Source organism: Leucothrix pacifica, assembly GCF_003172875.1.
In the GTDB taxonomy this organism is placed as follows: Bacteria; Pseudomonadota; Gammaproteobacteria; order Thiotrichales; family Thiotrichaceae; genus Leucothrix; species Leucothrix pacifica.
The window spans coordinates 56495-98025 of sequence record NZ_QGKM01000043.1 but is presented as its reverse complement, the minus strand read 5'-3'; the positions used below and the strand labels follow the sequence as shown (position 1 = coordinate 98025).

Annotated in this window: 37 protein-coding genes (1 of these 37 cut by a window edge); 14 read left to right on the top strand and 23 right to left on the bottom strand. The window is 46.2% G+C overall.

Features of this window, described 5'->3' with window-relative positions:
* Positions 1-266: 266 nt before the first annotated feature.
* The 5 genes from DKW60_RS14680 to DKW60_RS14660 form a co-directional block, all read right to left on the bottom strand.
* Positions 267-971: a hypothetical protein gene (locus tag DKW60_RS14680; protein WP_109838414.1), complete on the bottom strand. Its 705-nt coding sequence runs from the start codon at positions 969-971 to the stop codon at positions 267-269.
* Positions 968-1522, bottom strand: a complete 555-nt coding sequence (locus tag DKW60_RS14675; protein WP_109838413.1) for a hypothetical protein — start codon at positions 1520-1522, stop codon at positions 968-970. Before DKW60_RS14675 ends, DKW60_RS14680 begins: the two co-directional genes overlap by 4 nt.
* Positions 1523-1629: 107 nt before the next feature.
* Positions 1630-2886, bottom strand: coding sequence for an ATP-binding protein (locus DKW60_RS14670; RefSeq protein WP_109838412.1), 1257 nt, complete (start codon positions 2884-2886; stop codon positions 1630-1632).
* A 396-nt stretch (positions 2887-3282) separates the two neighbouring features.
* On the bottom strand, positions 3283-4638 hold the full coding sequence (locus tag DKW60_RS14665) for a restriction endonuclease subunit S (RefSeq protein ID WP_109838411.1): 1356 nt from the start codon (positions 4636-4638) through the stop codon (positions 3283-3285).
* A complete protein-coding gene (locus tag DKW60_RS14660; RefSeq protein ID WP_109838410.1) occupies positions 4628-6307 on the bottom strand; it encodes a class I SAM-dependent DNA methyltransferase in 1680 nt (559 codons plus the stop codon). The genes DKW60_RS14665 and DKW60_RS14660 overlap by 11 nt, the downstream gene beginning before the upstream one ends.
* A 196-nt stretch (positions 6308-6503) precedes the next feature.
* Between DKW60_RS14660 and DKW60_RS14655 the strand changes: the two genes are divergently transcribed.
* From DKW60_RS14655 to DKW60_RS14645, 3 genes are all read left to right on the top strand, one after another.
* Positions 6504-9896 carry a DEAD/DEAH box helicase gene (locus tag DKW60_RS14655; RefSeq protein WP_109838409.1) on the top strand — a complete coding sequence of 1131 codons (3393 nt, stop codon included), beginning with the start codon at positions 6504-6506 and terminating at the stop codon, positions 9894-9896.
* A 117-nt stretch (positions 9897-10013) separates the two neighbouring features.
* Complete coding sequence (locus tag DKW60_RS14650) at positions 10014-11012, top strand: AAA family ATPase (RefSeq protein ID WP_109838408.1); 999 nt, start codon at positions 10014-10016, stop codon at positions 11010-11012.
* Complete coding sequence (locus DKW60_RS14645; protein ID WP_109838407.1) at positions 11009-11569, top strand: hypothetical protein; 561 nt, start codon at positions 11009-11011, stop codon at positions 11567-11569. Before DKW60_RS14650 ends, DKW60_RS14645 begins: the two co-directional genes overlap by 4 nt.
* Positions 11570-11670: 101 nt before the next feature.
* Here DKW60_RS14645 and DKW60_RS14640 read toward each other — a convergent pair whose 3' ends face one another.
* Positions 11671-11877, bottom strand: a complete 207-nt coding sequence (locus DKW60_RS14640) for a hypothetical protein (RefSeq protein ID WP_146203492.1) — start codon at positions 11875-11877, stop codon at positions 11671-11673.
* A 401-nt stretch (positions 11878-12278) separates the two neighbouring features.
* Here DKW60_RS14640 and DKW60_RS14635 point away from each other — a divergent pair, with 401 nt between their 5' ends.
* Positions 12279-14111 carry an Ig-like domain-containing protein gene (locus tag DKW60_RS14635; protein ID WP_109838405.1) on the top strand — a complete coding sequence of 611 codons (1833 nt, stop codon included), beginning with the start codon at positions 12279-12281 and terminating at the stop codon, positions 14109-14111.
* Positions 14112-14476: 365 nt separating this feature from the next.
* On the opposite strand, the gene DKW60_RS14630 is transcribed toward DKW60_RS14635, so the two are convergent.
* The 5 genes from DKW60_RS14630 to DKW60_RS24700 form a co-directional block, all read right to left on the bottom strand.
* Entirely contained in the window at positions 14477-16687 is a 2211-nt protein-coding gene (locus tag DKW60_RS14630) for a TRAP transporter permease (protein WP_109838404.1), read from the bottom strand.
* A gap of 161 nt (positions 16688-16848) precedes the next feature.
* Entirely contained in the window at positions 16849-17850 is a 1002-nt protein-coding gene (locus DKW60_RS14625; RefSeq protein ID WP_109838403.1) for a TAXI family TRAP transporter solute-binding subunit, read from the bottom strand.
* A 94-nt stretch (positions 17851-17944) separates the two neighbouring features.
* A complete protein-coding gene (gene vapC, locus DKW60_RS14620; RefSeq protein WP_109838402.1) occupies positions 17945-18352 on the bottom strand; it encodes a type II toxin-antitoxin system tRNA(fMet)-specific endonuclease VapC in 408 nt (135 codons plus the stop codon).
* Positions 18352-18588: a type II toxin-antitoxin system VapB family antitoxin gene (gene vapB / locus DKW60_RS14615; protein ID WP_109838401.1), complete on the bottom strand. Its 237-nt coding sequence runs from the start codon at positions 18586-18588 to the stop codon at positions 18352-18354. Before vapB ends, vapC begins: the two co-directional genes overlap by 1 nt.
* A gap of 42 nt (positions 18589-18630) precedes the next feature.
* Positions 18631-18783 (bottom strand): AbrB/MazE/SpoVT family DNA-binding domain-containing protein, encoded by a 153-nt coding sequence (locus DKW60_RS24700; protein WP_181389716.1) that lies wholly within the window; start codon positions 18781-18783, stop codon positions 18631-18633.
* Between the two features lie 42 nt (positions 18784-18825).
* Here DKW60_RS24700 and DKW60_RS14605 point away from each other — a divergent pair, with 42 nt between their 5' ends.
* From DKW60_RS14605 to DKW60_RS14595, 3 genes are all read left to right on the top strand, one after another.
* Positions 18826-19005, top strand: coding sequence for a type II toxin-antitoxin system VapB family antitoxin (locus DKW60_RS14605; protein ID WP_109838418.1), 180 nt, complete (start codon positions 18826-18828; stop codon positions 19003-19005).
* A gap of 25 nt (positions 19006-19030) precedes the next feature.
* Positions 19031-19411, top strand: coding sequence for a VOC family protein (locus DKW60_RS14600; RefSeq protein WP_109838399.1), 381 nt, complete (start codon positions 19031-19033; stop codon positions 19409-19411).
* 97 nt (positions 19412-19508) lie between these two features.
* Positions 19509-20894, top strand: coding sequence for an ATP-binding protein (locus DKW60_RS14595; protein WP_109838398.1), 1386 nt, complete (start codon positions 19509-19511; stop codon positions 20892-20894).
* 70 nt (positions 20895-20964) lie between these two features.
* On the opposite strand, the gene DKW60_RS14590 is transcribed toward DKW60_RS14595, so the two are convergent.
* Complete coding sequence (locus tag DKW60_RS14590; RefSeq protein WP_109838397.1) at positions 20965-21798, bottom strand: metallophosphoesterase; 834 nt, start codon at positions 21796-21798, stop codon at positions 20965-20967.
* A 294-nt stretch (positions 21799-22092) separates the two neighbouring features.
* Positions 22093-23286, bottom strand: coding sequence for an MFS transporter (locus tag DKW60_RS14585; RefSeq protein ID WP_109838396.1), 1194 nt, complete (start codon positions 23284-23286; stop codon positions 22093-22095).
* 133 nt (positions 23287-23419) lie between these two features.
* Between DKW60_RS14585 and DKW60_RS14580 the strand changes: the two genes are divergently transcribed.
* Positions 23420-24250 (top strand): ankyrin repeat domain-containing protein, encoded by an 831-nt coding sequence (locus DKW60_RS14580; RefSeq protein WP_109838395.1) that lies wholly within the window; start codon positions 23420-23422, stop codon positions 24248-24250.
* Between the two features lie 75 nt (positions 24251-24325).
* Here DKW60_RS14580 and DKW60_RS14575 read toward each other — a convergent pair whose 3' ends face one another.
* The 4 genes from DKW60_RS14575 to DKW60_RS14560 all read right to left on the bottom strand — a co-directional run bounded on the left by DKW60_RS14575 (position 24326) and on the right by DKW60_RS14560 (position 28714).
* Positions 24326-25894, bottom strand: a complete 1569-nt coding sequence (locus DKW60_RS14575) for a choice-of-anchor I family protein (RefSeq protein ID WP_109838394.1) — start codon at positions 25892-25894, stop codon at positions 24326-24328.
* A gap of 62 nt (positions 25895-25956) precedes the next feature.
* On the bottom strand, positions 25957-26679 hold the full coding sequence (locus tag DKW60_RS14570; protein WP_109838393.1) for a glutamine amidotransferase: 723 nt from the start codon (positions 26677-26679) through the stop codon (positions 25957-25959).
* Between the two features lie 132 nt (positions 26680-26811).
* Positions 26812-28395 (bottom strand): malonate--CoA ligase, encoded by a 1584-nt coding sequence (locus DKW60_RS14565; RefSeq protein WP_109838392.1) that lies wholly within the window; start codon positions 28393-28395, stop codon positions 26812-26814.
* Positions 28396-28429: 34 nt separating this feature from the next.
* Positions 28430-28714: a malonyl-CoA decarboxylase domain-containing protein gene (locus DKW60_RS14560; RefSeq protein WP_181389715.1), complete on the bottom strand. Its 285-nt coding sequence runs from the start codon at positions 28712-28714 to the stop codon at positions 28430-28432.
* Between the two features lie 90 nt (positions 28715-28804).
* Between DKW60_RS14560 and DKW60_RS14555 the strand changes: the two genes are divergently transcribed.
* Positions 28805-29179 carry a hypothetical protein gene (locus DKW60_RS14555; RefSeq protein WP_109838390.1) on the top strand — a complete coding sequence of 125 codons (375 nt, stop codon included), beginning with the start codon at positions 28805-28807 and terminating at the stop codon, positions 29177-29179.
* Positions 29180-29207: 28 nt separating this feature from the next.
* Here the strand turns inward: DKW60_RS14555 and DKW60_RS24695 are convergent, their stop codons facing one another.
* The 5 genes from DKW60_RS24695 to DKW60_RS14530 all read right to left on the bottom strand — a co-directional run bounded on the left by DKW60_RS24695 (position 29208) and on the right by DKW60_RS14530 (position 35543).
* Positions 29208-29420 carry a fumarylacetoacetate hydrolase family protein gene (locus tag DKW60_RS24695; RefSeq protein ID WP_425451349.1) on the bottom strand — a complete coding sequence of 71 codons (213 nt, stop codon included), beginning with the start codon at positions 29418-29420 and terminating at the stop codon, positions 29208-29210.
* 147 nt (positions 29421-29567) lie between these two features.
* Positions 29568-30245, bottom strand: coding sequence for a GntR family transcriptional regulator (locus DKW60_RS14545; protein WP_109838389.1), 678 nt, complete (start codon positions 30243-30245; stop codon positions 29568-29570).
* A 174-nt stretch (positions 30246-30419) separates the two neighbouring features.
* Positions 30420-32099, bottom strand: coding sequence for a hypothetical protein (locus DKW60_RS14540; protein WP_181389714.1), 1680 nt, complete (start codon positions 32097-32099; stop codon positions 30420-30422).
* 488 nt (positions 32100-32587) lie between these two features.
* A complete protein-coding gene (locus tag DKW60_RS14535) occupies positions 32588-33217 on the bottom strand; it encodes a response regulator transcription factor (RefSeq protein ID WP_109838388.1) in 630 nt (209 codons plus the stop codon).
* Complete coding sequence (locus DKW60_RS14530; RefSeq protein WP_109838387.1) at positions 33210-35543, bottom strand: cache domain-containing protein; 2334 nt, start codon at positions 35541-35543, stop codon at positions 33210-33212. The genes DKW60_RS14535 and DKW60_RS14530 overlap by 8 nt, the downstream gene beginning before the upstream one ends.
* Positions 35544-35726: 183 nt before the next feature.
* Between DKW60_RS14530 and DKW60_RS14525 the strand changes: the two genes are divergently transcribed.
* The 5 genes from DKW60_RS14525 to DKW60_RS14505 all read left to right on the top strand — a co-directional run bounded on the left by DKW60_RS14525 (position 35727) and on the right by DKW60_RS14505 (position 40924).
* Positions 35727-36689 (top strand): TAXI family TRAP transporter solute-binding subunit, encoded by a 963-nt coding sequence (locus tag DKW60_RS14525; protein ID WP_109838386.1) that lies wholly within the window; start codon positions 35727-35729, stop codon positions 36687-36689.
* Positions 36690-36805: 116 nt separating this feature from the next.
* Positions 36806-39436: a TRAP transporter permease gene (locus tag DKW60_RS14520; protein ID WP_109838385.1), complete on the top strand. Its 2631-nt coding sequence runs from the start codon at positions 36806-36808 to the stop codon at positions 39434-39436.
* A complete protein-coding gene (locus DKW60_RS14515; RefSeq protein WP_109838384.1) occupies positions 39433-39867 on the top strand; it encodes a universal stress protein in 435 nt (144 codons plus the stop codon). The genes DKW60_RS14520 and DKW60_RS14515 overlap by 4 nt, the downstream gene beginning before the upstream one ends.
* 198 nt (positions 39868-40065) lie before the next feature.
* Complete coding sequence (locus tag DKW60_RS14510) at positions 40066-40668, top strand: hypothetical protein (protein WP_109838383.1); 603 nt, start codon at positions 40066-40068, stop codon at positions 40666-40668.
* A gap of 40 nt (positions 40669-40708) precedes the next feature.
* Positions 40709-40924 (top strand): DUF6500 family protein, encoded by a 216-nt coding sequence (locus tag DKW60_RS14505; protein ID WP_109838382.1) that lies wholly within the window; start codon positions 40709-40711, stop codon positions 40922-40924.
* Between the two features lie 16 nt (positions 40925-40940).
* Here DKW60_RS14505 and DKW60_RS14500 read toward each other — a convergent pair whose 3' ends face one another.
* Positions 40941-41531, bottom strand: the end of a protein-coding gene (locus tag DKW60_RS14500; RefSeq protein ID WP_109838381.1) for a sensor histidine kinase. The gene runs 1155 nt beyond the window's last position; the window shows 591 of its 1746 coding nt (coding positions 1156-1746); the start codon falls outside the window, past its right edge; it ends in the stop codon at positions 40941-40943.

Below are 41531 nucleotides of genomic sequence, written 5' to 3'. Positions count from 1 at the left end.
AAATTGTCGTGTACAGAGATAGCCAGATTAGAAGGCGACATAGAGCCTTCCCTGAGTAGAAGTGAAGCTATTGCGCAAGAAATAGATCAATATTTACTCCCAGCCTAAAAAATTGGTGGGGGAGCTCTAAACTCCTCCACCAAACGATAAAGCGTGTTCATCGATATACAGCACAACACCAATAAATTCATTTTCCTTCATCCCGTTCGAATTTAGTAGCTCTTCTCAAATCAATCGCCCTTAAAAGACTTATTCATTTTTCAAACTTATTTGATTACCAAGGCCTCCAAGCGCTCAAAAATAAGTTCTTCGCGCCCTTGATCACCACGAGCCTGACTAGAAACTGCATAATCAAAGTCGCGCTCACTTAACAGCTGAGAAAAAGACTCTGATAAATAACGACGTGCCTCGACATCTGCCAGTTGTACGTCAGCTAGTAGGCCATCATGCCCATCCACCAACGTCAGAATATCCTCAATATCTCGACTATTGAGCAAATCACCATTACCTCGCCCTTTGTAAGCTTCCAGTTTGGTCGCCAAAAAATAGGCTGGTGTGACTAGCTGAATAAATAAGTCTGGTGTCAGCTGGTAACGTGTAGCGGTTTTGATCGCATTGGGATACCAACGGTTAGAGAAACCGAGAATACTTGGATCATCTGGCATAAAGTCAACTCGCAGATCATCCAGCATCATTGCACATATTGGTGGTGCATCGCCTGCGTTAGGTGCGGGTATGGTGAAACCTTTTTCCTGAAGTACCTGCTGCAGTGCGTAAAAGCTGGCAAAGTTAGTATTGTGGACGATCAGATCCACATCGTCGGTATGGCATACGCCTTCTTTGGTGAACTCGTCGGTCAAGAAAAGTCCGGTTGTACAACCACCAACAAACGTTACTTGCTCACGAAGCTCCGACCCTAACGCACGAGCGACTGCTTCCAGCATGGCTTTCAAGTCTGTATACGTTGTCATGCTGGTGACACGCCTAACTGTTCTTTTAAAAGCTGCTTAGCCAAATTAGCCTCACGGGGATGACCCACACGGATCGCGTCAACCAACGCCAGTAAAGCATATAGCTTAGGGTCATTTTGAATGGCAGTGGTTGCGGATTTAAACAAGGGCTCAATGCTTAAACCCTTAGTGCTACCCTTTGCGTCCGGCCAGACAAGCGGTAAGTCACCTGCACTCATGAGCTTATCACTTAGAATCGGAGCAGCGAACGCGGTTGGGATACCGCGAGTTAACACGCCGGCTTTTGCGGGGAAGACGTATTTAAGCCCGTAACAAATAAACTCTTCAAGCGCTCTCACATTCACCCGAGGCACTCCCGAACGGCGGTCTTTTTTTAACAAGCCGATGTCATAGCAACGATTAATCGACAGATTAACCTGTGACTTGCTGATGCCAGTTTCCTGCTCCAGCGCTCGCGCGGTGTAGCTTATTTCTCTATCGTTTGATGACTGCGTTTCCTGCTCTTCCAGCGAAACCAGCTTGAGCAATAGCCCGATATCCTGACTTTTCACAATGACCTCTTATATTGTCCTGAATCCTAGGACTTTGGACAATTATCATTACTACTTTAGTTAATTGCAAGTTTCATAATGCCCAATTCATTCTTTTTAAAACACCACTAAGCCCACAACGAATTAATCGGCACCGCCCACAGTCCATCACCAAACGACAAGGTATGCTCACCGGTATACAGCACAACACCAATAAAGTTGTTTTCCTTCATCGCGTTATCTCTAAACCAAATCAAATGCTTAAAGCTGCTCATTTTCACCACAGAGCCTGCTTTCACTTCGATACCCAACACATCGCCGTCCTCATTTTCAACGACAAAGTCAATCTCTCGCTTTTCCCGATCGCGATAATGGTACAGCTGATAATCTTCGTCTTGCGCATCAATTTGTGCCGCCAATTGCGTAAACACCAGCGTTTCGATGAGCTTGCCATTGCGCTCACCATCGAGTTGCACCTTTTCAAAACGCCAACGCAGAATCGCCGACATCAAGCCCGTATCCGTCATGAATAATTTATCCTGCTTAGAAACGCGCTCATAATCCGTTTTTAGCCAAGGTCGAACGCGCTCAACCAGATAAAGCGCTTCTAGAGCATTGATGTATGAAACGATGCTCGGGCGTGACAGAGAAAGGCCGCTACCAATCGCGCTGGCATCCATAAACTTCCCAGACCAAGCCGCGAGTACCTCGATAAGCTTGTTCATGCTGTCATGGCGTTTGATATTAATAATATCTTGCAGGTCACGCTCCATTAAGGCGCCCAGATAATCCATTAGCCAACGCCGCGATTCACGGGTACTTTCTTGCCTTAACGCTTCTGGATAGCCACCACCAATGGCCTTTAGGAGATACTGATCTTTCAACGAATAGTCATCGTTAGCAGACATACTGTCATCAATCTGAAACAGCCCCTGAAACGCATTTTCCAGAAATTGCGGCGGCTTACCGGCGATTTCACCCAGCGCCAGAGGTCGCAGTCGGATTTTACGCACCCTTCCGGCTAGCGACTCGGTGACGCCAGGTAATGATTGAATATTGGCGGAGCCTGTCAACAGGAACCGGCCGGGTGTTTGTTTGGTATCAACATCTTGTTTAACGGCTTGCAGCAATACCGGCGCTTTTTGAACTTCATCAATGATCATTAGATTATCATTGTGATGAACAAAACCATGTGGATCACTGAGGGCTGCATCCAGCAGGGTTACATCGTCCAACGTGCGAAAGATGGCATCCTCACTAGCGATTTCTTTGGCCAGCGTTGTTTTCCCGCATTGACGTGACCCTGCAAGAATAAGAACACGTCTCGACTTTAGTGCATTGATAATGCTGGTTTGCTGCCAACGTTTGTATGTGGGAAGTGTCATTTTTTATCCGCGATATGTAAACTATAAGTACCGCGATTTGTAAACTAAGAACCCCGCGATATGTAAATTACTATAACCGCTATTTGTAAATAATGACAACTACTAACTAGCACTAACCTTTACCTATGATCTAAACCACTAAAGAACATCGCAGCAACTCAATTGCTGTATGCATTTTCTCATAGGCGATTTACGGTGAAATAAAAAAACAATAAGCAATCAATAACTTACCGAAAAGTACATCTAAAAATATGATTAAAATGAAATAAGCACTAATCCATACTCAACAGTTGCAGACACAAGCCTCAATCTTGGTAAGAATAACCCTTTACGAAGGAGTAACCCCACGTAGATAAGGGCTGGGGTATTCAGGTGAATGGGCATATTCAGCTGGGATCATGCCTGTAATTTGAGGGTGTCGGGAGATAGTTCGCCAGAAAGGAGCTTGGGGAGTAAAGCGTCCCTGATTGCCTCCAATGTTGTAACTTCTTCAGTCAATCTAAACTGTTGGTCTTGTAGATGCTCAACCTTTCTTCTAAAAACAGTCATGAGAGGTTCATTGGGTAAGATTATTTCAAAATTCTCGATGTGAGACTTTGTTAAGGCCTCACGAGTAGCACCCGCTTGAGCTAAGCTGTTTAAAGTTGCTTTCCCACTACTTGAAGTGAGCGTTAGGTAAATATAGCTTGGGCAAACTACAGTATTATTAGCTCTAACAATACAGACATGCTGGTTAACTCTTGCAGGGATTACACATGGAGGCACTATGCAGCAACGTGTCACAGATGCCCCTGTGATGTTAATCAAGACATCACTTTCCTCTACGACAACATTTTTTAGCTTACTCGCCTGTTCGTTATCAATCTTCGCAAGATCTTTAAAGACAAAGCGTCCATCGAAAACATTCATACTACGAATCTGAGAAATCCCTTCAGATTTGTATGCCCCTTTTCCCCCTCTAGGTGTTGCACCACTACCAATTTTTGTCGTTATTGATTTTAAATCTGTATGTCTCCACCCCTCCGGCACTTCCCCCAATTCCGACTCAACCAACGCATCAGGAAACAACCCTGCCGTCGTTTTCAGCTGCGCCAATTGCGCCTCACCCAACTGCTCCAATTCTGCAACCGCCTTACCACTAATCGCAGCCATCGCTGCGCGCTCAGGGTCTTGCCCCGCTTGCTTAGCAGCAATTTTGGCGCGAGTCGGTTCAAAATCAACAAACCAGCTTTTAAAGAGCGCTTGGGCGATTTGTTCGAGGGTTTGGTTGGTTTGGCGGTTTAGTTGAACTTTGTTAGTGAATGAGTTCAACACTTTGTTGATGTAAAGCCTAGTTTTAATAGGAGGAATAGGGATCTCTATTGAGTCTAAGTTTGCTTTATTGAGCTTGGGTTGAACAGCACCGGTTATGTACGGTGAGAGATCAAGTTGAGAAAAATAGTATTCAAGATAATCTAAAATACCATCCTCCTTTTCAGCTAAAATATGAGCGTGATTATTTACCCAAAACTTACCTGAAGCTTTAAATGCAATTGGAGTATTTCTAGTTCGAAGATTCTCGCCATCCTCGGAAATTAGCAAATAAGTTCCATCGAAAATATAATCGTCAATGTGGTCAACAATTCCTGAGGCACCATAATAAGGAAAATCTCCCTGACGCTTAATTCTGTCCAGACTTTTTAATGGAATACGTTTGCTATTCAAAAACTCGCATACGTCAGATAATTTTCGTAATGGCCAATCAACACTCATAACCCAACCCCGCCAAATTCGCCTTAATCTCCTTCTCCAACTCAGCCGACTCTTCAAATTGCCCTTTCAACTGCCCAGTCAATCGCGCCATTTTCTCCGCAAACGGTTCGCCATCGTCTTCCTCAGGCGCAGCGCCCACATAGCGCCCCGGCGTTAGTACAAAGTCATGCTTTTCCAGCTCGGCCAGTTCCGCACTTTTGCAGAATCCCGCTTCATCTTCATAGTCTGTGCCCGTTTGCCAGTTATGGAAAGTGTCAGTCACAGTATTCAAATCGTCTTGGGTAAAGTCGCGTAATACTCGGTCTTTCATATACCCCAAGTTACGCGCATCGATAAACAATACCTTGCCACGACGATCGACCAGTTCACGTCCGGCCGCACTGCTTCGCGCTTGTTTGTTCTTGGTTAAAAACCAAATACAGGCGGGGATTTGTGTATTGGTAAACAGCTGACCGGGGAGGGCGACCATGCATTCCACGAGGTCGTTTTCGATCAGACTTCGACGAATCGCGCCTTCATTATTGGTGGTCGAGCTCATCGAGCCATTCGCCAGTAGCAAGCCAAGGCTGCCGTTGGGCGCGGTGTGGTAGAGCATGTGTTGCAGCCACGCGAAGTTGGCGTTGCCCGTAGGCGGTGTGCCGTATTGCCAACGCGGGTCGTCATCGCTTACGCCGGTGTCCCATTCCTTCATATTAAACGGCGGGTTGGCCATTACGAAGTCGGCGCGTAAGTCGGGGTGCTGGTTGTTATTGTAAGTGCTGGCAGGCTGCTTACCGAAGTTAAAATCGATGCCGCGAATCACCATATTCATCGCGGCTAATTGCCACGTGGTGTGGTTGGCTTCCTGTCCGTAAATACTGACTTCATCAATCTTTCCCTCATGCGCTCGGATGAAGTTTTCCGATTGCACAAAGAATCCGCCCGAGCCCATCGCAGGGTCATACACACGGCCTTTAAACGGTTCGAGCATTTGCACAATCAGGCTAACAATGGATTTTGGCGTGTAGAATTGGCCGCCTTTTTTACCTTCGGCTAGCGCAAACTGTCCCAGCATGTATTCGTACACATGACCGAGGATGTCTTTGGAGTTGAGGCTGTCGTGGGTAAACGGCACGGTAGCGATCAAGTCGATCAATTCGCCGAGTTTGGCTTGGTCGATTTGTAGCTGGGTATAGCGCTTGTTGAGTACGCCTTTGAGTTTTGGGTTGTCGGTTTCGATGGCTTCCAGCGCGATATCAATCAACTGGCCAACACTGCGGATTTTCTTCTTGCGTGTGCCTTCGCCGATCTCAATTTCACCGGTTATCACCACTTTATTTTTCGACTGCAAAAACGCCCAACGCGCCTCCGAAGGCACCCAGAAAGTATTGGTCTCTAAGTAGTAATCCCGCACCTCTAACTCTTCGGCAAGCTCCTCGCGATACTCCTCACTCTCCAGCCCGCCAAAGTCCTCTGGGTCGAGAAAGTAATCATCCGATGGATTGGTCAGCTGTGCCGTCAACTCTACGCGCCGCAGGTCGAATGCATCGGAGACGTATTTCAGAAAAATTAGCCCTAGCAAGACATGTTTGTACTGGCTAGCATCCAACGACGGCAGCAGCTTATTGGCGCTGGTCCAGAGTTTCTTTTCGAGGTCATTGAGGAATTGTTGTTCTTGGGTCTGATCCATGAGTAGCCCTATTACTGTTATTGGGGTGGCGCAATGTTAGCAGTATACGAATTGGTTTTAATTTGAACAAGCGGTGTGATTCGGCTGGGTCGTTGGCTGCATTCAGTAGGGCCGATAGTCGTGCATTTTTAGTTGACATATCGCTCAAAGCACAGTCGAATGTCTATCCTCTACTCCCTCCCGATCAGAAAATCACATGATTGAACTTAATGAAAGCCTCCTAACCAAATTTGGCATTGATATTAAAGCCCTACACTACATGTTTGGCCGCGACGTAGTAGATGATGGTGCGGACTTTTTCTATGATCATGATGTTGAGATTTATGATGTGACCGATATCGGTAAGGGAAATCTAAGAGCGAAGGCGACTGTTTCAGAAGCTTTCAGTGCCCCCCTATCAACAACTTTGTTTTTGAAGCCACAAACTGATGGCAAGTTAATGGTTTCATCCAGTTGTACTTGTGATGACCACCGCAACTGCCTTCACGGCATCGCTGTTCTTTATAGCTTTTTCAACACTTTGCTGGAAGAGCACGCAGAAGAGATGAGTGATGGAACCGCTAAATCAGATGCAGAAACGCAACGCGTCAACCAGTGGCTAAACGATGTTGGAGATCAGGAAGCAGGATTGCCCTCACCGTTTTTACCAACAAAGCACCTACCTGATAATCAGTCGTCTACTTATGATGTCGTCTATTTACTCAAGAACACCGACCTACATTCCGAGCCGTCGTTAAAAGTAATACCAAAAAAAGTACGTCGTTTGAAAAGTGGTGGTTACGGCAAACCAGCCAATCTCAGAAGTTATGAAGTTGGTGGCTACTCATCCTCCGGTTTATTTTATGAAGCAGTAGATGAAGAAATTATCAAAACCCTTAATGCCTTTTGTGATAATCCTTATAGCTCCACCCCTCAGTACCTATTGTCCGGTGATATGGGTGAGTTTGTGCTACAACAGATACTGAGCACCCAGCGTTGTTTTTGGGAAGAGATAACGAAGACAAGCATACCATTAAGACAAGGTACAACGATGCCTGCTGTTTTGGAATGGCTGGAGGATGACGGGTACTTGCGCAGTTCATTGGTGATTGACCACCCTGATGTCACACTGTTTCAGCTAACACACTTTTACTATGTGGATAAGCTGAACCACCAATGCGGTCTTCTGGATCATCCAAACTTGAACCCACTGCAGATGGTTGCTTTTTTAAACGCTCCACCCGTGCCAGTCGAATTAGCCCAGCAAGTTAGTGAGCAGTTATTGGAACTATTCCCAACAAAAGAGGTTCCGCTCCCAACCAAACTGGACATAACCAATATTGATATCAGTGATGTAACGCCACGTTTATCGCTTCACTTGCACAGCGAGATGATATCGAACGGGCACCGAGTTCATTTAGCAGGTCTGTCTTTCATCTACCAGGATGCCACTATTATTCCGCATTCAGAGGCTGAACTATCGGAGAGTCAATCTGTTCGGGTTGATGGCGCCGTGCGCTATAGGATTAGCCGTGATCTTGCGAGTGAGTCTGTGGCGCTACAAACTCTAAAAGAGGCAGGCTTTCACCGGTTTCAGGAGGACACTCCGAAGTATGGTGTGTTAAATCATGGGATGCTTACAGAACCTAGCCTTGAATATGCTGTGGAAAAGTGGGGAAAGTTCCTAGATGAGCAAGTACCTATATTGCGTGAGCAAGGTTGGGAAATTACTTTCGCAGAAGACTTTTTGATACAAATTACCAAGGTTGATGAATGGCATGCTGAGCTGGAGTCTGATGATGCTGGCGAATGGTTTGAACTGGCGCTGGGCTTTGAGCTGGATGGACAACGCATTAATCTGCTCCCCTTGTTAGTCGACCTGCTGGCAAATACCCCAGACACCGCTTTGCTGCGCGAAATGCTGCAAGCAGAGTCGCATCGTTTATTTCAAATTGGTGCGCATCAATGGGTTAAGCTGCCCACTGACCGCTTACTAAATGTATTGGATACCCTGATCGAGCTTTACGATGCTGACACGCTGAATGCTGCGGGTAATCTGGAGTTTTCACGCCATGAGGGTATGCACTACGGCAATATACTCAATGATGCGGGTTTACAGTGGAAAGGGGCGAAGGAGCTGAAACAACTGCATGAGCGTTTAAAAGAATTTGATGGTATTCAAACGGCGCTCTTACCTGATCAGCTACAAGCAACATTGCGGGATTATCAGCAACGTGGTTATGACTGGATGTCGTTTATGCGTGATTATCAGTTTAACGGTATTCTGGCGGATGATATGGGGCTGGGTAAGACTATTCAGGCGCTTAGCTTGTTGTTATCTGAAAAAGAAAATCAACGCGCGCAGCAGCCCAGTCTGATCATTGCACCAACCAGTTTAATGAGTAACTGGAAGAATGAGGCGCAACGCTTTACTCCGGATCTGAATGTATTGGTGCTACAAGGGGCTGATCGAAAGACGCGATTTGCTGAGCTGGAGCAGGCAGATATTGCGATTACAACTTATCCGCTGATTGTCCGTGATGCGGCGTTTTATCAGGAGAAGTCTTTTCATTACGTCATTCTGGATGAGGCGCAGGCGATTAAGAACCCTCGCGCCAAAGCGACACAACAAATTTGTCAGTTAAAAACAAAGCACCGTTTATGCCTGACGGGAACGCCGGTTGAAAATCACTTGGGCGAATTGTGGTCGATGTTTCATTTTCTAATGCCGGGTTATCTCGGGCCGTTGGATCGTTTTAATCGCTTGTTTAGAAATCCGATTGAAAAACAGGGTGATACTGATCGCAGCAAGCAGTTACAAAAGCGAGTGAAGCCCTTTATGTTACGCCGTACCAAAAATGAGGTTGCGGTTGAGCTTCCTGAGAAAACAGAAATTGTCCGTACCGTGGCGTTATCTGGTAAGCAGCGCGATTTGTATGAAACGGTGCGTCTGGCGATGGATAAGAAGGTGCGCGATGAGATCAAGAAGAAAGGTTTATCACGCAGCCATATTATGATTTTGGATGCTTTGCTAAAACTGCGTCAGGTGTGTTGTGATCCACGATTGGTCAAGCTGGATAAAGCGAAGAAGGTGAAGACCTCAGCCAAGCTTGAGTTGCTGATGGAAATGCTGCCGGAGATGGTGGAGAGCGGCAATAAGATCCTGTTGTTTTCCCAATTTACGACGATGCTCGGCTTGATCGAAGACGAACTAAAGCGCCTGAAAATCTCTTACAGCAAACTCACTGGCCAAACCCGCAAACGTGCTGAAGCGATTGAGGCATTTCAGGAAGGTGACGCGGCGGTCTTTTTGATTAGCCTTAAAGCTGGCGGAACCGGATTGAATTTAACGGCGGCAGATACGGTGATTCATTATGACCCGTGGTGGAATCCGGCAGTCGAGCAGCAAGCCACAGACAGAGCGTATCGCATAGGTCAGGACAAACCGGTGTTTGTGTATAAGCTACTCACGGAAGAAACCGTCGAAGAAAAGATATTGGCATTGCAGGCGAAGAAACAGCAGCTTGCCGATAATATTTACAAAGGCGGTGATAAGGCTGCGGCCTTTGATCAGGGTGAGCTGATGGCGTTATTGCAGCCGTTGGAGTAGTGGGATAGGTTGATCTGTCGCTGATATCGGCTAATGTGACAACCGTGGTATTCTTAACTCTGCTAAAATATTTACTCGATACTCATACCAGTGACTGACGCTGAGGTACTCCTGATCATGTCCGAACATTTTGCGAAGTATATAAAAATTGGCCGGTATAAATGCTTTGACGGTTTCTCTGCTGAGGGATTTCAGCGGGTCAATCTGATTTCTGGTAAGAATAATGTTGGTAAGACGGCGTTGATGGAGGCGTTGTATGCCACATTATTAGCAAAAGACATTCCGAATTTGTTCTCTAGCCTTTGGCTTCTACACCAATATCGAAACCGAGCTGATAGCATTCAACAGAAACTGACGAGTGAAGTGACGTCATCACATATCAAAAACAACGCTGAGATTCTTGACAGTAAAACTAACCTGAATGAAATCACGTTTGAATACCAACAACCAAAGCTTGAAAAACACTACCTCTGCCGTATTAATGATGAGGAAACGGTATTCAAAGAGAGCGAATTGAACATCTCAGCAATCCTTAGCAGTATAAAGAAAGTGGAAGGCGCCAGCTTTATTCCAAGCGTTCGGGATAGCCAAGCGGACATCATCGCTGCTTATGCGCGTATTCAGGAAAAAGATCGTGAGTCAGAGGTGAATACGTTTATTTCCCGCTTTGATGACTCCATCGAAAATATCAAAGTTATTGGCGACTCCGTGCAATGTAAAGTACCAACACGATCAGGTGGCTTTGAATACAGGCCACTGAATGAATTTGGAGATGGCCTGAGGCATTATTTATCGGTAATTGCAGAGATGTTTGCGGCTGAAAATGAGTACATCTTTATTGATGAACTGGATAATGGCATTCACTACACACTGCTGGATCAACTCTGGGAAATCATCCTGACACTTTCCAAAGAACTCAATGTGCAGGTCTTTGCAACCACTCACTCAAAAGAGTGCATCGAGTCATACTGTCGTACCGCTGGAAAGCTCGATGAGCAAGATGTTAGCCTGATAACCATGGTTAAAAATAAAGAGCAACAGATCAAAGCGATTGTACGTGATTTTGACATGCTGACCGACAGCATTCGCGACAACCGCGAGGTACGTGGCTGGTGAAAGTAGCGATTCTGCATGAAGGCTCAGAAGATCTGAAGTTGGTTAAGCAGTTAGCTAGCAGCCTTGGTTATGATTTTGAAGCGTTAGTTCAGCCTTTTAAAGTGGGTCGAAAAAGTAACTTCTTCAAAGCGAATCACGTCGATTATCTTGAACTAGTCCAGCTCGTTGAGGCTGATCAAATTGATAAAGTGCTATTTGTCTTAGATGCTGATGATCCAGCCAATGACCGAACCTATGGTGGCTATGAAAATACACTGACTAAGCTTAATCCCATCATTGATGAATTAGGTTTGAGAGCTGTTTCTCAAACATTTATCTGTTGTGATCCACAAAGCCGGATTGGCAACGTTGAGTCATTACTACTCTCGACATTAGATGATGAAAAGAAAGCGTGTATTGAGCACTTTTTGGAGTGCTCAGAGTTTGGTGCTCCCGACGATACAAAAGCAGTGCTCAATAGCATTTATCGAAAAGGCTTTCCTAGAGCGCCTTACAATTATGATCATGAGTACTTTGATGAGCTGAAAGAGAAGCTGGAGTGGTTGCTGAGCACTTAGCGCCCTTTGTTCATCTAAGGCTGGCACCATTACTACCCAGATTAATCAAGTTGGCGACAGGCCACAGGCACTTATATTCAGATGTCTGTATTGACCCCAATTTATCTGGAGTTCTCCGTTCGAATATTCCAAGCATTAGCCAGAAACTCCTCCAACAACTCAGCCACTTTAACCACCCTCGCCACATGACGCTGACGTTTATGTACCACCATATGCAATTCCCCTTCTGCGTACTTATTCAGATCAAGCGGTAGCGTTGTTAAGCCTTTAATCACCGATACTTTTTCTACCCCTTCAGGCAAAGCCAATGCGCCCAAGCCTGCGCAGCAAGCCGCAAGGACAGATCAGCCTCGCCACGTGCCAAATTTAAGGTGGAGCCGGGTAAGTTCTCTACTAATCAACCGATGAGTCGCATTAGTTTGAATCGTTTGGTTCAACTGGTGAAGGAGCATCCGCAGATTGCGGTTAGGCCGGGGCATCAGATGTTGAACTGAGCATAAAGATTTGCCTCGCCAGAGCGGAGGCTACAATGTGTCTATATTTTATAGCAGTCATGAACATGATCAATCGGTTTATGAAACGTCCGGGTTAAAGCGTGTGAATCCATTTGTCGCTACTTAGCGCCCACCCATCACCTCTCAACACTGCAGGTTAATTCTTTCACTTTACCCTTAGGACAAGCTGTTTAATAAATAGATAGGAAATGATAATGATTAATAAAAAACTGACTTTATCAATATTCATTACACTGTTCGCTAATCCATCCATTGCAAGTGAGTGGCCAGTGGGGGTCACTGATAAATCATCTACAGTGCAAAATCAGTCGGTGTCTATTCCTGTGATTAGTAATGATATAGGGAATCACTTAGAAATTTTAAGTGTAAATGAGTCCTCCAAAAAATGGGGGCGTATCACCATCAATGCAGATAGAAAAACCTTAAGCTATTCGCCTTATAAAGACTTTACTGGTAGTGATTCGTTTTGGTATGTACTCAAGGATGGTGAAGGGCGAACCAATGCAGCCAAAGTGTTTGTCAATGTCATTTTAAGTACTCCATCTTCTAATTGGCCCGTGGCGAATACTGACACAATTAACGCTGATTACGGCTCCGTTGTAAAAATCGCAGTACTGGAGAATGATACGGGTATTGGCCTGAAGCTTGCAGAGGTTAATGAGTGGTCAGTCAATAAGGGGAAAGCTTGGATAAGTGCAGATAATGAAATTAGTTACCAGCAATATGGAGAGGCACGAGGAGATCAGCAAGATGAATTTTGGTATGTTTTTGAAGATCAGTGGGGGAGAAAAAATTCAGCAAAGGTTGTCGTTTCGCTAAAAGAAAGTAATAACTCTTCGTGGCCGGTGGGTACGCCAGATACGGCAACAGCGAGTAATGGTTTACGGGTTAATATTCCAGTGTTAAGCAATGATATTGGGTCTGGCTTGAAGATTGAGGGCGCCAATGAGTGGTCAAAGGAAGGCGGTAAGACTCGTATTTTTGGTGAAAACATACGTTATACCCCACCCGCAGATTTCTCTGGTACAGACTCTTTTTGGTATCAGTTTGTCGATGAACAAGGGAGAACCAATAGCGCAAAGGTAAGTGTTGAAGTGTCGGCTAATACGCAAAAATCGGTGGTTGAGTTCTGTGGCAATACTTATGAAACAGACGGAACCGCGGCCAATACACAATTAAGCAGCTTATCGCCTTCAGAGCCAGTTATTTTCCCTTCTACTGAGATTAAGCCAACGGGCGTTGCTGGTGAACTTGGAGTTATCAGTGGACGACGTTATTACCTAGAAGGTGATGTGGGATCTGAACAAGTCTTGTGGATGGAGGTAGACGGTGTGTTAACCAAAGTCTCTGCTGTTGAGAGTGATCAACCTACCGCTGCACTGGGCGCTTATAAGGGCGTGTTTTATTTCACCCAAGCTGGGCGTTATCTGTTTGCGCATGATGGGCAGCAGTTAGTTGAGCAGGGTGATTTATTGAAAGATATAGTGTTGTATAATGCACCGTCTGGCATTAGGCAAATATCTGATACAAGCCTTTACGAAAACACAATTGAACGGGTTGATGGTCAGGGTGATGCGCTTCATTTCTCTGTAAAAAGTAAATTTATAGGCTCTGGGCTCCCTCATAGCTATACAACTTGGTGGCGGATTAGTGGTGACTTAGATTGGAGTCCCGTGAAGCTTTTGAGGACAGGTAGTAATGTTGCGAGTGGCGTCTCTATATCTACCACGATAAATAATTTCTATTACTTTAATGGAATGGATTATTTTGCCTACTACTACAATGGATCTTTCCCTAATAATGGCATTAGAGAGTACCAAGTTAAGCTCGCCGACAGTGGTCTTGAAATAGATAGCGCGATTGGGGACGTAGAGAAAATTATTGAGGATAGAGGGCGTCTGTTTGTATTAACCAAGTATGTCCCAGATGGCGGAAGATCTGAGTTTCCACCTATTCCTTCAAAGCTGTATGTTGTAGGTAATGGAACGACGAGTAAGTTTGTTGAGTTAGCAACCTGCCCTCAATAACTGGTCATTAACCTGCCTGAGAGGCCACTTCTCAGGCAGGAACTTCAATTCTCTTGATCTAGCATTGCTGACTTAATTATTCCATGACACCTAAATTGGTACGATTATTATGATCGTGTCATTTTTAGTGACACTCATGCGAATTGATAAACCCGTTGAGCCAACAGGCCTTGTAGTGGGTGATCCGCATAGGAAACGTGCTGGGTATCCTGAACTACACCCGCGAATCGTTAAATGAGAAACGGGAAGAAAACGAAGGGTTTCTGTCGTAGAATCAATGATAGCGAGTCCTGTTTTGTTTCTTAACGAAACGTTCTTGGCGAAACATTTATTATATCAATGCGTTGAACAGGCTTCGCTCTTTCTTATGAAATATTCGAGCTAGGTAATGCAGTTGAATTTTCACTCCGCGACGTACTCACCACCACAAACACCACAATCGCTGCGCCAACAATATTCGCAATCCAATGTAATGGCCAGAATGCGCCGACAAGACCCAATACTAATAACGGCACATGCCAAATCTTCAGTGGCCCTTCCGCGTAGTACTGGATCAGCGCATTAATCGCGTAAATGCCAAACAGCGCAAAGAATCCGATCTGGCAAATCTCAAACCAATTCCCGCTAATTAACGGCGTATAGGCAAACATCAATGGCACGATGTACAGACCCTTAGCAATTTTCCACGCCTGAAAACCCGTCGCCATCGGCTTTGATTTGGCAATACCCGCTGCGGTAAAGGCAGCCAAACACACAGGTGGTGTAACGTTACTGTCCTGACTCAGCCAGAATACAATGAGGTGAGCAATCAGCAGATACGTCGTTAATAACTCGGCGTCTACCATTAGCGGGCGCAGTGTAATCGCCACTTCAAATGGTACGGATGCCATTAAATCCAGCGCCTCCGGCCTCGTCATGCCCTCCCCGATTTTGGCAATGAGCGGGTTATCAATCAGCATAAACATGGCCTGATGCGTGGGGTCAGATAAACCTTTGACCAGCATATCCACGATGACACCATCAGCCAGAATGCCTGCTAAGGCTGGCGCACTTAAAATAGCCAGAATGATATAAGCCGCCGTCACCGGTAAGCCCATTCCCAATACCAAGGACGCGATACCAATCAGTACGATGGCCACGACAATCGAGCCTTGCGACCACTGCGCAATCATCAGCGAGAAGGCGTTGCCGATACCCGAGGTTACAATGGCGTTGTTCATAATACCGATGGCGACCAGCAATATACCGGTGAGAATCGAGGCGCGCATACCAAACATCAGCGCTTCTGAAATTTTGGCAGGGCCCATAAAGGTCGGTACGAAGTCTGGGCGGTTGGCCATTTTCGCCACCAGCGTCGCACCCCATGACACCACAATCAAGGTAGCAATCGCCCAAGACGCTGCGTAACTCGGCGTCACACCACTCATTAATAGCCAGATCATCACCGTCAGCGGAATCACAAAAGTCAGGCCTCCCGAGACAATTTTGCCCTTATCAATCGTCATATCCTGATTATCACCCACCTTATATTTCACGGCTTCGATGCGCACGATAAAGGCCACCGAGAGGAAATACAGAATTGCCGGAACCACCGATACTGCAACAATCGTGGAGTACGGAATCGATGTATAGCTGGCCATAACGAACGCACCCGCGCCCATAATTGGTGGCATCAGCTGGCCACCGGTTGAGGCAGCAGCTTCTACACCACCGGCAAACTTCGCACGGAAGCCATTCGACTTCATCAGCGGGATGGTAATGACTCCGGTTGAGGCGGTATTAGCAATGGCTGAGCCGCTAATTGTTCCCGTGAGTGCTGAGGATAAAACGGCAACAAACGCTGCCCCACCGCGCACCCGTCCGGCGACTAATTTGGACACCTCGATGACAAAATCACTGGCACCGGAGACCACTAAAAAGCCTCCGAAAATCATAAACAGGGTGATATTAGTAGATGAGATGCTGGCCAGGATGCCGAACATACCTTCATCGTTATACAAGGAACGGAACATCACGTCATTTAGCGGCAAACTGGCGGTGCGGAAAACGCCCGGCAGATGCTCACCAAAGAATAGAATATAGGTCAGCGACAAGGTAATCAAAATCGGAATAACCCAACCTGATACCCGCCGCGACAAATCCAACGCTGCAAACAACAGAATAAAACCTGCCGCCCAGTCGATGATATTAAACTGCCACGCCTGCCCTGTTACCGCCAGCGTATCTTCATACAAACGTGACTCAGAGCCTGCCACCCAAAGCGCTGCGGCAGCCACCACTAAGCCATAAATAATATCTAATTTAATCGCCCAAGGCTCATCCGTTTTATGGCCAAAGGCGCTGTAAATGGTCGAGGCCAGAAACGCAAAACCGGCAAAGTGAATGGCGTTTTGCCACATACCCGGCTCATTCAAATACAAATTGGTGAGGATATGCCACAGTCCAAACACGACGGCAAACGCAGCAACCGCCCATTGTAATGGCGACTTGCTCTGCCCTTCTAACAACAACCATTCATCACGAATGTTATGGGTGGGCAATATATCAATCTCAGGGCTGGTCTGTTCGCTGCTCATCTCTGGCTCACTTATCTGGCTCGTTTATTTCGCTACTTGAGGTGCTTTTGAATAAAATTTTGAAACAAAAAGGCGGTAGTCACTTATTGCAAGCTACCGCCCTTTTGCGCTGCCAGACCTGTCGAGGCGATGGCAGTATAGACTGTTTGATTAGCCTGAAATTACTTCGCCATCAAGTGCTCAGGAATTTCCAGTCCGATCTCTTTATAGTAACGCGCCGCACCAGGGTGCAGAGGAACTGGTAAACCAGCCATCGCTTTACTAGTGTCCATTGCCTTAGTCGCTTTGTGAATCGCGTTCAGGAATGGCAGGTTCTCATAGATAGTCTTGGTCAGCAGATAAACGTGATTCTCATCCACACTTGCATTAACCGCTAAGAAGTTAGGCTGTGCAATGGTATCGATATCCTTTTCCTGACCAGGGTAAGTACCCGCAGCAATTTTGTAAGGCACCCAAAGATTACGGCCACCGTCCATTGCTTTCAGCTCTTCATCCGTCACATTCAATACGGTGAATTTACCCTGATTCGCCGCCATCAGCTTAGTGATCGCACCTGTTGGTGGACCTGATGGAATACCCGCTGCCGCTACCTGACCATTCGCCATTGCATCAGCGGTTGGGCCGTAGCCTGCGTGCATTAATTTGTAGTCTTTCTCGATTTCAACACCTAGGCCCGACATCAATACCTTGTTAGAACCGATGGTTCCTGAGTTTTGCTTACCCATACCAACAGTCTCGCCTTTCAGCGCGACCATATCAGCCATGGTTCCGGTCTTCGCTGCATCCGTTGATACCACGAATTGCTCAACGTTTTGCCACAACATAGATACTGAACGCATGTTTTCCTGCTTTTCAGAAATCGGGCCAGTACCCGTTGCTGCATAAGAACCGTAAAGTCCCTGCAAGATGGCAAAGTCAGCTGTGCCCGCGCCCATCGCCTGAACGTTAGCACCAGAACCCGCTGAGTTTACTGCGGTCAGGCTGAACTTCTCTTTTGGAAGTAGTTTAATTTTTGAAAGTGTTGAGATTGCGGTACCAACCGGGTGGTAGGTTCCACCTGTTGATGCTGTGTTTAGTACGTAATCTTTGTTGTCCGCGCTGACTGCACTGACTGAAACGGCTAATGCTGCGCCTACTAGGAGTGCTGTAAGGTTCTTTTTCATGTTTCCTCCGGTGTAAATAAATCCTCAGTTTGTAGGTTAGCAAAGATTGGGGTGGGGGGGTTAGGCGGATTTTTGCTTATTGCTGTGGCTGTAGTTATTCAAAAATCGCCCAGTTCTCCAACCTCAACCCCGGTACTCGTTCGAACTCCTTGGTGTTATTTGTAACAAGTACCAGCCCTTCGGCACGAGCATGCCCGGCAATCATCATGTCATAGGGGCCAATCGGGGTGCCTTTGGCGTATAGTTCAGCTCGAATCTGCGCAAAGTGCGATGCTGCTTTTACACCAAAATCCAACACAGTTAGCCTAGCCGCTAAACCATCGATATCAGCTTGATTTTTCTCAGGTCGAGTCGAGCGTTCAACACCAAAAACTAATTCTGACCAAGTTACCGTTGAAATAGCCATTTGACCTTGATTGAGATTAAAGGCCTCCCGGACTGCCTCAGGTCGATTCTTAATTGTATAGATGACAATGTTAGTATCTAGTAAATACTTGATCATTACAGGCTTTCTCTAAATTGATCTTCTGGCTGTAGCCGGTCATTCATAAAATCATCCGTTGCTTGTGGATGATCAAACCAATCATCCCAGCTTTCATTAGCTGGAGTTATAATTCTCATATTGCCTACTGCAACAATGCACACTTCTCTGACGGACTCTGGAAGTGCTACAGCCTTTGGCAAACGCACAGCTTGGCTCTGATTACTTTTAAATACTTTAGTGATGGTAGCTGCCACTGGTGACTCCTTTGTATATCCAACAGGTATATCTATCTTAGTTTAGACCGCACAAAATAAAAAGGTATATATTTTAATGAGCCGCTCTAACTGACCGCCTAATTCCACGAACTCAACTTCGGTACCAGCATGAAACCCAAACTGCTTACGAAGCCTCTGAGGTATTGTGACTCTACCGTCCTGACTTGTTTTCATAACCACTTCCACAAATAGATGCATTCATACTACGATATCACCATGAAAACCACTGTATCTATTGATGAAAAACTTATCTCAGACGTCCTCAAAGAAACGGGAATCAAGTCAAAGCGTGAAGCTGTCGAACAATCTTTGAGGCACTTACTGAGCCTAACCCGGCAAAAGCGTATTAAACCCGAAGAGATTAAAAAGAGTCGTGGCAAACTCAACTGGTCATAATCACATTTACTGAAGAGAACAAACCATGCTTATCGATCACATCGGTATCGCCATATCAGACTTAAACCAAAGCAAGCAGTTCTATTCAAAAACCCTCGCGCCTCTAAACATTGAGTTAATCGCTGAAGACCAAGGCTGGGTTGGTTACGGCAAAGGTGAAGCAGCAGCATTTTGGTTTGGCCCTGATGAGACAATTCAAAGCCCCATGCACATCGCTTTTAGTGCCGAAACTAGACAACAGGTTGATGACTTTTATGAAGCAGCAATGGCTGCCGGTGCTAAGTGTAACGGCAAGCCCGGCATCAGAGCGATGTATCACGCGGACTATTACGGTGCGTTTGTTATCGATCCAGATGGGCACAATATTGAGGCGGTGTGCCATACCGCAGAAGAGACAAAGTGCTAATATAACTGAAAACCCAAAAACTTAAATCTACCACTTTAATACAAAAAATAAATTTAAATGTTACACTTTAATTCAAGTTCATTACTAAAGTGAAGATATGTTCCATCGAGAAGCCGTCCAAGACATCGCTAACTGGTACCAACAAAAGCAGCGCAAACCTCTGGTCATTCGTGGCGCACGGCAAGTTGGTAAGACAACTTCGGTGCGCTTAGCTGCTGAGTCGCTGGGCATTCCAATTATCGAAATTAACCTGGAACGTCATACTGATCTCGCCCCATTATTCGACCAATACCGTCTTGATGATTTGCTATTCAACTTTTCGCTGCTGAGCGGAGAGTCACTGAGCAAAGACAGTACGGCAATACTGTTTCTGGACGAAGCCCAAGCGATACCTTCTGCCTATTCTTGCCTGCGTTACTTTTGGGAAGACATGCCGAATTTGGCAGTCATTTTAACAGGATCGCTGTTAGATCAGGTGTTAAACAACTACCAGCTTCCAAGTCCGGTCGGGCGTATTGAGCCCTATTTCATGGGGCCATTGAGATTCGATGAGTTTCTACTAGCGATAAACGCCAAGCAAGAACTCAAAGCATTGAGTATGCTGACCCAAGAGAATATGCATCTTATTCCTGAAAGTTTGCATGAAAAGCTGCTCGGTTTGGTGCGCAGATATACCCTCACTGGTGGCATGCCGCATTGTGTGCAAATCGGTATTGAGAGCAATTTTAATCATGCGGATATTCTCAAGTATCAAACGGCACTGTTGCAGACGTATAAGGACGATTTTGCCAAGTATCGTGGGTCGCAAAGCTCTCTAACACTTAACGCATTTTTCAATGGCATACTGGGGCAAATCGGTCAGCAGTTCTCACATAAGCAAGCGAATGAGATTGCTAACCAGAGTAGTGGTAATAATCGCCAGTTAAATATGGCATTAGAGCAGTTTCAGGAGGCGCGTCTTTTTTATCGAGTGCTGCATAGTAATGCCAATGCGATTCCGCTGGGGTCAGAAACTAAAATACGAATCAGCAAGTTCTTGTTTATAGACATTGGTTTACTGCTATCAGCACAAGGGCTGCCTGCTCAGGAAGTAATGACTGCGAATCTGGAAATGGCTAATCGTGGAGCGTTAGCTGAACAGTTTGTGGGTCAGCAATTGCTTTATGCTAAGGCTGAGTATGTGAATCCTGAGTTGTATTATTGGCATCCCCCAAAGTCTGAAGCACAGGCAGAGGTCGATTACCTGTTTGTCTCGGGCAACACTATTGTACCCGTCGAAGTAAAAGCAGGCAGCACAGGTACGATTAAGTCACTGCAATCTTATGTTATTAAAAAACAAGCGGATAGAGCAGTTCGAATCAGCTCAGCAAAGCCGTCTGTGAATCATTTGGTCGCTAAGAGTAATCGCCAGACTCGTGACTTTACGCTTGTGAATATTCCATTTTACTTGGTGAATCGCTTGGATAAGCTTGTTTCTAAGTAGCGCTTATGCAAAAGAAACTGATTGTGTGGTGAGTTATGAGAGAAGCTTTTATCGTCTGGTATTGGAGTAATCACTCACCCCAAACCTCCAGCACCGTCACCTCCGGCGGCACCAAAAACCTCACCGGCAAAATACTCGTGCCCACGCCAGAGCTGACATACAGATGCTTACCGTCCTCAACAATATGACCAATCGCATAACGCTCACCATATTTTGACGGCACGATTGGTCGCCCTACTCCCGGAATATAAACCTGCCCGCCATGTGTATGCCCTGCGACAGTTAAATTTATTCCCTCTGGCAATTCAGGAAAAATATCCGGATTGTGCGTAAACGCGACTACGCTTTCACCTACTCCAACTTCAGACATCGCCTGCTCAATATCATGCGGTCCTTCCCAAAAATCACTGATCCCGACCAGTCGCAAATCACAGCCATCAGCACTAATTTTCTGTGATTTATCTTCCAGTACCGTAATATTATTTTGACTCAACGCTTGCTTGACGCGCTTCGCATCAAGCCACCAATCATGGTTACCCAATACCGCAAACACACCCATCGGAGCGCGCAAGTCAGCCAGCACTTTTGCCGCATCCTCGGGCGATACAAAGTAACCACCCACCACTCCCTGAATCACAAAATCACCAGGCAGCAGAATCAAATCAGGTTTGACGGCATTCGTTTTCTCAACCAATACCCGCAGGCTATCCAAGCCTTTAAACGGTGATCCAACATGGAGATCCGCTAGCACGGCAATTACGCGACCATTGCAGGCACGTGGCCACGATGACACCTCAACACGTTCGTGGTTATTTTTAAGACTGGCAGGCTCTATGTAAAATGCCCAGCCAGCCAACAGCGCACCGATCGTTAAGATTATTATTAATAGTACTTTTCTGGACATCGTTAACTAGCCAACTCATTTTCTGAGTGTTTAGCTTAGCAAAGTTATTGTGTCACGGTGCGTTGGATGTTTGATATATTCAAGTCATGAAATCCAATCCTGCTCGTTTGTATATCGCTGCTTCCTACTCAACTCTCAGCGGGCCTGAGTTGCTGTCGCAAGTCGTTTCGCAATACAAGGTTAAGGATGCGGTTAAACCAGTAAGCGAATAGTGCCTCAAGCGAACAACCACAACATCAAGCTGACGAGCAATATTGTCATAGTCAGTTTTACAATATGAGCTTTGCGTAGTGACTAAACCCGCGCCTGAACCAAGCGACTAAGCAACACCAAACACCCCGCCACAATCCCAGCCCCTAGCAACAAATAAACACTCACCCCAACCCAGCCAAGCCCACCAATCAACAAGGTCAGCACCGGTGGCCCGATAAAATTCCCCAGATTTCCAAACTGCACCAAGCCACCATTAACCAGTGGCATATCAGGATCATTAGCCTCAAGCACATCGGGCAAGGAACCGATAATACCTGCCGGTAATAAGCCCAACATTAGGAAGATCATCATGGTAATCACAATGCGAGCCGTTGCATCATTACGCATCAACAATAAAGCCACGGCAGCCAGCACAATCACAACAACGGCTACCCGCACCAGCTTCCATGGTTTGATACCACGTTTGAGTGTTATCAATGAAATTACCGTGCCCACCAGGGCACAACCAGGAAGCCAGAAGCCCAAACGATATTGGGTCTCAGTCACTGCGGATAACATCGGCGGCAGCAAGCTCACCAAAGAGACAAACAGTAAGGTGTAACCGATAAATGTCAGTGGGATTATCAATAGTTTCCGGTGACTCAGTAACCGCCATTGAGCCCACAGCAGAGCATTAGGGGCAGATGGTGCGGTATTACTTTGGCTAAGCTGTATTTGTTGTTCTGAGATCAAACGCACCACACCCGCTAACGCCATCATCAGAAGCAAAGCATGGAGTAATGAGAACCCTTGCCAGCCCGCTACTGTGGTTAGAGTCGGTGCTATGGCTGCAACGCTCATAAACGTCAGCGTGAAATAGCAGCTCCAGAACGCCATAATTCGCGGCCTGTCCTTTGGTGCACTGAGCATTAACATTAATGTGGGTGCAGTGACGACAATCGCCATGTGTGCGGTGCTTTCAACCACGCGAGCGAGTAGCAACGGTACGTAGTCATTGCTAAGCAATGGCAACAAGGTGCCGATAATAGCGATGATTAAACCAGCGATCAGGGACTTTCTTAAACCAATTCGTTGACACAGCGCACCCGCGAATGCGCCAAAGACTGCACCCATAATACCAATGGTAGATAGCAAGATTGCTTGCTGTAAGTCGCTGAAATTATTAACACTCAACAGGTCTTTTAGCATCCATGGCATTTTTGCGTATTGGAAAGCGGCTAGCGCACCGGCAAGGTATAGAACGATAATCTGAGACCAATGGGTCGAACGCTGCATGCTGAATACCGAAGTGAAAGAGAGAATCAGCGCGGATGTTAGCAGACATCATCAACAACCGACGAAATAACAGAACTTTAATAATAATTTATACTCAAACGCTCAGATCATAAAAAAAAGGGGCAAGTCAGGTATGCGTTCGATAAAAATCGGTGCCATTGTGGTGGCAGCAATGACACTTTTCAGTCCTCCGGCATCCGCCGTTGAGTTCCATGAATGTAACAAATTCATCAATGTAGATAAGCACAAGTTTCAGGAGTGTGCCGGTTATAGCTTTGCTGAGGCCGCTCAAAAAAGTAATTATTCTAAAATCACCCAGTGGCTAAGTGCCAATCGTAATGAAGGTAAACCTTTTTACAGTCAGCTACTCACTAAGCTCATGTGTGGCCCCGGTATGCAGGAAGGCAGCGTGCCATTCAAAGCTGCTGACCGACAAAACATTATTCGTGTGACTGATGATCTGCTGAGACTAGGCGCCTCTTTCGATGCGATGCCACATTTTTCAATCGTTACCCCACTGTTTTGTGCCAGCAACCGCAAGGATAGTGTTGTGCTGAATCATATTCTTAACCGAATCCAGCCCAAGAAAGCAGATTTAGATGCCAGCTTGTACGAAGGGGTAGACCCCACCCGTGTGCCACTATTTCGGGCGATCATGAATAATGATCTGGAGTCAGCCAAAGTATTACTAAGACACGGCGCTAGTATTGATTTTAGTGTTTTAGAGAATGAAACTGCATTGAAAAAAGCACTGGAAATGCGCAATGTGGTTATCGCGAATTGGCTATTAGACAACGGCGCATCAGTGCATAAACGTGATGATAAAAACGGCTGTGAGGGTAAATCTGCTTTGGATTATGCGCTGGAGATTCCGGCAGGTATTAATGGCAGAAATGAGATTGTTGCGCGTATTGAACAGTTGATGACGCAGCCTTCGACATTGGCGACTAGGTGTAATCACTAAGTAACCAATACCTAAAAAACCATCTGCCACATCAGCAATCGTGTGGCAGATGGTTATTCAGAAAGTGTTGACCAATCAGTTCAGAGTAACTATGGACACACTACCCATTGGGTCCACTGAGTAATCTGAGTTTGGCTCACCTTCATCAGCAGTAATAATGGTTTTGCCATCTGGTGTAAACGTCACCATATCCGGTAAAGCTCCTACTGTTACCTTATCCAGAAACTCAAATGTTTTCGCATCAAAAATTGCAACGACACCATCATCAGTCTTTGCAGTCCCTTCGATTGCAGTGGCCAATACGCCGTTGGATACCGCCACCGAATTAACACCACCACCGTATGCACTGATATCTATGCTACTAACCGGCGCACTCAAAGTAGCGGGCTCACTAAAGTCGATCACATCAACACGAGGGTCATCCAAGTCTTCGCCGTTGTTCACGACAAATAATTGCTGATTCAAACGGTCATAAGCACTGATCTCAGCAGCACCTTCACCGCCATCCAACACTAAACGACTTAGCTGACTAAACGATCCTGACGCATTAGCTTCGTAAACAGTAATACTACCACTCACTTCATTAGACACGACTAGCAGAGCACGCGCGGTGGCACTGTCAGCAGCACTAATGAATAAAATGCCTTCAGGCCCGATGTCTTCGGCATCTGACACCAATTGTAAGAATTCGATGTTATCCATGTCCGTCAGGTCATAGATAGCGACAGCATTTGCACGCTCAAGCCCGATAAAAGCTAAGCGTTTTTCACCGACCATACCGATGGCAACATTCTCTGGCTCAGTACCTTTTGCATCGCTACGACCATCAGGATAAAGACCAGCGCTATTAGTCTGGATCGCTAAATCAGCACCACTGTCATAAACCAGCTCACCACTATCGCCATTCCAGATACTAAATGAGCGTGCACCGTAGGTATGAAGTTCACTAAAATTGCTGCTGGCCGTTGCAGTATCCAGATTCATAGTTACTTTCAGGCGTCCTAGTTGCGTCTCATCTTGTAAGGTTGCGGCATCAGGAAATGCAGTAGCATCCAGTGTCAGGTCTTCTACCCGACTTTCCTCTTCAAAGCCATCATACTCTCGACCATCGCCCTCATTAGCAGACACGATATAAGTCACACCGTCTTCTTCAAAACTGGCAATACCATCTGGCTGGTACATACCTTTGAGGTTTGCGAAGGTACGAAGAACCACCGCGTCATCATCTTCATCACTGGCGTCCAGCTCATTACCAGCAACACCATGATCTTTAAATCCCAAGCCATAAATATCGGTGATGGTTTTATTCACCAGATCCACTTTTGCAATGCCGTTGTTTTCCTGAAGAGAAACCCAGGCCATGCTTCCATCAGCAGATACAGTCACATACTCTGGCTCCAGATCAGCCGCTAATGTTGCGTCCCCACCTGTTGTCATATCAGGGCCAAATACACGCAAACCGCTAGCTTCCAATGCCGCTTCATTGGCATTGAATGATGAGAAATCCAGCGTTGTGACAGAGGCGATGGATACTGGCGTCACCTTCTTTGGTTCATCATCATCGTCGTCAAAAATATTACAACCCACTAACAAAGACGACAGGATTAGCGGAGAAACGAACAAACACTTTTTATTCAGGCCCATAACAATCACTTTCGGTTAATAAAAATTCCAAGTGACACTACAGGACCAATATGACAATTGAATTAAAGCGCCCGAGAAATCGCAAAATTCACAAATCGCTCAATCAAACTCCGACTCTCTGGCGTTTCACCACACTCACTAATCAAGGTCTCGACATTCTGATCAGTCGCACCAATAGCCGCTTGCGATAGCCCGATGTATTGACGTGTAATCGACTGCGTAAATTCAGGATGAAATTGCACACCCCACATCACTTTTCCAAGGCGTATCGCTTCATGAGATTCATGATGATTTGACGCTAATAAAGTCGCAACTTCAGGCAATTCAATGACTGACTGAGAATGACCAACATTGCCGGAAAAGGTCCGAGGTAGTTGGCTAAAAATCGGGTCATACTGTGCCTCGTCAGTCAATGCAATAGCTACGGTGCCTGCCTGAATACCTTGTTTGTGATACGCAACACTGCCGCCCATGGCTTTGCTGATCAGCTGATGCCCATAACAAATGCCAAACACCGGTATCTCCACCTGAAACATCTGACGAATAAACGGCAACAGATGCTCGCTCCAAGGTTCTTTCTCAGTAACCATTGAATGCGATCCGGTAATAATAACCCCGATATAATCCGATAACACAGGAAGATCAGACGCTTCCCGCGCATCGTAAACAACAATTTCCGGGCCACTCTCCGGCACACACGCAGCAATCATCGACTCAAAATCACCATGGACAGACTTGATCTCCGGATAGGTATCTCCGGTTTTAATTAACAGGATGGGCAGCATGGTTTTTTACTCTGATGTATTCTTATTAGGCAGCTGAGATGTGCCAGTTCAGTAACACCTGACATGGCTTAGTATCAGACACGAGGCAAGCATATTCGCTTATATTCGATGCATGCAATTGATATAAGCAGTTTAGGCTTTTGGCAGTAACACCGGACCTGCCCCGCCAATAAAATCATCAACAAAGGCATCACTGGGTGTTTCCGAATAGGTATCTCTCAATACATTTTTCTGAACTTTACCCATTGTGTTTCGCGGTAATTCATCGACAAAGAACACCTGCTTTGGCTGCTTGAATTTGGCAATGTCAGCCGCTAGTGCCGCTTTTATCTCAGCCTCAGTCAGTGTTGCATCTGACTCGGGAACGATAACCGCCGTCACCGCTTCACCAAAATCAGCATGTGGCAAACCAATCACCGCCGACTCAACCACGCCCTCCAAATCATCAATCAACAGCTCGATTTCTTTGGGATAAACGTTGTAGCCACCGGTAATAATTAAATCTTTGGAACGACCGATAATCGACACATAACCGCGCTCATCGATCATGCCGAGGTCACCGGTAATAAAGAAGCCATTTTCGCGCAGCTCCTCCTTGGTTTTCTCCGGCATATTCCAGTAGCCTTTGAATACATTCGGGCCACGCACTTCGATAGAGCCTACTTCACCGTTTGGCAACTCCTCACCGCTGGCTGGATCAGTGATTTTCACTTCAACACCGGGCAATGGATAGCCCACGGTTCCGGGACGACGGTCACCGCCATAAGGATTGGAGGTGTTCATATTGGTTTCGGTCATGCCGTAGCGTTCCAGAATCGCAGTGCCGGTTTGCTCCTGCCATTTGACATGCGTCTCGGCTAATAAAGGCGCGGAACCTGACACAAATAAGCGCATATTTTTAACGCTATCACGGGAAAGGCCCTCATGACTCAGCAGGCGCACATAGAAGGTTGGAACACCCATTAGCACGGTGGCCTCGGGCAGTGCATCAATAATCTTGTCCGCATTAAACGCTGGCATAAAGATCAGCGATGAGCCTGCTGCTAATGTGGTGTTAATCGCGACGAATAAACCGTGTGTGTGGAAAATTGGCAAGACATGAATCAGCACATCATTCTGAGTAAATGACCAATAATCTTTTAAGGTGGAAGCATTACTCCAGAGGTTTTTATGCGTTAGCATCGCCCCTTTGGAACGTCCGGTAGTACCGGAGGTATACAGGAATGCAGCCAAGTCATCTTCACCACGAGCAACCGCTTCAAAGTCTGCAATATCCATCGTTTGTGCTGCCGCAGTCAGCGACCCCGAGCCATCGCCATCTAAGGTCTCAACCGCCAATACACCCAAGTCTTTCGCAATCGGTTCCAACTCCGCTAGAGTCTCTGAGCCACACACAAATACAACTGGTGACGCATCTTCAACAAAATAACTGACTTCTGCTGCGGTATAAGCGGTGTTCAGAGGCAAAAACACACCACCGGCTAATACCGTCGCCACGTATAACTGCAACACTTCAACCGACTTATCAACCTGCACCGCAACGCGATCATTGGGTTTTACGCCTTTCCTTATCAGTACTTTTGCCAGTGCCTCAGCGCCCCCAAAGAAAGCCTGATAAGACACTTTGCTGCCATCCGGCTTTTTGGCAAACCGACGCTCACTCTGCCCAACAGATGAGGCTCGTAGATGGTTGGCTAAGTAATTTTGATCGTACATAGTCTATTTCCTTAAATAGAATGGGACTGCCGACTTACTTCAGCAGACCTTGCAGCGCCGATAAAGCAATTACCTCATCACCGTTCACATAAGCTTCGTGGTTTTTCTCGATATCTCGCACCACATACTGATAATTCACCATGCAAACCCAAGCATTGTCCAGGCCGTTGTCTGAGATATCTGCCTGCGTATGAATATTTTCAAGTCGTGCGCCGTTGCCAAGATGAAAGCGTGACACCGGATCAGATGCTTCACCGCGTGGTGAACGTGTCGATAATAGTAAATACCTATATAACTTAGGGGGGCTTGAGGTCAACACCAGCGGATATGGTAGTGTGGCACTTTAGATGTCACTATTTTTGCTATTGCGACATAATAGTGACACGGCAGTTAATAAATAGTGACAGATATGACAACGGTAAACGAGTTATTACAAAGCATCCAAGAGGCGGAAAACTCGATTTCGCTAGGGCAGATTCTGGAGATTTACCCCGACCTAAACCGCCGCACCGCACAGCGCTGGCTCAGGCAACTCATTGACGGTAATAAGATTATCGCTGAAGGAAGTGGCCCCGCCAGAGCTTACCGGCCACTTACTGAAGGTGCTGGGAGTGATCGCGACATATACCCCAACTATATTCCATTGTCGGCTGACAGTCGCGACATTCTTGACTATATCGACCAACCCTTAGAGGCGTGTCACCCTGTTGGCTATGACATTACCTTCTTGCAGGACTACCAGCCTAATGAAAGCTTCTACTTATCAGAAACATTGCGTCGTTAGTTATACAAAATGGGCGACACCCAACAAATCAAACCTCATCCACCTCCGGATTACTCAACACACCAATCCGCATTACTTCGCCATTAAGACGGGCCTGAATGCGTAGACCATCTGAGCACTTCGGGCGAATGATTGGTGCGTTATGAGCAATAAGAGAGGTTGCGCCACGATAGAAAAATTCAGGATATGTCGGTGGCTCAACACCGCCCTCTTTTACATGTGCCGCGTAATTACGGCCGATACGGCTCGACCTTCGCGTGAAAAAGACACTAATCTCATGATGACCCCACTCTCATTATTTATAAACAATGAAGTCATCGAAAATAATCGATGTTATTGCTTAAATATAATAATATCGATATTTTAAGTTAGAAAAGCGAAGGTATAGTTATTGCTTCTTCAGGAAATCAGATAAGAGCTTGCCGGTTTTACGATAGTGGTGAATTAGCTCGTCCACCGCTTTGTCTTCATCGCCTTTTAACACATAGTCGAGAATCGCACTGTGCTCATCGCCAACCTTACGCTCGGCGGTAACATAAATGCCGGAGACATTGCGATAGCGGATGTTCTGGTCGTAAAGCTGGTCGCAGATTTTGAGCAGTATCGAGGAGCCACACGCCGATAACAGACTCATGTGAAACGCCTTGTGGTTTTCTTCCCACTCTGAGTTAAGCGTACCATCCTCTAATGTGCGAGGTGGCCGCTTGAGGCGGTGGTGAGCCAATAATACGCGCTCCTCCCACTCTGTATCATTTGTTCTTATAGACTCGCGCAGGGCAAGCTCCTCGAGCCAGCAGCGGGTCTTTAATAGCTCATCAAAAGCTTCGGAATTAATGTGAGAAACTCTGAAACCACGTTGATCGATTCGCTCGATTAACTGCTCTGCGGTGAGAAGACTTAGCGCCTCACGCAGTGGACTAGCACCTACACCCAACGTATTGCGCAAACTCTCGATTTTTAGCTTTTCACCAGGCTTTAGGTCGCCACGGATGATCATCGAGTAGATGGTCCGAAAGGCTTGAGTGGTCAGTGATGACCCAGTCTCGGAGACGATTGTTTCAGGCATAAGGGCGTTATTCTCTAGTCGTAAGATAATTCGGGGCTCAAAATACCACTTAGGTCTTTTTATTTCTAAATTTTCTAATGCTTATAATGTTTAACATACTACAATATCGATATTTTTCCCAAATTAATACAAATATCTATTTTAGTCTCTAATGCGTAACATCAGTTATTAATCTTATTGAGCAGCCACCTGAATCGGTTTTCCGTGTCGGACAATCGGCCCATAGTTTGAGCACCCTTTCCACCAGCAACGATTCAATTTAGAAAAATGCATCAGCGCTCGATATTTTGGCGCTTCATGCGCTGGCTGCGTTATGTATTCTTTAATACCCCAGCTACCAAACCATGAGTGTTGTCGAGGCGCTGAAAATGCGATGAATAGTTTTCCACCGGCTTGTTTCCAGCCACGCAAGAACTGAAAGTACAGCTGAGCCATTCGAGGGTCACGGTTCGCCTCTATCAAATATGGGTTTGGACCTTCGGTCATGGTATGAGTCTTGTAAGCCACTAAATGCTGTCCACCTTCGTAAGCCACTAGGTCAACACCATAACGTTCAGCTAGCTCGGCTTGGTTCTTCACCGAACTCAGAACGTTTTTGATGGAGTATGGATTGTTAGGGTCTTCAAGTATTTTAAAAACAGCGTCCACACTTCTTAAGCGTTTCGTATCAGGCTGTGACGCGTAAAAATAAGGCGCGATTGCCAAGGCATCCGTGTGCAGATAAGCCTCTTGGTGATTCAGCATCATTTTGGTCAAACGTAGATTACCTGTCATTCCGCCCATTACCCGGACCAGACGATCTGTACTGCCATAGATCTTCTCCCAAATCTTGAAGATCTCAACACTGCGTTTCGAGTAATACTTATAACCCGCATAGTCTCGGTTAGGGTCTAGTCTCATCGCCTGACCCTTATCTTTCATATAATGCGCCTGCGGGAAAATACCATTCCACGCTTCGTTGGTGTACTCAACGTAAGCTTTAAGGCCCGGCTTCAGGTTCTCGTGAACGTATTGGGCGTATTTATGAATAAAGTAGTTATCTGCTTTGTGAGGCAAAGTAAACCATGCATCGCTTTTCAATACATTGGCCAACTCAACCATGATCTCTAATGGCACACCACGCACACCCTCGACACCCGCCCAAGTAGCGTCCTCAGGCTTTGCACGTTCATTCCATGAACTCATCAGGTTCCGTGTGATGCCTGACATATTCATAAATCGCAGCACCTTAAAGTCTTTCATAAAGGTCAGGTAGTCAGGGTTAAACGTTAGCTCTTTATGATACTTAGCAAATGACAGGTATTGCTTACCACCGCATTCATTCGCGTTATTCACGCGCTTAAATACATTTCGGTGACATACGCCACCTGGCATCAGGATTTTAATATTGCGTAGGTAGTTACTCGGATTACTCTTCACAATGCTGATGGTTGCGCTAATGTCGCCTTTTTTGGTAGGTACCAAACGAATAATGTCTTTGCCTTTGGAGCGACTAACTAATTTTGCACTGACACCATATTGCAGAACGCCCTCACCATCGTAGAGAACCGTATAGTCACCAGTAGGCAACGCCTTTACAGGAATGTGGCTGGCGAAGCGTGTCCCCGCTATTCCATTATTCAACGCTTTTGGCCAGCCATTAGCATCATAGGTAATTTTCCCCTTAGTTAACCAAGGTCGGGCCTCTTCAAACGGTAAGGACAACTTGAAAAGGTCAACAAATGGAATACTGGTTCCAAGATCCATCGCTTCATTGGTATTGATACCGATAGAAGCTGTTTTGTTGGCAGCAGACACGGTAGTTACACTGGATGTGACACACAGGAGTAAGGTAATAATGAATTTTTTATACATGTGATACTAGTCCCCGAACTAGCTTTAACTGTGGCGCATCCTAAGATCAAGTCTTGTTAATCCGGGTTTGCTTTAGTGCTCCGAACACACGCACAGTCAGTTTTTTATTAGCGTTATTATTTTTGTTTTATAGCCATTAACTATCAGTTATGTGGCTGTTTTTATTACTCTTCTGAACTTTTATTTTTATTCATTTCGTTAGAAGTTGAATAGTATTCTCCGTTTTCCCGATGAACGGCATGTTAATTATTTTTGCCAATATCGGGGTATTTAAAATGGTTTTCCCGATCTGGAAAGCAGCGGTTCAGTTTAGGAAAAAGATCTTAGAATTCGACGCCCCTCTTGCATTCCTCGTCTACAGATAACGAAAACACAAATCAATGGAATAGAGAATATTTATCCGACAGTTGAATAACTATCGGACAGGTGGACAAACCATATGTGATGGCAATTATTTCTAAGCCGGAATGCTTAGGGGGGTGAGGTGGCTACAAAAACAACCCGGCTTTAACACACTGGTCCACCAACTCAGTCACCGATGTCATCCCCATTTTTTCCAGCACTCGTGCTCTGTGGTGATCAACGGTACGTGGGCTGATTTCCAAATGACGACCAATATCTTTACTCGACGTACTGGACGGATTTAACACAATAAACTGCGCCACTTCTTTCTCGCGATTGGTCAAGCGGTCAAAGTTATTCTGCAGTTGCCTGTAGCTTTGTTGCAATTGCTGTACTTCCAACAAGGTACCAAACGCCGTTTCAATGCAATTAACCAAGGTTTTCTGGCGAAATGGTTTCTCCAAAAAGTCGACCGCACCCTCTTTAATCGCCCGAACAGACTCAGGTATGCCGCCGTGCCCTGTAATAAAAATAATCGGTAAATCGATAGCCTGCTGCTTCATATGTTGCTGCAATTCCAAGCCATTCATATCCGGCATACCATAATCCAAAATGACGCAACCCAACTTATTTTTATCGTACTCATCAAGAAATTGACGCGCAGAAGAAAATGTCTCAACCAGATACCCACGTATACCCAGGGCACGGGACAGTGACGAGCGAATATCGTCATCGTCGTCTATCACAAATACCGTCAAATTCTGCTCATCAGGCATTATCATTCTCCAACTGCTTCATAGATAAAACAGGTAACGTAAAACAGAACTTCGTACTATGTTCCGTCTCCGGCTCGCACCATAATTTTCCACCATTCGCCTCAATAATAGAACGACTGAAAGCCAAGCCCAAGCCCATTCCATCCTGCTTACTGGTTTCAAACTGCGTGAATAGGTCGATATCCGGATCAACACCACATCCGGTATCCTCTACCGCGACTTTTATCATACCGTTATTTGCTTCCGCTCTAACCTCTATGCGCTTCGTTGGTAGCTCCGCAACGACAATCGCCTCTATGGCGTTTCTCAGCAGATTCACAATGACCTGCGCAACCTGCACGCGACTACCTATAGCATTTGGCAATGCCTGAGCTTTGAACAAAATATTAATCCCTCGCACACTGGCTTCGGGGTGGACTAAACATAAGGTCTGTTCGATTAACTCGTTGAGATCATACGCACCGCTATCCCCCTTTTCTTTGCGAATGAAACCACGCAATGCACGAATAATGTCCGCACCACGATGTGCCTGCTCTTCCATCTCCTCCAGAATTTCAATCAGTTCAGGATCGGGGTTGGCACTTTGTGAAACGGTCAGAAGTGCTGCATCTGCGTTTTGCGTAATCGCCGTCAGCGGCTGGTTCAACTCATGCGCCAAACCAGTTGCCATTTGCCCCATCATATTAATGCGCGAGAAGTGCGATAACTCACGACTAAGCTCATTGATTTTCTCTTCTGAGAGTTTGAGTGAGGTTACATCATCGATAGTGGCAACGGTGTGCAGCGGCTTACCATCCTCATCACGAATCAAAATCGCATTCACCCGCAACCAGGCAATAGTGCCATCTTTGCGTAGGTATCGACGCTCCTGATTGTACTCAACGTTTTTATGTACCGCGTACTGGAATGATATGTAAGTGTCCGTATCATCCGGGTGCAAGATATCGGAGAACTTCATACCCTGCATTTCTTTGGCAGTAAAGCCCAAAATATCATTGAAATGTGCATTGGTGCGAATGAAGCGCCCGGTATTTGGGGAAATTTGCGCCATCCCACGTGATGCTAAGTCGAAAGTCACGCCGTACTCACGCTCGAACGCTTTGCGCTGCACTACTTCATTTAAAAGTGTCTGGCTGGCTTGCTTTAATTCGCGATAAGTCTCCGGAATATCGTCAGAGGTAGACACCTCACCGCTGGATAACAATACCGCCAATGACGCAAAATCACGTACCGGCCGATTGATTCGGTCAGCCACTTTCAGTCCAATCAATCCCGTAATCAGGGCAATAAATACCGCAATCCAGATATTACGAATTCGATTGGCTTTTATGCCACCAATAAAGTCCTCAGTCGGTGCGTAAATGGCAATAGCCCAAGGTAGTTCTTGGTTATAAGCGGGTATCACGGTGGAAACATAACCATAACCATCATGCTCAAACTCTGACTGCGCCTCCTGCCCAAGCGAGGCAATGCCGGACTGAGCCAGCTCACCAAAAGCAGCCTGCACGATCTCATCATTGATATCTGTGATATTGACAAACTCAAGGGTGTCTTCTTTGTTCTTTACCTTGATCAATTCAGAATTAGGGTGCGCAATGACATTACCCTGTCTGGTAAGGATCATCGCCACGCCGTTTTGACCAATTTTAAGCTGGGCTAAGAAGTCAGACAGCGCTTCGATTTCAATGTCTACACCAAATACGCCACTGACCGTGCCATCACCTTCCATGACAGGTACTGCAGCGGTGATGCCGGGCTTTTGCGATGAGAAGAAGATGTAAGGGTCTGTCCAGATGAAGTCTTTGCTTTCTTTAGCGCTGCGATACCAGGGACGCGTTCTTGGGTCGAAGACGTCTAGTGGGTCAACCTCACGCTCCACTACGTTGTAATCAGGGTCTCGCCAAACAAATGAGGCCTCCTGTCCCGTTGCAAAAGTACGCACCACTTTTGTCCGGTACTCGGCGACATCATCGCTGCGCATCACATACACGAAATTGCCCGACTCATCACCGTAGAACATGCCGGAAAACTGTGAGGTCGTTTTCAATTGCTGGAAAAGGAGTTTTTCTAAACTATCAGCGTTTTCACGATCAACGATATCTGTTTCAGTCAGTCGCTTTGCCAGCTCAGCAGCGCTTCTGGCAGGCTCAAGAAAGTCTTTGGAATGATCGATGACATTATGACCCGTATCGCTTAATAGTGAGCGAGTGTGATCGATCAATACGTTCTCAGAAGAGACATAAGAGATGAGTACAACTGATATGACGGCAATCAACTGAAGTCCGGTCAGGTAGATTGCCAGTATGACACCCAAAGAAAGCTTCATTCAGTGATCTCAATAAAAACAATAGCGCATCATTATCAATTATCCGCTTAATTACAATCATGGTAAATACGCGTCATTACCTAAGTGCAAACGCGCATAGTAATTAGTAATAGTGGATGTAATTATGATAAAAGGTATAGGCGCAATAACCTTACTAACATTTAACTAAAGGTGGAGATAACAATGCTAAAGATTCTTTCAGCTTCATTGCTAACACTTGCTGTTGCAGCACCCGCTGCTGTACATGCAGAAGAATTTATTACTATCGGTACTGGTGGTGTAACTGGTGTTTACTACCCTACAGGTGGTGCAATTTGCCGCTTAGTCAACAAGGGCCGTAAGGAACACGGTATCCGCTGTTCTGTTGAGTCAACAGGTGGATCAGTCTACAACATCAACACAATCCGCGAAGGCGAGCTAGAGTTCGGTGTGGCACAGTCTGACTGGCAGTATCACGCATACAACGGTACTTCTAAGTTTAAAGATGCAGGTAAGTTTGAAAAGCTGCGCTCTGTATTCTCTGTTCACCCAGAGCCGTTCACAGTCGTTGCACGTGCGGATGCAGGCATCAAAAACTTTGATGACCTGAAAGGTAAGCGAGTCAACATCGGTAACCCTGGTTCAGGCCAGCGTGGAACTATGGAAGTACTGCTTGAAGCTAAAGGCATGACAACAGATGACTTTAAACTAGCGACAGAGTTAAAGCCTGCTGAGCAGTCTGCTGCGCTATGTGATAACCAAATCGACGCAATGGTTTACACGGTTGGTCATCCATCAGGTTCTATTCAGGAAGCAACGACTGCTTGTGATTCTGTACTAGTGACAGTTGACGGCGATGCGGTCACTAAGCTGGTTGATGATAACCCGTTCTACCGTACAGCGACTATTCCGGGCAAAATGTACCGTGGTAGTGATGAAGACACACAGACATTTGGTGTTGGTGCAACCTTCGTAACGTCTGCTGACGTTTCTGAAGAAGCGGTATACACAGTTGTTAAGTCGGTCATGGAAAACATCGACGCATTTAAAAAGCTACACCCGGCATTTGCTAACCTGGAGCCAAAGAACATGGCGACAGCTAGTCTTTCTGCACCGCTACACGCAGGTGCTGCTAAGTACTACAAAGAAGCTGGTTTGATCGAGTAAAGAAACATCCCCTACGAGATTAAGGGGCGCTATCGGTGCCCCTTAATTTTTTCTCATTTAATAATTTGAAAGGTCATATTGGTTATTAAATTCTAGCTATTTCAAGGGAGAGAACTATGTCTGTTAGTCCCAAAGATAATGCGTTGAGCGAAGAGGAACTCCAGGAACTGGTCGCTGCCTCCGACACGGGTTCCAGATCACCCAAAGGCTCAATAGGAACATTTTTAGCAATTGTCGCGATCATCTGGGCAGTATTCCAAATCATTCTCGCATCACCACTGTCTAACAATATTTTACCCGGCGATCTCATCAACAACTCTCGCCAGATTCACTTAGCATTCGCAATATTCCTGGCCTTCATGGCTTACCCCGCACTCAAATCAAGTCCTCGTCATTACATTCCCATTGCGGACTGGATCATGGCATTTGCCGGCTCTTTTATTGCGCTCTACGGTTTCATCTTTTATGAAAAGATTGTTGCCTCAGGTGGTTTAGCTGATGATGTTGATAAATGGGTCGCGCTCGCTGGTCTACTGCTCCTGTTTGAAGCGGCTCGTCGAGCACTGGGCCCGGCGATGGCGATCATTGCCACGATCTTCTTAGCCTATGTATTCTTTGGTTCATCAGAGTGGGTACCCGATGTCATTCGCTGGAAAGGCGCGTCACTGAAGAAAGCCATGAGTCATATGTGGATCACTTCTGAAGGTGTATTCGGTATTGCACTCGGGGTATCGACCAAGTTTGTATTCCTATTCGTATTATTTGGTGCATTGCTTGATAAAGCAGGGGCCGGTAACTACTTCATTAAGATGGCGTTTGGCGCACTGGGACACCTGCGCGGTGGTCCGGCAAAAGCGGCAGTTGTGGGTTCTGCAGCGACAGGACTGATCTCAGGATCATCCATCGCAAACGTGGTCACCACCGGTACCTTTACCATACCGCTAATGAAACGGGTGGGCTTTACCTCCGAAAAAGCCGGCGCTGTGGAGGTGGCCAGTTCCGTTAACGGACAAATTATGCCTCCGGTAATGGGAGCAGCGGCCTTCCTGATGGTTGAATACGTGGGGATTTCCTATCTGGAAGTTATCACACACGCCTTCCTGCCTGCGGCTATTTCCTATATCGCACTGGTTTACATCGTTCACTTAGAAGCGGTCAAAACCAATATGCCAACACTGGGCAACCGTGTTGTTTCGATGGGACGTACGATTGGTGGTATGGCCGGGTTCTTTATCGGTTTCGCCGCGCTGTGTTATGGGGTCAAATACCCCGTGCAATGGATAACCTCAGCATTCCCTGAAAACTCTGGTCTACTGTTATCTGGTCTGGTTGGTGTGGCGTACATTGTCCTGCTATGGGTTGCCTCACGAGTGCCTGATTTAGAGCCAGATGACCCTAATGCAGAGAAGGTTGAGCTACCGGTAGTGGCAGAGATTTATAAAGCAGGTCTCTACTACCTACTCCCAATCGTGGTGCTGGTCTACTTCCTGATGATTGAGCAAAAGTCTCCGGGACTGTCGGCATTCTGGGCAACGGCATTGCTGTTCGTCATACTGCTCACACAGCGTCCTCTTAAGGCGATGTTCCGTGGCGGTAGTGAGATGGTCTCAGCCTTTAAACTGGGTGTTGGCGATCTTCTCGAAGGCATGATTGACGGCTCACGCAATATGATCGGTATCGGTCTGGCGACTGCAACTGCGGGTGTAATCGTCGGTACCGTGACGCTAACTGGTGTTGGTCAAGTTATGGCTGACCTTGTTGAGTTCTTGTCCGGTGGAAATTTGATTCTCATGTTAGTCATGGTGGGCTTGTTAAGTCTGATCCTTGGTATGGGGCTACCGACCACTGCGAACTACATTGTGGTGTCATCGTTAATGGCAGGTGTTGTAGTTGAGCTTGGCGCACAGTCAGGTTTGATTGTGCCGCTAATTGCCGTGCATCTGTTTGTATTCTACTTTGGAATCATGGCCGATGTGACGCCGCCTGTTGGACTCGCGAGTTTTGCGGCGGCTGCTGTATCCGGTGGTGACGCGATTAAAACTGGTTTTGTGGCATTCTTCTATTCACTTAGAACAATCGCCTTGCCGTTCGTGTTTATCTTCAACACCGACTTACTATTGATTGATGTAGGCTTTGCAAAAGGCATCTTAATTTTTGTGATCTCCTCAATTGCGATCCTGGTATTTACCGCCGGAACGATGGGCTGGTTTATCACTAAGAGTCGTATCTATGAAAGCATCGCACTGGTATTGATCGCATTCGCCTTGTTCCGTCCTGACTTCGTGATGAATAAGATTCAACCACCATTTGAAACGGTAGCTGCGTCTCAGTTTGAACAGGCTCTAGCGAACGCAGAACCTGGTCAAGACTTGCGGGTTGTTGTTTCCGGACCTGACTTTGATACAGGTGAGATAAAAGACACCACGATCGTTGTTAGCGTAAAAGACGAGAAGAGTGGTACCGAGCGATTAGCAGATACAGGTCTGCTGTTAGTACCGGAAGGTGACATCGTGAAAATGGATGAACCATCATTTAGCTCACCGTTTGTGAAGCAACTCGAAGGTTTTGACTTCTATGGTGATGACCCTGTGCAGATTAAAACCATATCGGCACCGGCATCACAACTACCTAAAGAGTTAGTCTTTATTCCTGCATTATTAGCGCTTGTGGGTGTTGCTTTATTACAGCGTCGCAGAGCTGAAAAAATCGTGCCGGTATCGACGACTAATCAGGAGGCTTCAGCATGAAGAAATCAGTACTCTGTGCCATCGATATTAGCCAGCCTAATCGTGGTGCTAACACGTTAAGAGCAGCAGCAAAACTGGCTGAGATGGATGACGCCCAACTGGATGTGATCACCGTCATACCTGACTTTGGTACCAGCTTGGTGAGTGGCTTTTTTAACGAAGAGCAACAGCACAAAATCTTAGCTGAGGCTAAGCGCAAGCTCAATGAGCAGGTGTCATCAGTGCTTGGTGATGAAGTTAATGAAAAAGCGCGTCACATAGTCGCGTCCGGAAAGAGCTATCAGGAGATTTTAAAAGTCGCCGAGGCTGCTCAGTCCTCATTAATCGTTGTGGGTGGTGCCCGAAAGCCTGACTTCGCTGATTACTTACTTGGGCCTAACGCCTCGCGCGTGGTTCGACATTCCACCTGCTCGGTGTATGTTGTTCGCTAAGTAGTTGATCCCGGTAAGGTGATTTCACCTTGCTGGGTTTATTATCTGTTCTGTAAACATTCTAATAATCCCCTCCCCCTGTTTCACTAAGAACTCTATACTTTATACAGAGTCTCATCCCTAAGATTGTTTCATTAATCGACTTGTTTGATTACCCGGTGCCGTACTGACGGCTCTGAGTCACCAGAGGAAATACTTATGACACAACTGCGATTCAATACGCCACTATTCATGATTGCCGGATTGATCGGTGGGTCACTCATCGGATTATTAACCAGCACACAACAAGCACACGCACTCAGTTGTATGCGACCTGATCCTGTTCAAATCTGTAAATCCATGGATAAGCCTGTGTGGGCAAAAGGTCAGTTACGACTAAACAAAGTCATTTCACAAGAAAAGAATGAAGGCAGCATCGGTGGACAAGGCCCTGCCGTCGCAGATTATTTATTCACCGGAACGGTTAACGATCAATCCGGGATGCGCGAGGTGAAAGACGCCAAAGTGCGTATTACTACCTCCTGCGCCGGCCCTTGGTGTGCCAAATTACCTGAGGATAAGAAGGCCGGTAATTTCTTGTTGAAGTCAGATGACAAAACGGGAATGAGCTTGCACCTTGGCGCTTGTGATTTCCAACCTTATGGCGTGACAGAGGCGCAGGAAAAAGCCATTCAAGCTTGCGTAACACCCCAGCCAGTAAAACCTGTTAAAAACGCTGCTGAAACACCTAAAGCAGTTGAACCAAAAGGCAGTTCTCAGATTTACTCTCAGTCAAGTCGTGATAAGAAACTCGTGGAGTGATATTGTGGTGTGTCCATTTAGCTAAGCCACTTAGAAAACCATGAGAACCAGTTTAAAGCGAAAAATCATCAGCGTATGTGATGAAAAAATTGAGAAGAAAGGAACGAATGTCGGACTGTCATTCTATGCTTTCTTTGCTAATAAAAATGATGACCCCGAGCTCTTGATGGAAGCTGCGGAGTGGTGGATTAAAACGCATGAATTAGATCATTTTGAAAAGGCAGTGAAGATTAAGGCGATGGTTGAGTCTGAGTGATTCAGCTTGGCTGCCTCTAATCTGATTCGAGCAGTGGCACTCTCACAATAAACCGCGCTCCACCTTGCGGACGGTTTTCTGCACTTAAGCTCCCCTCCAACTCAGCGATAATATTGGTCGATATCGCCAACCCTAAGCCCATCCCTATCCCCGATGGCTTAGTACTATAAAACGGCTCGTAGAGCATTTTTTGCGCCTCTTCACTGATGCCAGGGCCAGAGTCTTCGACGGTCAACACTGCCTGATTTTGCTCAGTAGACAAGTGAATCAATAAATGTCGTGGCTTCTCAGGTGGGTTTTCCTGCATAGCATCCAGCGCATTACGGATCAGATTTACCAGTACCTGCTCCATGCGCACACTGCCAGCCAACACATTGACCGGCTTGTCACTCTGCTGAATATCCAGCGTCACATTAGCCGCCTGAATTGCGGGCTGGGTACTATTTAACGCCCCTTGTATGGTATCGCGTAGATTGACACGACGTATTTCCTTATCACCACTGCGTGCAAAGTAGCGTAGTTGTTGCGTGATAGAGATCATCCGCTCCACTAAAGACGTCAGCTTACCAAGCGTTTTATCCTGCGTTTCCTGTGAGGAATGTGCGCC

Coding starts and splice junctions, on each gene's coding strand:
- DKW60_RS14680 (WP_109838414.1), bottom strand. CDS start 971: ATGACAACGTATACAGACTTGAAAGCCATGCTGGAAGCAGTCGCTCGT.
- DKW60_RS14670 (WP_109838412.1), bottom strand. CDS start 2,886: ATGACACTTCCCACATACAAACGTTGGCAGCAAACCAGCATTATCAAT.
- DKW60_RS14665 (WP_109838411.1), bottom strand. CDS start 4,638: ATGAGTGTTGATTGGCCATTACGAAAATTATCTGACGTATGCGAGTTT.
- DKW60_RS14660 (WP_109838410.1), bottom strand. CDS start 6,307: ATGGATCAGACCCAAGAACAACAATTCCTCAATGACCTCGAAAAGAAA.
- DKW60_RS14655 (WP_109838409.1), top strand. CDS start 6,504: ATGATTGAACTTAATGAAAGCCTCCTAACCAAATTTGGCATTGATATT.
- DKW60_RS14650 (WP_109838408.1), top strand. CDS start 10,014: ATGTCCGAACATTTTGCGAAGTATATAAAAATTGGCCGGTATAAATGC.
- DKW60_RS14635 (WP_109838405.1), top strand. CDS start 12,279: ATGATTAATAAAAAACTGACTTTATCAATATTCATTACACTGTTCGCT.
- DKW60_RS14630 (WP_109838404.1), bottom strand. CDS start 16,687: ATGAGCAGCGAACAGACCAGCCCTGAGATTGATATATTGCCCACCCAT.
- DKW60_RS14625 (WP_109838403.1), bottom strand. CDS start 17,850: ATGAAAAAGAACCTTACAGCACTCCTAGTAGGCGCAGCATTAGCCGTT.
- vapC (WP_109838402.1), bottom strand. CDS start 18,352: ATGATCAAGTATTTACTAGATACTAACATTGTCATCTATACAATTAAG.
- DKW60_RS24700 (WP_181389716.1), bottom strand. CDS start 18,783: ATGAAAACAAGTCAGGACGGTAGAGTCACAATACCTCAGAGGCTTCGT.
- DKW60_RS14605 (WP_109838418.1), top strand. CDS start 18,826: ATGAAAACCACTGTATCTATTGATGAAAAACTTATCTCAGACGTCCTC.
- DKW60_RS14600 (WP_109838399.1), top strand. CDS start 19,031: ATGCTTATCGATCACATCGGTATCGCCATATCAGACTTAAACCAAAGC.
- DKW60_RS14595 (WP_109838398.1), top strand. CDS start 19,509: ATGTTCCATCGAGAAGCCGTCCAAGACATCGCTAACTGGTACCAACAA.
- DKW60_RS14590 (WP_109838397.1), bottom strand. CDS start 21,798: ATGTCCAGAAAAGTACTATTAATAATAATCTTAACGATCGGTGCGCTG.
- DKW60_RS14585 (WP_109838396.1), bottom strand. CDS start 23,286: ATGCAGCGTTCGACCCATTGGTCTCAGATTATCGTTCTATACCTTGCC.
- DKW60_RS14580 (WP_109838395.1), top strand. CDS start 23,420: ATGCGTTCGATAAAAATCGGTGCCATTGTGGTGGCAGCAATGACACTT.
- DKW60_RS14575 (WP_109838394.1), bottom strand. CDS start 25,894: ATGGGCCTGAATAAAAAGTGTTTGTTCGTTTCTCCGCTAATCCTGTCG.
- DKW60_RS14570 (WP_109838393.1), bottom strand. CDS start 26,679: ATGCTGCCCATCCTGTTAATTAAAACCGGAGATACCTATCCGGAGATC.
- DKW60_RS14565 (WP_109838392.1), bottom strand. CDS start 28,395: ATGTACGATCAAAATTACTTAGCCAACCATCTACGAGCCTCATCTGTT.
- DKW60_RS14555 (WP_109838390.1), top strand. CDS start 28,805: ATGACAACGGTAAACGAGTTATTACAAAGCATCCAAGAGGCGGAAAAC.
- DKW60_RS14545 (WP_109838389.1), bottom strand. CDS start 30,245: ATGCCTGAAACAATCGTCTCCGAGACTGGGTCATCACTGACCACTCAA.
- DKW60_RS14540 (WP_181389714.1), bottom strand. CDS start 32,099: ATGTATAAAAAATTCATTATTACCTTACTCCTGTGTGTCACATCCAGT.
- DKW60_RS14535 (WP_109838388.1), bottom strand. CDS start 33,217: ATGCCTGATGAGCAGAATTTGACGGTATTTGTGATAGACGACGATGAC.
- DKW60_RS14530 (WP_109838387.1), bottom strand. CDS start 35,543: ATGAAGCTTTCTTTGGGTGTCATACTGGCAATCTACCTGACCGGACTT.
- DKW60_RS14525 (WP_109838386.1), top strand. CDS start 35,727: ATGCTAAAGATTCTTTCAGCTTCATTGCTAACACTTGCTGTTGCAGCA.
- DKW60_RS14520 (WP_109838385.1), top strand. CDS start 36,806: ATGTCTGTTAGTCCCAAAGATAATGCGTTGAGCGAAGAGGAACTCCAG.
- DKW60_RS14515 (WP_109838384.1), top strand. CDS start 39,433: ATGAAGAAATCAGTACTCTGTGCCATCGATATTAGCCAGCCTAATCGT.
- DKW60_RS14510 (WP_109838383.1), top strand. CDS start 40,066: ATGACACAACTGCGATTCAATACGCCACTATTCATGATTGCCGGATTG.
- DKW60_RS14505 (WP_109838382.1), top strand. CDS start 40,709: ATGAGAACCAGTTTAAAGCGAAAAATCATCAGCGTATGTGATGAAAAA.